Source organism: Paucilactobacillus vaccinostercus DSM 20634, from assembly GCF_001436295.1.
In the GTDB taxonomy this organism is placed as follows: domain Bacteria; phylum Bacillota; class Bacilli; order Lactobacillales; family Lactobacillaceae; genus Paucilactobacillus; species Paucilactobacillus vaccinostercus.
Window position 1 is genome coordinate 173,015 of record NZ_AYYY01000061.1, and the last position, 57,671, is coordinate 230,685.

Consider the following 57,671-nt stretch of genomic DNA (forward strand, 5'->3'; position numbering starts at 1 on the left):
TATGGGCTTACCGGGGGCTAGAAGATAAAGCCCCTAATTCGGAGAACACCGGTCATGAAGCAATTGGTATTGTGGAATCGGTTGGTTCCGCAATCACGAGCGTTGTGCCAGGTGATTTTGTCATTGCGCCATTTACCCACGGTTGTGGTCACTGTGCTGCTTGTCGGGCAGGCTTTGACGGCGTTTGCCAAAACCACACCGACAACTTTAGTAACGGCATTCAAGCTGAATATGTTCGCTTTCAACATGCCAACTGGGCATTGATCAAGATTCCTGGGCAACCAGCCGATTACAGCGAAGAAATGCTCAATTCATTACTCAGTTTGGCTGACGTGATGGCGACTGGCTACCACGCTGCCCGAGTGGCCAACGTGAAAACGGGTGATACTGTCGTGGTCGTCGGTGATGGTGCGGTCGGTCTATGTGGTGTGATTGCCGCTCAGATGCGTGGCGCAAAGCGGATTATCGCCATGAGTCGTCATGAGGATCGGCAACAGTTGGCGCGCGAATTTGGCGCCACCGATATCGTCGCAGAACGTGGCGACGAAGCCGTAGCAAAAGTGATGGCACTCACGAACAACGCGGGCGCTGATGCGGTGCTCGAATGTGTGGGGACCGAACAATCAAATGAAACAGCCATGAGTGTTGGCCGTCCGGGCGCAATCGTTGGTCGTGTGGGCTTACCACATGAACCCAAGATGGACATGACCCGTTCGTTCTACAGCAACACGATCATTGCTGGTGGTCCTGCTTCAGTCACGACGTACGATAAGCAATCGTTGTTGAAGGCCGTTTTGGATGGAGAAATCCATCCAGGGAAGGTCTTCACTAAGTCGTTTGCACTGGATGATATCAACGCCGCGTACCAAGCAATGGCTAACCGTGAGGCGATCAAGTCTCTGATTGTGATTCAATAAAAATAGCCATACTTTTATAGCATGTAAAAAAGCAAAATAAGAGGTTAGACAAAATTTGATTTTTGTCTAACCTCTTATTTGCCTATCCAGACTGATTATTCAAACGAAAGTCGCAAGGCGGTTAATTGAGTTCGGCGGATATCTGATTCAGCAATGTCTTTGCGGCAGTCGACAAGCGATGCCCTTTGAGCCAGACAATACTCGAACCGGTGGTCAACGTGGGTGCTAAGGGGATGAAGGTGAGCTCGGATTGATTCGTATTGATGATGCCATCAATGCACAGCGCGTAACCGACACCCGCAGAAACCATCAAGGAGGCGTTGTAGAGCAGGTTGAAGGTCGCCACGACATGAATATCGCGGTTGCTTTCGCCAAACCAGTCGTTGAGGACGTCAGTCATGCCCTTTTGCTGCGAAATAATGAGCTTCTCACCAAGCAGATCGTCGAGTTTCAGGTGATCCCGCTGTGCAAGCGGCGAAGTATTCGGTACAAGCAGGCCCCAGCGACTTTCACCAGGCAAGTGAATAAAGTCGAAGTCACTTTTCTCTGCCGGTTCCATAATCACGCCAAAATCAAATACGCCAGATTTAAGGCGGGCGCGCACATCGTCAGCGTTAGTACTGGTCACGTTGATTTGAATATGTGGATAGGTATCTTGTAGCTCTCGGATTGCTTGGGCAATCGTCAGAAAGTTTTTGGCTTCGGCACTGCCGATCCAGACAGAGCCACTAATGTCTTGATTTTCATGAATGTTTTCGAGTGTTTTGTCCGTTAATGACAAAATCTGGCGGGCCTGCGCCGCAAAATATTCGCCACTATTGGTCAGTTGAATCGAACGACTACCACGCTCAAACAAGATGATCCCGAGTTCTTCTTCTAAGTCTTTAATTTGTCGCGAGATGGTCGGTTGCGAAACATGTAATTGTTGGGCGGCCCGGCTGATGTTTTTTTCGTCGACTACGGCCAAAAAGTAGCGTAAAACGCGTAGTTCCATTAAATTCATCTCCTATAGCTAATTTGTATATATTTGGATTTATTATAAGTATTAGACATTACTAAAATCAAGTCCTATGATTAAAACATCGAAATAAGCAAACTAACAATTTAGTAAACGGAGGGTTTATTGATGGATAATTATATTTTTGAATTGAGTACGGCAGTGACCCGCGAAACGGTACGTTACCAGAATCGTTTCGGCATTGAATTAGCGGCCGACGTGTATAAGCCAAAGTCGTTTGATGAGTCACAGCAATATCCAGCCTTAGTCGTTGGCCCACCCTACAGTGGTGTAAAGGAACAAGGTCCCGGCATCTATGCCCAAGAGATGGCAAAGCGAGGATTCATTGCACTAGCATTTGATCCATCGTTTAACGGCTTTAGTGGTGGAACCCCACGGCATGCCTCTTCACCCGATATCTTCGTGGAAGATTTCTTAGCCAGTGTTGATTATTTAGGTACTCGATCATACATCAACCGTGAACAGATCGGCGCCATCGGTATTTGCGGTAGCGGCAGTTTTGCCTTGAGTGCGGCGCAGATGGATATGCGGATTAAAGCCGTTGCCACGGCCAGCATGGTCGACATTTCTGCGGCAGCGCAGATGGGGACTAAAGAAGAACGGCAAGCTCAGTTGAAGGCGATCGGCGAACAACGATACGTGGATTTTGAAAGTGACCAACCTTTGCTGGGGGCCCGTGGTGCCGGATTAGCTGACGAAACCGATGATCCTGTCTTCCGCGAATTTGGTGATTTCTACTTTACCAGCCGCGGTTGGCACCCAAATTCAATCACGATGTTCACGCAATCGTCGAATGCTTCATTCATGAATTTCAGTTTGTTGAGTAAGATCGATGAAATTTCGCCCCGTCCAATCATGTTGATCGCGGGTGATCAGGCATTTTCAAAGGGCTTTTCTGAACAGGCATATGCAGCCGCAAACGAACCGAAACAATTAGTGAAGATTGAGAATGCGAACCACATTGATTTGTACGATGATACGACTAAAATTCCGTTTGAGAAATTGGACGCGTTCTTTAAGAAAGGATTGAAGGTGAAGTAATGACTGCTAGTACGAATGCTAATTGGTCGGCAGCGGAGATTGAAGCATTTACCACGGCCGATGACATGAAAATCTCGCCATTTTACAGTGATGGTAAGACGTACGGCACACCGACATGGATTTGGTCGGTGGTGGTAGACAGCCAACTCTATGTCCGGGCCTGGAATGGGCAACGATCACGCTGGTATCAATCGGCGATGATGCAACATGGTGGACGCATCTATTTGGCACAACGTAATCATGAGGTGACGTTTGAAGATGCGAGTGGGGATGTCACACTGGATGCTAAGATTGACCAGGCTTACCAAACTAAGTATGCCGGCAGTCCCTACATGCCGCCGATGATTCAAGATGGTCCACGGAGGGCCACGGTTAGAATTTTACCCAAGTAAAGGAGAACATGATGACAAAAGTATTGATTATTGCTGCTCATGGCGCGATGGCGCAACTGGTCACCAAACGGTTGCTAGCAGAAACGGATGATGAGCTAGTCCTATTTTTACGCAATGCCAAAAGGTTAAATGACTACACAGACAATTCACGGGTCACGCTGATCGAAGGCAATACGCTCAGCACGGATGACTTGGTCGCCGCCATGCAAGAAATTGATATTGTGTATTCTAATGCTGGCGGTCCTGATCTTGGTGACCAGACAGCACACATCTTGGCCGCAATGAAGCAAGTGGGGCTAACCCGGCTCATCTATATTAGTGCGTTGGGTGCTCATCACGAGGTTGTCGGTGAGTTTGGTCAGTGGAATGAACAAGCTATCAGCGCATTTTTACCAGGTTTCCGTCGGTCGGCAGCGTTAGTAGCACAATCAGCAGTGGATTACACTGAAGTGCGGCCTTCCTGGCTCACCGATGCGGACGAAATCGATTATGAGCTGATCAAGTTAAATGAACCATTTGTTGGTACGGAGGTATCACGGGCAAGTGTTGCCGATTTTGTTTTTCAAGTGATTCAAGATCCAAGCCGGTACGTGCGAGAAAGCATTGGCCTTAGTAAGCCAAATACCCCCGGAGATAAGCCAAGCTGGCTGTAGGCAGTAAGTACAAATCAAGATATGCGTTGCTATTTATTTTGGTTTCACGTGAAACACAAAAAGGCGCTGATGCAAGTTTGACCTTGTATCAACGTCTTTTTAGGTACTCTTTATGATTGATGAGCTTGATTGATTCCTTGCCAGCGTTGTGAAAGCTGGTTTTCGATATGCAAATGATCCAACAGTTTCATGGTGTTGTGATTGATGATATCGTCAATGGTTTGCGGATTGTTATAGAATGCGGGGATGGGGGGAATGATTTCAACTCCCATTTTTGATAGCTTGAGCATGTTTTCCAGATGAATTTGGTTAAAGGGTGATTCGCGGGGGACAATCAGCAGTGGTCGCCGTTCCTTAAGTGTCACATCGGCTGCCCGTCCCACCAACGTATCGCCCATGCCGGTTGCAATGGAAGCGATGGTTTTCATGCTGGCGGGCACAATGACCATTCCATCATGTAAGAAAGAACCACTGGCCACGGCCGCGCCCATGTTGCGTTCGTTGTAGACTTCGTCGGCGAGGTCGAGGACCCCCTGTTTCGTGTAGCCGGTATGCTCGATCGCGAGGTTTTCCCAAGCCCACTTAGTCATGATGAGGTGGGTTTGAACGGCGGGATTGGCCTTTAACGCCTTCAGTAGGCGTAAACCGTAAATGGTGCCGGATGCACCGGTGATGGCAACAACAATTTTTTTCATGAGTGTGGGTCCTTTCTAACGGAGTTCATTATGGCTGCCGGGCGGTCCCGGCAGGTCACGACGGATTAGCCGTGAAAAGGTGCTATTATTTCAGGTAATCTTGCCAGTTTGGCATTTCCTTGAATTGCGCCCGTGTGAAGGACTTCTTCATATCATATGGGAAGGTACCGTCCAAGACGAGTTTGGAACTCATCCCCCGAACACGGATCCGAGCTGGATCGTATTCTGGTAATTCGGACGGATCAAGGGGATGGTTACGCAAGCCTTCCAAGACCATGATGTCTTTATCGGCTTGGAACCGGGTATTAATCGTCCACATCACGTCGTTCCAATCAAAAATATCAACATCTTCATCGACGAGGATGACGGTTTTTAATTCTTTAAACGATGAGAAGGCCAGTAAGGCAGCTTGGCGTTGAATTCCTTCGTCGTTAGCATCGTCCTTGTGAATCTGCATGATGGTCATCAATTTACCACCACCCGCAGGGGCGTTATAGACGTTTTTAACTTTCCCTGGGATTGCGCGATCAACCAGGTTCAGAATGGAAGCTTCGGTTGGAATGCCGGCCATTGAAACGTGTTCTTCAGATGGCCCAATCGTTGTTTGGACGATCGGATTGTCTTGACGATGAGTGACAGCCTTAATTTTAACGATGTGAACGGCTGGGTTGGCAGTACCGTTATAACCAGGGAATTCGGGCATCGCGTGGCCGGTGTTAGTGTTGATGTCTTCTTGCATGGAAGTGTTGGGCATGATTTCAGCTTCCACAATCCATTCAGAACGGGCGATACCAAGTTGATCAACGGCCATCCCGTCAACGACTTGGACGGGTTCGTTACGAAGCGCACCCGCGACTTGTAATTCATTGTAGCCCAGTGGTGTCGTCGGTGGCTCGAAGGTTGCACCAATAGTGATTGCTGGATCAAGACCGATGTTGATGGTGATGGGCATTGGTTTATCCAGCGCTTCGTATTCTTTGAGAAAGGCACCAATGTGACGACCACCGGGCATGATGTACATGCCGATCGTGTCTTTATCTTCAAGGACCATCCGGTGAATCGTGACGTCACTTTGTTTTTTATCAGGAGATGCGCCGTAAACGACGCCCATGGTGATGTAGGGGCCAGCATCTACGGGGGTATTCGTTGGGGCAGCTAGAATTTTGCGAATATCAAAATCAGGTTCGCTGGCGTAGTGAACAACCTCTTGTGCGGGAGCATCTTTGTGATCTACTTTAACTGGTGCGACGGGATGGGTGACGGCGTCATTCAGCATTTGCCCGAGGGTGCGCCAATCGTGATGTAAAATCGTGCCGACCCGTTTCCGGCTTGCTTGGAGACCGATTAATACCCGAGAACCCGGAAAGCCCTTTACGTTATTAAACATCATTGTGGGGCCTTCTTGGGTGGGTCGCATTACGGTACCACCAGAGCCAATATACCGGTATACCCCAGCTAAATCAGCATCGGGATCAATTTCTTTATCTGTTGCGTGGTATTGGCCGGGCAGGTCTTTAATCTCGTCCAGTACTTTACGTAAATCATATGGTTGTTCAGTCATGCTAACTACCTCCAATTCATTTGTTATCTCTATTATCGATGGCTTGGGGAAGAAAAACAATTCAAGGTTGTCACGGTTCTATTCCACTTTGGAATGAACGCAATCAATCTAGGTTAAGCATAACAAAATGGAATTACCGCTCACAAGGGCAACGGGAAAACGTTTCTGGTTGGCATTCAGCCGGATTTCAGAGTATGTTGAATGCATATTAACCTCAGTAGAGAATGGGTGAGAACGCGTGAACCAACAGGATGAACACAAATTAGCAATTTTAAACCAACTGATGACGCACTATGGTCCCCAGCACTGGTGGGAACATGAAAACCGCCTTGAAGATTGGGTTTCGATGATTTTAGTCCAGCAGACAACGGGCATTAACGCTGAGAAGGCGGTGGCTAACTTAGCCCCATACCTGACAGTGACGGGCCTCAGTGAACTTGATATGGATGAACTCCAACGATTAATTCGACCGGCCGGATTTTACCGTCAAAAGAGTAACTATATCAAAACTTTGATTGCGTGGTACGTGGCGCACGGCGCCAATCTCGCGGCTTTCAAGTCAATTCCAACGCCTGATTTGCGCCGGGAGTTATTGGCAATCAAGGGGGTGGGCGCAGAAACGGCCGATGACATGCTGCTGTATATTTTTGAACGGCCGGTGTTTATTGCGGATACGTACGCTCGGCGCCTGTTTAATCGGCTGGGGTTTGGTCCCTATCGGACGTATCATCAAATGCAACAGGAATTTGACGCGCTTGCTGCCCAGCAAAGTTTTGCAACGTGTCGGGAATGGCATGCGGTGATTGACGAGCATGGCAAGGCCTACCGCCGAGACGAGGCGTTGGATGAATCATGGATAAAATAAGGGTGCGATGCTAACCGATAAACGCCAATCACACGATAATGGTTGCGCTTTCTTAAATCAGCTATCATAATAAAACTTATTAAAGCTCATGGATAGTTAATGGAGGGAACTAAATGGCCTATATCGAGGTTAAAAATGAATCAAAGCGGTATCAAATGGGAGAAACCACGATTGTGGCGAATAACCGGCTGTCGTTTGATGTCGATCAGGGAGCACTGACGGTCATTTTAGGCCCCAGTGGTGCGGGAAAATCGACCGTTCTTAATATTTTGGGAGGCATGGATTCGCCCAGCGAGGGCCAAGTCATCATTGATGGGGTTGATATTGCCCAGTTTAATGATAAGCAACTGACGCAGTTCCGACGGACGGACATCGGGTTCGTATTTCAATTTTATAACCTAATTCCTAATTTAACGACGCGGGAAAACGTTGAATTGGCATCCTCAATTGTGCCCGATGCGTTAGATGCCACGCAGGTGCTCAAAGATGTCGGGTTAGGCGACCGGCTCGATAATTTTCCGTCGCAGCTATCCGGTGGCGAGCAACAGCGGGTAGCCATTGCCCGGGCGCTGGCGAAAAATCCCAAGCTGTTACTATGCGATGAACCGACCGGCGCACTGGATTACCAGACCGGTAAGCAGGTACTGACCCTGCTGCAAGATGCTAGCCGGAAGGCGCACAAGACCGTTTTGGTGATTACTCATAATTCAGCCTTGGCAAAAATGGCGGACCGGGTTATTCGGATCAACGATGCACAAGTCCGTGCTGTGGAAGATAATGCACATCCCCTGCCAGTCGCCGAGATTGAATGGTAGGTGAGCTGATGAAACCCTTAACGAAGTATATGTGGCGTAATATTCGAGGCTCCCTCGGACGGTTTATTGCGATTGTTCTGATCATTATGTTAGGTGTTATCACCTTTGTCGGAGTCAAGGCAACCGGTCCGGCGCTGAACGATTCGCTGAATAAAACGGTCAAAGATCTGCACTTGTCAGATGTGCAACTGATGTCATCGACCGGCTTCACCAAGCAGGATGTGAAAACGGCTGAGAAGGTGGCGGGCGCACAAGCGGAAGCGGTCAAATTTAAGTATGTTACCGGTGGTGCGGACAGCTATGCGGTGGCCTTGTATGGCTACAACGCAGCAAATCAGCAAAATCAGTTGGCACTGCGAACCGGACATTTACCTAAGAACCGGCACCAAATCGTGCTCGACTACCGCGCTCAGGAAAAGTACGGGTACCACCTTGGCCAGCACTTTACTTTCGACCGGTCGGCGAAGCTGCGTCATCGCACATACACGATTGTCGGCTTTGCGGATTCACCGAGTTACATTGATAGTAGTGTGCGGGGGTCGGCCAATGTCGGGGATGGCACGGTTAAGTTCTTTGCCTATATTCCGGCCAGTCAGATGAATTTAGCCACGGCCACTTTGCTCAACGTCTCCTTCCAAAAACTACAACACACAGATACGTTTAGTGACCAGTATGATCGAGCAGTTGATCGGCGGGTAGCACAGCTGAAGACGGTCTTTAAAGCCCGCGCTAAGACGCGCAGTACGGCCTTGCTTAAGCAGGCGGCCCCCCAGTTAGCGACCCAGCAGCAACAACTCGATCAGGCCCGGCAACAGCTAGTCGCGTCGGGGTTATCGACAGCGCAAGCAAAACAGCAACTGCAACCCCAACAGGCGCAGCTAAATGCGGCTTTGCAAAAAGCACAGCGGGCTGTGAAGACGACTTACACATGGCAAACCCGTGACGACCTCCCCGGCTTTGCGGCGTACGGGGAAAGTTCGGATCGCATTGCGGCGATTGCGAACGTCTTTCCGGTGTTCTTCTTCTTGGTGGCAGCCCTCATTACCTTTACGACCATCACGCGTATGGTCGAGGAGGCGCGGGCTCAGATTGGGACGTTCAAGGCATTGGGATATTCCAAGACGGCGATTGCCCGGAACTACTTAAATTACGCGTTTTTGGCGGGGATGATTGGGACCGTGATTGGTGCGTTTGTGGGCAATCTATCGTTACCCCGGCTTGTGTTATCACTATATCGGTCCTACATTCCCCTTACTGCGGTTGTTCACTTGCAGTGGGGGCTCTTCGGGATTTCGCTCTTGGTGGCCATGCTCACCACGGTGGGAGCGGCATTACTGGTGGTACGCCGAGAACTGGAAGAAAAGCCGGCAGAACTGATGCGGCCGCGGTCACCGAAATCGGCTAAACGAGTGCTGCTGGAAAAAATAACGCCACTTTGGCGCCGATTGAACTTCAATCAAAAGGTCAGTTACCGGAACATGTTTCGATATAAATCACGCATGCTGATGACCATTATTGGGATTGCCGGTGGCACTGGGCTTATTTTGACCGGGTACGGCATTCAAAATTCGATCGGTGCGAGTGGCACCAAACAGTACGGGGAGGTTGTGAAGTATCAGGCCCTGGTACGATTAGCACATGACGATCAGGATCATCAGGCCGTCAAAATTTTGCAGAACAATGCACAGTACCGGCGACACACGCAGATTAGTGCCAACGTGGGGGATGTGCGTTCTCACGGCCATAAGGTTGACGATGTGAACATTTTTGTGCCGAGTTCAACTAAGCAGATTAAGCAGTTTATCAGGCTCCGAAGTACTGAAAACCAGCATGCAATTCAGCTTAAGCAACACGGAGTCGTCTTGTCAGAAAAGATGGCACAGAAGTTGAACGTTCAGGTCGGGGATTCGGTGAAGGTGACGACGACGGATCATGACCACGGCACCGCCAAGGTAACGGCGATCACGCAAAATTATGTGGGGGACTATTTATACGCTAGTCCAGCGGCTTATCGTCATTTGTTCGGTCAAACGGCCGCTAACAATACGTTGCTGGTGAGCCTCAAGCATCAAACCCAGCATCAACGTGATCAGCTCGCACACCGCCTGTTGAAGGACGGAGATACTCAGGGAACGAGTTACACGAGTGATCAGCGTCAGACGATTACGACAATGTCGGGGAGTCTAGATACGGTCGTCCTCATTTTTATCCTGCTGTCTGGGGTGTTGTCCTTTGTGGTATTGTATAACCTTACGAATATCAACGTTTCCGAACGGATTCGCGAATTATCAACGATTAAGGTCCTTGGATTCTATGATCGAGAGGTGACAATGTATATCGTACGGGAAAATATTATGCTGACGCTGATTGGCATCGTGCTGGGTTACGGTGTCGGCAATCTTCTGACAGCCTATATTTTGCACCAGGCCGCCACGGATCAAGTTATTTTTCCACTGACGATTTATTGGCCGGGCTATGTGGTGGCCACCCTATTGATGGTGGCCTTCACGGTCATCGTGATGGGAGTCACGCATCGCAGATTAAAGCGCGTTGACATGGTATCAGCGTTGAAATCAAATGAATAATAAAAATAATCCCGCTCACCTTTGATAAAGTGAGTGGGATTATTTAGATGAAACGAATTCAATTAGGATTGATTGGCGAAAATATCTTCCATTGCGTCGATTGCGGTACCACCATAAACGTAGGCGGGCCCACCGCTCATCAGGATGGCGGTGTTGATGGTTTCGACAACCTCTTCCTTAGTAGCACCCGCGGCAATCGCATGGTGAAGATGGTCTAAAATGCACCCCTCACACCGGATCGAAATGGCAACACATAGACACATGAGTTCTTTTTGCTTATGAGATAGGGCGCCGTCTTTCAAGGCGGCAGCGTGCATCGTTAAGAAGTCTTTACCGGTATCACCAGAAGCGGCCGTTAATTTCTGGTAGTTACTATTAATTTGTTGAAACTTATCGCTATATTCTGACATGTGTACTCCACTCCATTTCTAAGTTGATTACGGCTTGATGATAACGCTTTCAAATGACTAAAACAACTAAAATGATAGGGCAATATCGCGGATCTTTGACAGTGGTAACTGTCTTTTTAGAAATGAATTAAGCCAAATTGACGGCCACCACGGGCGTTCCACTTGTACTTGACTGGCGAAATGATTATAGTCAAAAGCATAACCGGAGGGAGAAATGCATTGATTGAATTTGAGAATGTAAGCAAAACGTATGAACAACAGCCCGCGCTAAACGATCTGAACCTGACGATCAATGATGGTGAGCTGTTTGTGTTGGTTGGCCCGTCCGGGAGCGGGAAGACCACACTCCTTAAAATGATTAATAAACTAATTGAACCAACCACCGGAACGGTCAAAATTGATGGTCAAGACGTGGGCGCCGCGGATATCCGCCAGCTGCGTCACCAAATTGGCTACGTGCTTCAAGCAGGGGCACTATTTCCGAATATGACCGTGGAACAAAATGCGGCGATTCAACTTGATCAGCTAGATTGGGATGTTCGTCAAAAACATGATCGCATTAATGAACTACTCACGCGGGTTGATTTAGATCCGCAAACCTACATGGAGCGGATGCCAAGCGAACTATCGGGTGGAGAAGCCCAGCGGGTGGGCATCGTTCGGGCATTAGCCTCACAGCCCAAGCTAATTTTGATGGACGAGCCATTTAGTGCGTTAGATCCCTTGTCACGCCGCCGCTTGCAGCAACTTGTGTTAAAGCTTCATCAGGAGCTGGCCTGCACGATCGTATTTGTGACCCATGATATGCAGGAGGCCATTAAGCTGGCCGATCGGTTAGCCGTGATTCATAATGGCGATTTATTGCAGGTCGGCCGACCACAAGAAATAATTGCTAATCCGGCTAGTGAGTTTGTGGCTGACTTTTTCGACGATGGCACGACGCGCAATCTTTTCTTAAGTCAGGTTTTGAAAACTGGATTTGGTCGGTTACCGGAACCAGCCGATCAGCCGGTGAAGCTGGCTGGCACGGACACGATTTTCACTTGGGCCGATCTCTTGAATCAACACCCCCGCCAACTCGTGACGGTTGACGACCTCGTCTTGGAACCACAGGACCTGCTTTCCTACATGTCACAGATTGGGCAGGTGAGCTAAATGACAGCATTTGGTAATTACCTCGTCAAGAACGGCAATGACTTGCTGGCGTCACTGGGCCAGCATATTTTTATTTCACTGGTAGCGGCGCTAATTGCAATTGTGATCGCGATTCCGTTGGCGGTGGCCTTGGTTAATCATCGCCGGTGGGGCGAAGTTGTCCTTCAGGTAACTGGCGTGGTACAGACGATTCCAAGTCTGGCGGTCTTAGGATTACTAATTCCGTTGGTGGGGATTGGGACGGTTCCTTCGATTATTGCGTTAGTCCTGTACGCCATCATGCCGATTTTTCAAAATACCTATGCAGGGCTGACTAATATCGACCCGCTGTTGATCGAAGCGGCAGATGCGTTTGGGATGTCACGGCGGTTTAAGCTGTTTCGTGTTCAGCTGCCACTTGCGATGCCGATGATCCTATCGGGAATTCGGATTGCGGTCGTCCTAATCATCGGGACGGCGACGCTCGCCGCTTTAATTGGTGGCGGTGGTCTGGGGACCTATATTATTACGGGAATTCAGACTAACAATGATCAGGCATTGATCGCTGGGGCGGTGCTATCCGCTATTTTAGCGCTGGTTGCTAGCTGGTTGATCAAAGTTTTATCACGCGTTTCGGTGAAAAAACTCCTGTACGGACTAGGAATTTTAGCGGTTTTAGGGGTTAGTGGAGGCATTTACCACCAAGCAACCCAGCCCAAGGAAACAATAACGATTGCTGGTAAGTTGGGTGGCGAACCCGATATTTTGATTCACATGTATAAAGATTTGATCGAGCAGGATAATCCGAATGTCCATGTCGTCTTAAAACCCAATTTTGGTGGCACAACCTTCCTATTCAAGGGATTGCAGAGCGGTAAAATTGATATTTATCCGGAGTTTACCGGTACGGTACTGCAAACGTTGGTTAAGCAGCCCAAACATGTCAGTCATGATCCGGCTAAGTCGTATCAACAGGCAAAGGCACTCCTGAAAAAGCAGTACGGGTTGGACTATTTGAAGCCGATGAAGTATCAAAATAACTACTCGCTGGCGCTTCGTAAGCAGGATGCGGAGAAGTACCATCTAAAGACGATTTCGGATTTAAGTCAGGTTTCGACAACGCTGACGAGCGCCTTTGACACTGACTTTTCGCAGCAAAAAGATGGCTATCCGGGACTGAAAACGGCCTACGGGTTAGTCTTCAAATCCGTCCAGACGATGGAACCTTCGCTGCGGTATCAAGCGGTGGCGGATCGTAAGGTCGACGTGACCGATGCGTATACGACTGATCCGCAGATTCGGCAGTATCATCTAGTGACGTTGAAGGATGACAAATCATTTTTCCCAGCCTACCAAGGCGCGCCTTTGATGAAGGCGTCATTTGCTAAGCAACATCCACGGGTGGTTAAAAGTCTCAACCAGCTCAATGGTAAGGTGACGACGAAGCAAATGCAGGAAATGAATTATCAAGTGACGGTCAAGCACCGAAAGGCAGCAACCGTGGCACGTGAATTTTTGCAACAGCAACACTTACTTAAATAGGGTGAAGGCACCTTGATCTTTTTTTGGATCAAGGTGCTTTTTTAGAAAATAAAGGTCAAACTTTTTTTGACCTTTAATAAACAAATTTGAAATAAAATTACTTATAATCGTTTATATAACAGTATTTATAGCTTATTTCATTGGCGAAATAAAATGTTTGACCTTTATTGACTATATGGTACAAACGTGGTATATTATTCATCAAGGAGGAAAGGAAAATGGAAATTGATGTTAAGGCTTATTTGGACGACAATCACCTCACGATCTATCGGGTCGCCAAGTCAGCTGGGTATGGTTATTCAACGATTCATAAGTCATTTAACAAGACGCAATCCGACGCCACCTCACTGAACTTGCGAGATCTCGATGCACTCGCAACCGCAATGCACCAGAACATGTGGGAAGTACTCCGCGAATTGGAAACCCACTATTTAAAATAGGCGACTCAAAAAACGGTGCTGGTGATCAATATCTGGTAGCCGTTTTTCATAACACAAGACAATTAAGCTTAAAAAAGCAATCCTAAGGAGGAATTTAAATATGGCAAACTCATTTTTTGGTAACGACCCATTTTTTGGCGGGCACGATTTCGACGATATTTTTAACGAAATGATGCGGGGAATGAACGGGGTTAACTCGGAAAACCGCTTCCTTGTCAACGGCGAAGAAGTAACCCCAGAACAATTTGATCAATTAAGAAAGCAAGCCGCTACCCAGCGGGCGCAACAGGCGCAACAAGCAGGTGGCGCACCGGCTGCGGTAGCCGGTAAGAAACAAGGTGGAATTCTGGAAAAACTGGGACGTAATTTGACTCAGGAAGCCAAAGACGGCAAGCTCGATCCGGTGATCGGTCGGAATAAGGAAATCCAAGAAACCGCTGAAATTTTAAGTCGGCGGATTAAAAACAATCCGGTTCTCGTCGGAGATGCCGGCGTTGGTAAAACGGCGGTTGTCGAAGGATTAGCACAGGCAATTGTGAAAGGCAATGTACCGGCCGCAATTAAGGACCATGAGCTAATCAGTATCGATTTGTCGAACCTAGAGGCCGGGACACAGTATCGCGGGAGTTTCGAACAAAATATTCAGGACTTAGTAAAAGAAGTTCAAGCACGCGGAAACGTAATCTTGTTTTTTGATGAAATTCATCAGATTTTGGGTGCTGGTTCGACGGGTGACGAATCCGGTTCGAAAGGGCTAGCAGATATGATTAAGCCAGCTTTAAGTCGTGGTGAAATCACGGTTATTGGGGCAACAACCCAAGACGAATACCGGAACACCATTTTGAAAAACGCCGCTTTAGCACGGCGGTTTAATGAAGTGACGGTAAACGCCCCTAGCGCTGAAGACACGCTTGAAATTTTAAAAGGGGTTCGGAGCCTGTACGAAAAGCACCATCACGTAACGCTACCTGATGATGTATTGAAGGCGGCTGTCGATTACGCGGTTCAGTACATTCCACAACGGTCTTTGCCAGATAAGGCCATCGATCTTGTGGATATGACGGCCGCCCATCTATCAGCACAACATCCAGTGACGGACAAGGTGTCACTCGAACAACAATTGAAGGCTGCCAAGCAGACGCAACAGGACGCAGTTCAGAAAGAAGATTATGAACAGGCCCAGAAGTCGAAACAGCTGGTTGAGAAACTTGAACAGCAATTGAAGGCGGGGACGGACGATCAACCTGCCGAAAAGGTAGTCGCCACGGTTAGCGATGTCGCCGAATCGACAGAACGACTGACTGGAATTCCGGTCTCCCAAATGGGCGCTTCGGATATTGAACGCTTGAAAGGCATTGGTCAGCGGCTTCGGGGTAAGGTCATTGGCCAAGATGAGGCCGTCGAAATGGTTGCTCGTGCAATCCGGCGGAACCGCGCGGGATTCGATGAAGGAAACCGGCCCATCGGGAGCTTCTTGTTTGTGGGTCCAACCGGGGTTGGAAAGACGGAATTGGCAAAGCAACTGGCGCTAGATATGTTTGGGAGTAAGGACAATATTATCCGGCTCGACATGTCTGAATACTCTGATTTGACAGCTGTTTCGAAATTGATTGGAACGAGTGCGGGGTACGTGGGCTACGAAGACAACAGCAATACGTTGACCGAAAAAGTACGGCGGAACCCATATTCGATTGTGTTACTCGACGAAATCGAAAAGGCCCATCCACAGGTATTGACACTCTTGTTACAGCTCATGGATGATGGCCGCTTAACTGACGGTCAGGGGAACGTCGTCAACTTTAAGAATACGGTCGTGATTGCAACCTCTAACGCTGGATTCAGTAGCGATACCGCTGACGATGATCAGCAACCACTGATGAAGAAGTTGGAAGCTTATTTCCGACCAGAGTTCCTAAACCGGTTCAACGGGATTGTTGAATTCAGCCATTTGACCAAGGACGATTTAGCTCAAATCGTGGACCTCATGATTGAAGAAGTTAACCAAACGTTATCTAAAAAAGATATTACGCTTGAAGTGACTGATAAGGCTAAGAGCTGGCTCATCGATCAAGGCTATGATGAAGCCATGGGGGCTCGGCCACTCCGGCGAGTGATCGAACAACAGATTCGTGATAAGGTCACAGATTTCTATCTGGATCACATGGATGTGAAGGCTTTAAAGGCGGATGTGGTTGATGACACGATCGAAATTAGTGCAAAATAAGATTTGTTAAAACGAAGCTTGTGTTTCACGTGAAACACAAAGCAACAGTCAAGAGCGGGTACGCTAATCTCACTTATGGGATGAGGTGCCCGCTTTTTGTCGACCATTTTTTACAATCTACCATATATTTAAAACACACGTGATTGCTTTGGGAGCCAAAGGTAATCATTTACAAGCCAAGATAGATGACCATTCAGTGTTTGAGTATGTTGATTTACTTAACGCCCATTATAGTGGCAGAATTAAACTAGGGACGGGGTATTATAAAACAGAAATTCTGGATGTCTTGGTTAAAAAGAATGATAAAGTAGTTCAGTATCAAAGAATTGATGATCTAGATGATCAAATTAAATATCATGGTGATTGGAATCATGTATGTGGCCTTGAAAATACGATTTGGAATAGAACTCTGTCATATGGATCAAGTGGTAAGTATACAAGATTTGAATTTGACTTTAGAGGATCTGGATTTTACTTGTTTGGTAAACAACGCTTTGAGAGTAGACTATCGATTACAGTAGATGGGCAGCTAATCAATGGTAGTTTATTACCGCAAACCGTGCCAGATAAAACTGAAAACGTTATGTTAAAAGGATTAACGAATGTTAATCATCATGTGTCGGTGGGCATTGTGGAAGGAACATATACATTGGATGCAATTGGGTTTCTGAAGCGTCCACGGTAGTTAGCCCCTAATTGAATACAAAAATAGCATCAGATCACAGTAATAATTGATCTGATGCTATTTTGTGAGTTAGAACAATCCTTCAATCGTGCCATCGTCGTCAATATGCATCTTAACGGCGGCTGGTTCCTTTGGTAAACCGGGCATGGTTAAAATATTTCCTGTTAAGGCAACGATGAAGCCGGCCCCGATCTTAGGGACGAGTTCGCGAACGTTGATGTCAAAATCACTTGGGGCACCCAAGAGTTTAGGATCGTCAGACAATGAATACTGGGTCTTGGCGATACAGATTGGCAGGTTTCCCCAGCCATTTTCAGTAAACTGCTTGATTTGTCGCTGGGCTTTCTTGCTGAGGACGGCTTTGCGGCCGCCGTAGACCTTAGTCACAACGGCATCTAGTTTGTCTTCAATGGGTTGGTTGTCATCATAAAGTGGGGTGAAGGTACTTGCTTGATCGGCCTTTTTGATGACTTCTTTGGCCAGATCGAGTGTTCCTTCGCCACCCTTTGCCCAACTGTCAGTGAGAATGGCAGTAACGCCATGCGCGGCGCAGGTATCTTTGATCAGATCAAGTTCTGCTTGAGTGTCACTGACAAAGTGGTTAATGGCAACGACTAACGGCACACCATACTGTTGAATATTCTCGATATGGTGAAGGAGGTTCGGTAATCCAGCTTTTAAGGCGTCCAGATTTTCGGTTTGAAGGTCAGGAAGCTTTTGACCGCCGTTGTACTTCAACGCCCGAACAGTGGCTACGATAACAGCGGCATCTGGAGTTTTACCTAAAACAGGGGCCTTAATATCAAGGAACTTTTCGGCACCCAAGTCAGAACCAAATCCGGATTCGGTGACGGTGTAATCGGCTAGATTTAAACCGGTCTTAGTAGCGGCGACACTGTTACAGCCGTGAGCAATGTTGGCAAATGGACCGCCGTGAATAATTGCGGGGGTGTGGGCCAGTGTCTGAGCCAAGTTCGGTTTGATGGCATCCTTTAAGAGAATGGTAATGGAATCTTCAAATCCGAGTTGAGCAACGGTAACGGGTTGTTTGTCGTGGTTGTAACCGACAACAATCTTACCAATGCGGTGCTTCAAATCGGCAATACTGGTTGATAGGCAGAGGATGGCCATTAATTCGGAAGCGGCAGTGATGTCAAATCCGGTTTCGCGAGGAATCCCTTGTGAAAGGCCCCCTAGACCAGTAATGGTGTGGCGCAATACCCGATCATTGATGTCGAGGACTCGTTTCCAGATGATCCGTCGTGGATCGAGGTCTTGTTTGTTATCGCGCTGGATGTAGTTGTCGATCAATGCGGCCAAGGTGTTATTGGCGCTGGTGAGGGCGTGTAAATCGCCGGTAAAGTGGAGGTTGATGTCTTCCATCGGCATGACTTGGCTGTAGCCGCCGCCAGTGGCACCACCCTTCATCCCCATGACGGGACCCATTGAAGGTTCACGAATGGCAATGATGGTCTTCTTCTCGAGAAGCGACAGAGCGTCACCTAGACCAACGAGGACGGTCGATTTACCTTCACCAGGGGGCGTAGGGTTGATCGAAGTCACAAGAACGAGCTTGTGAGCAGGATCTGGTGAGGCTTGTTCGAATTTCATACTAATTTTAGCTTTGTAATTACCGTAGGGTTCAATATCATCTTCAGTCAAACCAATTTTAGCTGCGATTTCTTTGATGGGCAGCATGGTGGCTTGTTGAGCAATTTCAAGATCTGTCATGTTTTGAATGCGCTCCTTTATGAGTTAGTTGAGACGTTTGCGACGTCTTGGGTTGTTTTGGCAAAACGTTTCCTGATTAAGAATGACACAGTTAGGGCAATAATTTCAAGTATTCCGAAAACAATTAGTGTCGAATTGTAGCTGTGTAAGAGTTGGTGTGACACGGAGAGCACAACCGGACCAACAAGACCGGCAATGCCCCACGCCGTGAGCACGTAACCGTGGATGGCGCCTAATTCCTTGGTGCCAAAAATATCACTCAGGTAGGCGGGGATGACTGAGAACCCGGCACCGTATCCCGAAAGAATAATGCAAAGGACAATGGTGAAGAGGTATGACGAGTGAATGAACATTAAGCTGACGATTAAGATTGCTTCAAACGTGAAGACCACGCTGAAAGTGTTTGGTCGACCGAGGTAGTCGGAAATCGAAGCCCAAGCGAGGCGCCCTAATCCGTTGAAAATACCAATGACACCCACCATCCACGCAGCTTTAGTGACGCTCATTGCGGTGAACTCTTGTGCCATGGGGGAGGCCGCGGCAACGAGGCCGATGCCGCAAGTGATGTTGATGAATAGCATCAGCCATAGGAGACGGAATTCACGCGTTTTGACGGCCTGATTGGCGGTCAATTGTTGTCCGTTCATGAGGCTGACACCCGCGGCAACTGGTGTCACGGTTTCCGTCACATTGAGTGCCTTCTTTGGTGGCCGAATGAATTGAGCCGCGCTAATCATGACGATGAAATAAACGGCGCCGAGGATGTAAAAAGTGCGTTCGACCCCGACGCTCGCAATTAATCCGTGGGCAACCGGGCTTGTGAGCATGGCGGCAAAGCCAAAGCCCATGATCGCACAGCCGGTAGCCATTCCCCGACGGTTAGGGAACCATTTGATGATGGTTGATACAGGGGTGACATAGCCGGAGCCCAGACCTAAGCCCCCGATTACCCCGTATGCGAGGTAGAGGAGCCAGAGCTGGTCGGTATGGATCGCAACCCCCGTCAGTGCGGTGCCAGCACCGTAACAGATACTGGAAATTGTGCCGGTCACGTTCGGACCGAACTTTTCAACCAACCGCCCCATGAAGGCGGCCGACATCCCAAGGAAGAAGATGGCGAGACTAAAAGCAAACGTGATCGATGATTCTGACCAACCGGTTTGGGCCTGAATTGACTGGGTGTAAACGCTCCAAGCGTAAACGGACCCGATCATCAGGTGGAGTAAAATACCACTACCAGCGACAACATAACGATTAACCTTCAACAAAACAATCCCCTTTCGTTAAAAACACGAACGATAATTACGCAAAATCTTTCCTATATGCAAAAATAGTATAATATACGACTTAATAAAGTGCAATAACGAAAATAAATTCATTAAAACACGAACAATTATATTTTTTATATAAAAATGGAATATTTTATTTGCGTTCAAGGAACCCGTGGGGCATAATTGACGTGAGAAACGGGGGATTTAGATGACTGAATTTGATCGGATTTTTGAAGCGATTAAGGCGGACCCACAAAATGCGGATTACACCAGACAAGATATTGAACCACTGTATTACGCGGGTAAAGAGGCCCGCATTAACGTAATTGGGCAAGCACCGGGCAAACGGGCACAAGACACGAAGATCTTTTGGAACGATCCGAGTGGCGTGCGGTTGCGAGACTGGATGGGCGTTTCTGACGATGAATTCTACAATTCTGGCAAGATTGCCATTGTCCCGATGGATTTTTACTACCCGGGAAAAGGGAAGAGCGGTGACTTGGCTCCTCGTAAGGGTTTTGCCCAGAAATGGCATCAACCCCTCTTAGATTTGATGCCCAACATCGAACTCACGCTGTTGATTGGGAGCTACGCCCAACGCTACTATCTGTCACTGAAGTCAAAAGACACCCTCACGCAAACCGTTAAGGATTATCAGCAGTATCTACCGGAATTTATGCCGCTACCGCACCCATCACCACGCAATTTTTCGTGGTTAGCTAAGAATCCGTGGTACGAAGATCAGGTACTGCCGGAACTCAAGCAGCGGATCAGGGAGATCCTCAACAAATGAGTATGGAGAAAAATAAATGTTAAAAGAATTGATATCGCAAAAACTCTATTATGGGTTTCCCATCTTCTTATTGGCCTATCCGGATGACCGGCATGGCTATAATGTGACGACGTGCAGCTCGTCGTATTCGCTACGCAACATGCTCGTTTTTGGCTTAGGAAAAGGGACGAATGCTGCCAAACAGTTGATGAACCATGGCGTCGGTAGTGCTAACGTTGTCGCACCAAAATACCATGAATTGGTAGAATATGCCGGTGACCATCATGGACAAGATAAGCTTGGTGGCGGGCGGGTTCCATACGATATCCTCGATGACAGTCATGTTCCGATCCTTAAACAGGCCAGTGTCGTTCTCGTGTTTCACGTGGAACATTATGAGGTTGTGGGGGGCTACGTGAACTTCACGGCGACGATCGATAAACGCTTCGCCCAGGAAAACCTGCTTGAAGATCCAAACCAAATTGGGCACGAACTTGATACTTTGCACTACTTTGGCATTGATCACGATCTGGTTAAACGCGCGATTGAAGCTGAATAAGTAAAAAAATAGGAACGTCTTTTCCCGATAGTTGAGAAAAGGTGTTCCTATTTTCGTGTGTTGTGTGTTGTGTATTGTGTGTTGTGTGAAACAAAAGGGACTAGCCGCGTGGCCGGCGGTTAAAACTGCCACCAAATCCGTTGAAGTTACCAAACGGAAATTCGAACCCACCCTGAGCAGGTCCACGGCCGTGGAATTTGTTGCTATGTTGCTGTGTCCAATCGGGTTCCTTAACCTCTAGGTCGGTGATGAGCTTGTCGAGAAGGTGCCGTAATTGTTGCTGCTCATCACTGGTGAGCGATTCGAACATCGATTCCGATAATTCATCTTTAAACTTTTTCGATCCCGTGATGTAGTCACGGCCCTTATCGGTGAGGGTAATGAGTGCAACTCGTTTGTCATCGGGAGATTCGTGCCGTTCGATCAGTTCGTTAGCTTCCAGTTTGCTGACGAGGGCACTAACGGAGCTGGGGCGAATATCCAAGGCATCAACGATTTGGGAGTTTGTGAGGTTATCTTTTTCAGCGAGGAGGTGCAAAACGCGAAATTGACCGCGCTGGTTTTGCTGATGGTCATCAAATTTCCAGCTCTTGATTGCAGCGGAGATAAAAGTCCGTTGCTGGAATAGACGGCCAAATAAGGTGAGTAGTTCTTGTGAGTCGTAGGTCATAACAAAGACTTCCTTTATTGTTATTTTAGTTAGGTAGTTGCTTCTTCGACTAACTAATTGAGTTCATTGTAAATTGTTAGTTAGCTCTTGTCAACAGAAACTAACTAATATAAAATAAAAACCATCCTGAATTTTGTTAGCAGGATAAACTAGTTTTAAAACGTGGGTGGCACTTGTATAATGAGACAAGCATCACACGCGCAAGATTTTAATTATAAGGGAGAATAATATGGCATTTCTCACATTACATGATATTCACAAGTCATACTTCCTCGGTAAAGAGGAATTTCCAGTTTTAATGGGAATTGACTTGGACTTTGAACTGGGTGAATTTGTTTCCATCCTCGGTGAATCCGGTGGTGGTAAGTCGACTTTAATGAATATTATTGGCGGGTTGGACCGCAATTTTAAAGGAACCGTCACGATTGACGGTCAGCAACTGGATCATAAAAAAGAAAAGCAACTCGACGAATATCGCCGCGGGACAATCGGCTATATTTACCAGTCGTATAACTTGATTTCGCACCTGTCCGTTCTCGATAACGTGTTAGTCGCACTAGACATGACGACGCTCAACCGGAGTCAACGGATTAAGCGGGCCACGGAATTGCTAAATAAGGTTGGTTTGAGCGATCAAATTAAGAAGCATCCGAACCAACTTTCCGGTGGTCAAAAACAGCGGGTGGCGATCGCCCGGGCGCTGGCTGCCGATCCACAGATCATTATCGCGGATGAACCAACCGGAGCGCTGGATTCACAAAACACAAAAGAAGTGCTGGACCTATTAGAAGAGATTGCTCAGGAAGGTAAGCTGGTTATCGCCGTTACCCATTCGCAGGAAGTGGCGAACTATGGGACGCGGATCGTGCATCTGGCCGACGGTAAAATCGACGGGGATGATCGAATTAAGCCGGCGTTTGATGGGGACCACGAAAGCGATGAAATTCCAGCGCGACCATTGGCAGCGATGGCCTCGTATCGGACCGCTTTCAAGCATTTAATGTACAATTTCTGGCGTAACTCGTTGATCATTTTAGGAACGGCAATCGGGCTGTTTTCCGTGATGCTATTCTTGGGGCTCGGTAACGGAATTAAGAGCTACATTAATAATCAGGTCACGGAATTAGCTAATCCCGACTTTGTGACCGTGATGAAGAACGTGTCAAAGGATAACAAAAAGGACGTCAACGAACGCATGACGGCGACCCAGCAAGCAATGGCGACCGACTACAAGTCGACCACGCTGACGAGTGCCCAATTGAAAAAGCTGAAGGACACAAAGCACGTGTCGAAGGTCCAACCGGGCTATCAATTGAGCAGCGCTCAACTGACACAGGGTAAGAAGACCGAGTCAGTGTCCACGTTTGTTACTTGGACGGGGCAAAATGGGTCGAAGTCAATTAAAGCGGGCCACCAACCTGGCAAGAATGAAATTGTGATCGACAAGAAATTTGCCAAGAGCTTGAACAGTAAGAACTGGAAGAAGGCCGTTGGAAAGACCGTGACGATTAGTTTGGCGGCTATGAATGACCAGAACCAACCCGTGAAAATCACGAAGACGTTGAAGGTGGCTGGTATTGTGAGCGTCGGTGAACAAGGATCATCCGCTTATGGTAATTACGCCACAATGAAGACCATGTTGAGCGACGCTGGTGCGGTGAGTGAGCCAACCTTTGCGGCCGTCAAGATTAATGATACCAAGCAGGTCAAGGCCACCAATGCGAAGATCAACGACATGAAGACGGCTGGCGTGCATGATTTTGCTAGCATGTCGGTGGGTAGCATCCTCGATACCGTTAACACCATCACGGACTTAGCAACTAACGTACTGGCGGCGATTGCGGCGATTTCACTAGTTGTTTCGGCGCTGATGATCATTGTGTCGATGTACATGTCAGTTTCAGAACGGACCAAAGAAATTGGTATCTTGCGGGCCCTCGGTGAATCGAAGAAGGACATTCGGCGACTATTTACCTCTGAATCCCTCTTCATCGGGCTACTGGCTGCTGTACTAGGAACGGTGATGGCGTTTGCGATTGGTGCGGGCTTGAACAGCCTCCTATACTCCATTGCGAAGTACAACCTAATTCGAATCAGCATGGGTGACGTGATCTTTGCCTTTGTTGTGGCGGTGATCATTTCATTCCTCGCAGCGCTCATGCCGGCAAGACGGGCTTCGAAGTTGAACCCGATCGATGCGTTAGCGGCAGATTAGCATAACCAAATACAGTTCAATGATAGATAAAAGGAAGCTATGATAGCTTCCTTTTTGATTTCCTTTTTCATCTGAATGGTGGTTATCGAAATGTTTTTGAAAAAAATTTAAGAATTATCTATCTAAAAATTATAAAAGCATTAATTACTAAAAGTAATATAGGAAAAATTAAATTATTCACTTGACTTAAATGGACCAAGAACGCTGATATCAATGAATTAAGCGCCAATTACTATGGGATAAAAGATTAAGGGCATAATTTATTATAGTAAAAGGCATAAACTATTCTAAAAATTTATCACTCGATTAATATGAACGCAAAAAAATGCAAAAAAAGATGTTTTTTTTAGTGATAATTGTGCTTTAATATTAAAAGATAAATAGGACAACTGCTCACTTCTCTTTTTGAAGACGACCCGCACCCAGGACCGAATGGCCGCTAGGGACGGGTCGTTTTATTTTACGACAAATTTCACTGGTTCTGGCCGCAAACGTAAGTAGTGTCTAACACTTGATAATTGTAAAAAGTAGAGGTAAAAGACGATGATGATGAATTCATTTTTTGGTCCCGCGGGGAGACTGTTTGATTCTGATGCAGTACAGTTAGATCGCAATCGGGGAATCGTTGAACGACAATTAAAGCAACTAAGAACTTTATCGTTGGATGAAGTTTTACAAGTTTTGGCAAATGTATATGTCTTGGGAATGTCGAATGGGGTTAAATACGAGCGCCAGCATTTTGAAGCGCGATGCGATCACGTTAAGCAACATTTGATGGAGAGTCTGAATGATGCGGATAGTGTCGAGTTTATGGTGATGGATCAAGCAATTTGTATACCGCTGATGGCGGCCAACGGGGTGGAAGATGTTTATGACCTCGATGACGCGCCACAGATCGAAATTGAAAAAGAAGATCTGTTTCAAATTTACGTTAACGGATGGACACTCGGAAGCCAGACGTTCATTTTCCAAATGAAGAAAAATGAACTAGCCGTCTTTGATGACGCTTGACTCTACCGGACCGCCAATAAAATTGCGCGGCAGCACGCTTGCGCTTTATCCTACGATGACTACCGTGAGGATACGGTGCAACAAACTTATGGAGAACAATTACTGGCAACGCTCAACGAAAGCTTGAGTCGCTACTAGACTAAAAACGGCCTGCAAATTTCGAGTTAGGAAATTTGTGGGTCGTTTTTTGAGTGTTATGGGCGTTAATTGCCCGGGAAATAAGTTAGTTGGTTCGAAAATCGACGTGATGTTTGAGACTCGGAAAAACATGGGTGTCCGACCAGTTCATCATCGCGCCCTGGGCCGTTAACGCTAAAATGGTCCCGAACCCCACAGCAGTGAGGTGCTTAGTGAAAATAACGGCGAGAATCGTAATGACGACCGGTAGCGAGTAGCTAACCCATTGCCCTAAGATTGCGGAACCGTGCATGAATTTAAATCGTAAAATGTAGGAAAGGTCATCATTGGGATGCAAAATAAGGTTGCAACGTTGGTAAATGGAAACGGCCGCCGAAATTAGCATGATCCCAAAGATGTCGAGGACGATGCGCCAGAATAAATTGAGGTTGGGAACGCCAACCCAGTTCCAAAAGACGGTAATAAATTGAACAAGGTAGCTGAACGGAACGGTATAAAGCAGGTTTGAGATGAGACGTCGTCCGTCAAAGTGACCAATGAAAAATTGGTTGGCGATGGTGACGACAACCCCGTACACGAATAAGGTGGTTCCCAGTGAGATATGAATCCAGTCTGCGAGGTTCACAGACGAGGCGGTCCAAACGGCGCTACCCAGGTTAGTGGAAATGGTGAGCGCGTTCCCAGTGGAGTTAATGATGATGGAAAAGATTAAGAACCAAAAGCGCTGTTTGAAGTCTTTCATATGTGTCACGGCAGGGACTCTCCTTCTGATATATTACTTTTGATCTCATCATAGCACGTAGCTAATCAGTTTGTTTAGTTAAACTTTCGTTTGGCCCGATTATGATCGATGATTAAGTTTGAGTTTATCGAAAAAGCCCCGGCGATGTTTTTCAAAGGTGAATCCCTCACCGAGGGTTTCTTGGGTTTCGCTAATGGTAATGAAGGCTTGTGGATCCAAATCTTTAATGAGTTGCCGCACCGTATTAACTTCTGAGGGATCCACTACGGTGTAGACCACATGTTGTGGGTGCTTCGTGTAACCGCCCTCGGCGTGAAACAGGGAGGTGCCACGATCGAGTTGGAGCATAATGGCGTCCGAAATTTCAGAGGCATGGTTGGAGAAGATAAAAAAGGCGCGGGCGCTGTACGCCCCTTGCTGCGTGAAATTAATCATTTGAGCGAAAACAAATGAAGCGATCACGGTGTACATCATATGAACGAGGTCTAAATAAACCAGTGAAATCACGAGTACGCTGACATCGAGAACAAACATGGTCCGTCCCATGGGGACGCTGGCTTTACGCTCCAGAACTTGGGCGATGATGTCAGTCCCGCCAGTGGTTCCGCCAAAGCGCATGATGAGGCCTAGACCAACACCGCCAAATAAGCCCGCCAGGAGGGCAGAAATAAGAAGGTCGTGGTGCAGTGAAAGGGTCATCGGAACTTTTTGCCAAATCCAAAGCCACGCTGAGAGACTAAGCGTTCCGAAAAGGGTATAAATGAGGGCGCGGCGGCCCATCATTCGAAACCCGAAGAAAAGAAGCGGAATGTTCAATAAAATAGTTGTATAAGCTGGATTTAGGCCAAAAAGAGCTCGGAGGATTAGTGTAATCCCGGTCACCCCGCCTTCCGCCAGTGAATTAGGAATATTAATATTAACTAAGGACCACGCATAGATTGCGGCTCCTAATATAAACATAAGTAAATCGGTCACCCGAATTCGTTGATTCGTCATTTTTCCGTACATGATGATTACGCCCCCTATCACGGCTATTATATCAAATTCGATCATGGGTGAATATTGCAGCCTGTAACGTTTATTAAAGTTTTGTAATGGTATTAACTATTTACTAAGCGTATACTACAAATAAATTATAAGTAAAATAAGTTAAATGTATGCCATAAAATCTTGAGGGGGAGCTATATGGGACATGTACAACAGTACGGAATCTATTACAACCCCAGTGCGGGGCACGGGCTGGCCGAAAAAAACGTCAAAATTGTACAAGAACAATTAAGTGAACATGATATTCAGCCGATTTTAATGACAGCGCTCTCGACGGAAGCGGCAATTACGCTTGTTGCCAACCGGCTTTCTGGATTAGATGCGTTGATTGTCGTTGGTGGTGATGGCACACTAAACGTTGCCGTAACGGCGATGATTCGTCGTAAGCTCACCGTTCCATTGGGCTTGATTCCATGTGGTCGGGTGAATAATTTTGCGAAACGCTGGCGAATCCCAACGGACGTGCACGAGGCCCTACAAATCATATTTGATCGTCATTTTCACCGGGTGGGGATTGGAAATTGTGATGATCAACGGGCGATTGTGAGCTACTTGGATTTTGGCAATTTAGCGGATTTAGCTGGGGATGTGCGGGAACAGCAACAGCATCATGATCGTTGGGGCAAACGACTCACCTATTTTTTAACTGCGTTGCGACGAGCAGGACGGCATAAGTCCCGCCTAGTGAGTTATCAAATGGATGCCAAGCAGCCGGAGACGTATAAAACATGGTTTGCCCTGTTGTCGACGACGGCGCCGAATGACTCGAGAGATAATCCGCTACGCTTTCATCTCAGTATCTTGAAGGACATTCATCGGCGACAGGTCATTCCCTACATCTATTTTGCGTGGAGTGGGCATATGCACCAGTCAGACGCCATTACGAGCCTAACGCCCCGAAAGTTGACGTTGCAGGCGATGGCGGATGAAAAAGTGGTGACCCGAATTGATGGCGACACGGGGCCCTATTTACCAGCCGAAATCACGTATTGTCCCAACGTTTTACCAGTTTTTATGCAACATTTGGTGACGCCGGAACCGTAACTTGTGGGGACAAGCACCTTTAAAATCTGTTGTTTTACCGGGGATTCAGGCCTAGTTTGATAGCGGATGATAATCATAAGAATTTTTTATCCCAAATGTTAACTTTTACTTTAAGCAGGTCGTGTGGTGAGTGATGAAGAGTAGCGAAAATAAGCATTGCACATTGGGGAGTGATCATGATGAATATATTTTTTGGACCAGTAGGCCGACAGTTTGATCGGCATGAATTAAGAATTAGTCGCAACGAAGCGGTACTGGATCGATACTTGGAGGCGCTAGGAAATAGTTCAGTTGATACGATCCTCAACCAGTTGGCGCAAATCTACGTTGCCGGCATGCATGCTGGCATTCAGGCGGGGTTCATTGGTCATCACGTGCGGTGGATTTCGGGAAATATTAAGGGCAAGGTGATTAAGCTAGAATCAGCGGCCACGGTTTGTGATCAGGAGTTGTCGACCCTACTGGTGGCCGCCCTCAACGAAGCCGATAGCGTGGAGTTTTTAACGATGGACGAGCTCATTGAAACGCAACTTTGCGAAGCCAATCACCTAGTTGATAGTGACGACTTAGAGTTATTACCGGCGATCACGGTGGATGAGGAGCTTTTCTTTGCTGTTTTCTTAGGTGGCTGGCAGTTTGGGTACCAGAATTATTTGTACGAGCTATGGCAACGGCAGCGACCAGACTACGACGATGGCCGTCGTTATCGGAATGCGGAAAAGATGGCTCAACAAATTGCGACAACGATGCAACTCGCGGATTTTGGCTGTCCGAATACGAAGCAATATATATTGGATCAAACAATTAAGGACATTAATGATTTTAATGAGTTATATTAAATCTACGTTTCGTTTGCAAGCAAAATTGTAATATTACAGTTCTTAAAATCACTTGATCGTTCGAACAAAGGTTCGTATAATTATTGGCTGAAGGGGTGCTGATAAATGGAATACGAATATTTTAATCGCGAAGGCGAAATGCTAAAGCATGAGACATTAGCGGAGGCGCTACAAGATAAAGACCTGTACCGAGTTGATGCCACAAACTCAGTTGGCACTCATGAGTATTTGAATACCGGTGCGGGGTGGAAGGACGCCCGGGATTTGAACGGCTGGAGCTACGCCCAAGATATCTAAAAAACGTCATTTGAAGATGTAAACCTTCAAATGACGTTTTTTTAGTGGCGTTTAAAAAATTTTTTACGATAATAGACACCGTAACACACTGCGATAAAGGGCACCATATAAAGCAGCGCAACGCGTTGGTTCGGATCGAAAATGATCAGCACGAGAGTAAACTCAAGATGAAGGCGGCCCAGGGGATGACTGGATACCATGGTGTTTTAAACTTTAACTCGCTATCTTGATGGCCGGCCCGCCGAAAGGCTTGGCGAAAATTAATTTCTGAGAGGGCAATCGCCATCCAGACGATCACGACGGCGAGACCTGAAATGGAAACTAAAACAAGATACACCGTTGAAGCGGCGACCACGCTGGATACCAGCGCAAGAATCCCGCCAATCATGCTGACGCATAGTGCGAGCATCGGGACCCCGCGACTTGTCGTGTGCGCGAAGCGGGGCGAAATCATTTTTTCGTGGGCGAGGGACCATAACATGCGAGTCGAGGCGTAGAGACCAGAGTTGGCGGCCGATAAAATCGCCGTAAGGACGACGAAGTTCATCAGATCGCCCGCAAATGGGAGACCAATTTGATTAAAGACTAGGACAAAGGGACTTTGACTGACGCCGGCCTGTTTATAAGGGATCAACGCGGCCATGACGGTGATGCTACCAATGAAGAAAATAACGAGTCGTAGCAGGGTGGTGTGGATCGCTTTGGGGATGTTTTTCTCCGGATCTTTGGTTTCACCGGCCGTTACGCCAATTAGTTCAGTGCCAGAAAAGGCGAAGTTAACCGTGAGCATGGTGGTGAACACGGCTTTGAAACCGTTAGGGAAAAGACCATGCGCGTACAAATTATGAAACCACGGTGCGTGGGCCTGATGACCAAAGTGGATCAGCCCCACAATTGCACCGAGTCCCAGCAGAATAAAGATCACAATCGCCACGACTTTAATGCTGGAAAATCAAAATTCGGTTTCGGCAAAGAATCGCACCGACAGGGCGTTGGAGACAAAGATGACGATCATGAAGAGCGCGCTCCAAATCCAGGTCGGCGAGTCGGGAAACTATTTTTGCATGATCAGACCGGCGGCAGTAAATTCGGAGCCGAGGGCGACGGTCCATGTAAGCCAGTATAAAATGGCGACGGTGAATCCCGTGCCGGGGCCGATGTAGCGATCGGCATAAACGTGAAAGGCCCCCGTTTCAGGCATGACAACGGATAGTTCTCCCAAACACAGCATAACGAGATAGACGACGACCGCGCCAATTGCGTAGGCCATGATGGTGCCAATGGGACCGGCTTGCTGGATGGTGTAGCCGGAACTCAGAAAGAGCCCGGTACCGATGACCCCGCCCAATGAAATCATGAGCAGGTGCCGGGCCTCCATTTTGCGTACAAGTTTATCGTGAAGCTGTTTAGCCATGGCAAATCCTCCTATGTAGGTGTATTGTATTTCGATAATAAGTAAATTAAAATATGATGAAAACACCAATAGATATTATGCTAGCATAATTAAGAGTGATTTGGCGAATAAATTTTAACCGATTTAAGATTGGGCGAAGGGATTGAAAGATTATTAACGGATTAGAACACTTGTTAAAAAACCAGCGTGTGGTAGTTAGCGATGGGGCAATGGCGACGGAGCTGGAAAAGATGGGGGTCCAAACGGACAATGAACTCTGGTCCGCAATGGCGCTAATTACAAATCCAGATGCCATTCGGGCAGTTCATGAGGGCTATTTCATGGCTGGCGCGACGATTGCGACGACCAATACCTACCAAGCAAACCTGCCGGCATTGGCGGATTTTGATGTAGATCAGGAGGCTGGTCTGCAATTGATTCACGATGCAGTAAAACTTGCTGATCAGGCGCGTGCTGGTGATGACCGCCTGTTGATTGCAGGCAGCGTGGGGCCTTACGGGGCATACTTAGCCGATGGCAGTGAATATACTGGCGATTATCACCTATCAAAAGCGGATTATCAGGCCTTCCACTTACCACGGATTCAAGCCTTAGTGGCCGCGGGAGTCGATTGCTTAGCATTGGAGACGATGCCTAATTTTGCTGAAGTTCAGGCGTTACTGGCATTATTACAGCGCGACTTTCCAACAGTTCGGGTTTGGGTTTCGTTCAGTGTTGGGGACACGCCGGCTAATTTGTGTGACGGCACCCCGTTGCGGGAAGCGGCCCAGTACTGTGATGCCCAAGAAAATGTACTGGCCGTCGGCGTTAACTGCACGAAGATGGAAAATATATTGCCGGCGATTAATGAGATTCATGGCGTGACTGACAAAGCAATCATCGTGTATCCGAACAATGGTGATCGGTATGACCCAACCACCAAGACGTGGGAAAAGGTGACTGATGCGCCCCAGTTCAGCGAGTTAGTGCCCCAATGGTTAGCCGCGGGGGCCCGAATTATCGGAGGCTGTTGTCGAACGACACCAGATGACATCGCAACGATTAAAGCAAGTGTTGATCAGTATTTAGCGGGGTAAATGTTTCACGTGGAACAAGATAAGCCGAATGATTTACCATTTATTGGGTTCCCCACTATAATGAAAATAAGCCTATTTAATAGGCTCCTGGGCTTCAGGTAATTCCCAGCTGCATTTGAAGTCCAGCCTCCTTTACGAAACTTCAGTAACGCGGATCGGCGTTGCTGAAGTTTTTTGCGTAAAAAAACAATTGCCCATGAAGCAGACAATTGTCTTAAATTTGAATGCGTCACGATTAGATCATTCGTGGCATCACGGGGCGACTGAAGTAGTAACCTTGTGCGTACCGAATTTTCAGATCACAAATTTACTGAAAATCCTCATGGCTGCTAACACCGTGGAGAATCAGATCCTTGCCCGCGGCATCCGTCAACTCTTGCAGATGTGCAATGAGGGCTTGATGTTGAGCGGGTAAGCGGTGAAGATCGAGCTTAATGCCATCGATGTAGGGAAGCAGTGCCGTTAGCGCGGCGTCATCATTGATGATGTCATCATTATCAATGAAGATAAGAATTCCAGCTTGATGGTAAAGCTCACTAGCTGTTGTGACTTGTTCAAGGCTGGGGATGTTGACTAGTTCAATGCCAAAGGCTTGGCTAAGATGGTGAGTTCGCACAAATTTAATCAGGTGATCCATCTCGTAGAGGTTCGCAAATTGTTGTGCAGTTAGATTGATCGCCAGCGATTTACCCGGCATGTCGTGAGTAAATCTGGAAATCATTGAGAGCTGAACGGTCATGCCGGTTTCAGAAATATCAGGTAAAAGCCAGTGCCCGTGATCGAACGTGCGCATCAGTATTTCCTGGGCCATGAGCCGGTCGTGTTCAATATCCATGACGGGCTGCGCGAAGAAGGTACTGGTCACAACAGTCGTGGACAGTTGGTTAACGTCCAACGTTTCGCCATTCACCGTGATGCAGTCGCGACCGTGCTGCTTAGAAATGTAGAGACTGTCGTCGGCCCGACTATACAGATCGTTCATTACGATATCGTCAGGCTGGAGCTCGGTGACACCGAAGGATGCAGTGATCTTAATGGGTGCTTGATCGTAATGGTAGTTGGCGGTGCGCAAGGCGTCCAAGCAATTTTTGGCAATCGGAATAGCCGCTGCGAGCGTTGTGCCGGGCAAAATGATCACAAATTCTTCGCCCCCAGTACGGTAAAAGGTAAACGGCCGTTGGCTGTGCTGGAGTGTGTGAGTGAGCGTTGTGGCACTTTTGGTGAGGGCGCCATTGCCCGCGAGATGGCTAAAACGATCGTTAATGCTCTTGAAATTGTCGAGATCTAGCTCGATAAACGTCAGTGGCTGGTGGGCGTCCTGAAATTTAGCGAAGAGGGCCGGCGTCTCATTCAGATAACTGGTATTGCTTTTGGCCCGTGTCAGGGCATCATAGTTCACTTCGTGGGTCAGCTGCTCTTGTTCCAGCCGTTGGCGATGGGTGAAATTACTGTAAGCCCAAGAATAGAGGCCCATCATAATGATGGCAAACATCAGCGGCATCGTGAGCCCGGTACTGACTCCTTGAATGACCCGACCAACGAGCAGGATCGGCAATGAGCGGGCCAGTTCGGAAGTAAGGATGCCTAAAACAAATAGGAGCCCAGCCAATGTCAGTAATGACCGAAGGCTGAAGCGGCGCTGCGCAAAAGCGGTGGTAGTCATTGTGATTGCAACGACTAATAGGTAGATCGTGGTGACCCACTGCACGTTATTTAAGCTTTCGTGGAACTGCGTCATCAGCGTTGGAAACGTGACGTTCATTGATGTTTCGACGAGCACCCCACAAAAGGCGAGGCCAGCCGTGCCAATGATTGAGTACTTCGTTTTTGAACTGACCTTTGATACATTTTCCATAAAAAAACCTCCAATTCTAATCGAAGCACCGCGTACCCAAAAAGGGGTATGCTACGCTTTCACTAGAATTGGAGTCATCGAAATGAGACGCACCTGAGATATCTTCTGTTGGAAATCAAATCGTTATTGCCAGCATCATGCCGATGCTTCGGTTTAAGAATAGTCTCATTATACCGGATTGTGGGGCGAAATGGCAGCCGTTCTTTTGGATCGGTGCGTTAGTTGAAAGTAAATCTTACTAATATTGATAGACTTTGGTTTGGGATGATCGAAGTAGGGTGTTAGTAAATTCAGCTTTTCTTTATAGACAACTAAGGAATTGAACAGCTTGGGTGAGAGCTGGTGTGGTCACGGCAAGTGAGTGGCGGACCTCGATCGCTTTCGAAACTGATATACAAGTTACCGAAACAGGTTAAAATGAAGAACGCGTTTTCAAAAAACACGGCATCGATGATGTCTATGAAAATAAGTTAAGAAAGCACTAATTACGTGCTTACATACCTTATTTACATAGAGAAAGCGGTTCCGAAAAATCATAATAGTATGTGTTCGTTTTCATAGACTTGTGAAATAAATAATGAATGCGATTAACTTTAACTTTTTATCCGCAAGAAACGTTGATAATACAGGGATAATCAACAAAATAAGAACTGCACAAAATAAAAAAGTTTTAAAAACTAGTATACAAGTCCAAAGTGAGGTGCTATAGTAGGTAACCGTTGAGAGCGAATGATTATCAAACACAAGCCATGCGGGCGATTGCTTCAATCCTAGGGCAAGCAATTGAAACATCAGCGACACACAAATAGTTATTCGCGAAAGCCATTATTGATAAATTAAAAATTGTGATTGGATATAGAGGAGAATTAAAATGAAGAGTTTAAAGAAGATCGTATTAAATGCATTTGTTGTTACTGTTGCTTTCGCAGGTTTTGTAGGTTTGACTGGTACCGCCCATGCAGCTTCATTTAGTGATGCCGCAGCTTCAATTCAGACTGAAACTGCTAAGGGCGTTACTGCTCAAGCTAGCCAGTCACACGTTACTTTGAACCAAATTGCTAAGAATGTGGCTAACGCCCAAATCGCCAACGCTCGCGTTGCAACTGCTCAAGTTAAGGGCGGTCACAGCAGTGCATTGAACAACTTTGCGAAGACTTATGCTTCATTCGTTACTGCTAACGCCCGTGTTGCAACGGCCCAAGCATCAACTAAGAGCGCTACAAACTGGAGCAACTTTGCTAACAACTATGCCGATGCAATCAGTGCATCAGCTCGTGCCGCAGAAGCTAACGCTTAATCAGTAATTTTTACCAAACCCCTAATAACCCCCTAAAATAAAACCCCAGCTAAACAATTAAAACCAACGATTTAATGGAATAGCTAATGTATGGAGCAACCACAGCCTGTGGTTGTTTTTTTCTGTTTATGGATAAATTGAGTGTGGCTACGTCTCTTTGCGCATTTAATTCATAGCCAAGTTTAAAAAATTATGGCAATAAAAAATGACCCAGCAACAAGTTGCTGATATTATAGGCAATTACGCGCAGAGTCAGATTGCAAAGGCTGAAGCGGTTGATCTACCACTAACATTGACACGGTGGTCAGAGTTGTTTCGAGCCATTGGAAAACAAGTTACGGTTCAAATTGGATGATACTATTTGAGTGGTAGTAACTTGAGGAAATTTTAAAGTTTGATGAAGGGTAATTCTATTTCTGGAATTACTCTTTTTATGTAACGTAAATTAAAAAACTAATTTGGCGTTTCTAAAAATTGAATTTTTGGCTATTCCGCTACGGTATTTGGATGAATTCAAATTTATTGAAATAAAAGTATGATTTAGTCAGAAAATTACTATTTAGTTTTGATGATGGCTAAATTTGGCTCTTGTATTTTAAATAGATGTAATTAATGATACATTTATACTAATAAACAGGATTACGCTTAAATCAAGCGTAATTAGATATTGGTAATGACTTGGGAGCTATCATTATGGGAAATGAACATGAAAGTGAAGCGCAACTTGAAAATCATTTAATTCGGCGGTTGAGTGCAATTGGATATCAAACGATAACTATTAAAGATGAAAATTCTTTAGTTACTCATTTTCGAGATATTTTGAATCAAAGGAACGCTAATAATTTAAACGGGGTCCCTTTAACGGATGCTGAATTTGAACGTGTTGAAAATGAACTAATCGGATCAAGATCAATCTATGAAATTGCGCAATTATTACGTGGTTCAGACATTCAACCATATGGAAAAATTGAAATTCAACGTGATGATAATACGCAGTTGTTTCTCAATTTTTTTGATGGACGTAACTGGGAAAACAACATATTTGAGGTAACACACCAAATTACAATTCCATCTAAGTATCAAAACCGCTACGATGTAACGATTTTGATTAACGGGATGCCGATTGTACAAATTGAATTGAAACGGCGAGGCGTGGATTATACGGAAGCCTTTCATCAAATTATTCGGTATCGCAATGAATCATTTCGTAATTTATTTCGACTTGTTCAGCTATTTGTCGTTTCAAACGGTGAGGAAACACGGTATTTTGCTAATGGGGATGGCAACTTAAACGCCAATTTTATGTTCTATTGGACGGATAGTGAAAATCATTGGTTGAATGATATCGATGCATTTGCTGCCTCTTTTTTTGATCGGCAACGACTACACAGCTTAATAGCTGACTATACAATTTTTGATCGAAGTAACGAACGGATGCTAATTATGCGACCGTATCAAATTTATGCGACTGAGGCAATCTTAAAACAGGCTACTGAACATCCTGATCGAAATGGGTATATTTGGCATACTACGGGTTCAGGAAAAACGATCACGTCCTTCAAAGCTAGTCAGTTACTTTCACGACTGAAAACTACCGATCAGATCATTTTTTTAATTGATCGAGCTGATTTGGATTTACAAACGGCGAAAAATTTTAATTCCTATCTACCTACAACAGTAAGTAATGAACCAGCGCTTGATCGTACCGATAATACTGCGAGTCTAGTTAAACAGTTACAATCTAGTGATAATCCGCTAATCATTACTACAATTCAGAAACTAAATAATGCTGTTAAAGAAGATAGTCGATATAAAAATATCTTGGAACCCTTTCACGACAAACATGTGATTTTTATTGAAGATGAAGCACACCGGACGCAGTTTGGCGATATGCGAAAAAATATTAATAAATGGTTTAAAAATGCCGAACATTTTGGGTTTACTGGCACACCAATTTTTGCCGAAAATGTGGGGATTGATGGTCGCACGACTGAAACATTGTATGACGAAGAACTGCACCATTACTTAATTAAAGACGCTATCCGTGATCATAATGTGTTGGGTTTTTCCATCCAGTATATTGGCACCATCAAAGGAAAAAACATTACAGACGATGAGCAGGTACCTGGGATTGATACCAAAGAAGCATTTGAAAATGATGAACGATTAAAAATGATCGTTCAACACATTATGCTAAATCATAATCAGTTGACGGCTAATCGTCAGTACAATGCTATTTTTACTGTCTCTAGCACGGAAATGGCATTGAAGTACTACCACATGTTTAAGCAACTAGATATTAATCACCAACTGAATGTAACGACAATTTTTACTTGGAAGGCGAATGAAGACGATGCCGAAGAAAAGCAAGATAGGAATGAAAAGTCCGCACGCCATGGATTAGATGACGTTATTTCTGACTATAATCAAAAATTTGATACTGATTTTGATACAGAGCACTTTGCTGATTATTTTGCCGATGTTTCTAAGCGAATGAAGGAACACAATGCTAAAACACCGGAAAATAATATTGATGTATTAATTGTCGTTAATATGTTTTTGACGGGCTTTGACTCACCTCGGCTGTCGACGCTCTACATTGATAAAAAATTGAAGTATCAAAATTTAATTCAAGCATTTTCTCGAACCAACCGAATCGAAAAGAAGACAAAGCCGTTTGGTAATATTGTTAGTTATAGAAATTTAAAAAAAGCGACGGACGATGCCGTTAAACTGTTTTCTGCTGGATCACAAGAAGATTTTTTTGTTCCTTCCTATGATGAGCTTGCCGGACAATTCGCGGATGCAATCTCTGCTTTAAAAAAGACGGTGCCAACACCGGCTGCAGTGGATGGTTTATTTAATGCTGGGACAGATCAGTTAACGAAGTTTGTCTTGGATTTTCGTGAAATTATGCGTGTCTTCAGCAAAATTCGTGTTTATGATGAATTTGAATTCAATAAGTTTCCGGGATTACCAGAAAAAGAAATGGAAGCATATCGCAGTAAGTATTTTGATGCTTACCGAGAAATTAAAAAACCAGCCCGTACATCCCCAGACGTATCAATTTTAGATGATATTGATTTTGAGATAGAGTTGTTAGAAACTGACAGAATCGATGTTCAATATATTGTGAATCTCATTAAAACGATTAATCTGGATAGCAGTCGAAATCGAAAGGCAGACTCTAATAAAATTCGACGATTACTGCAAAATGCTGACAGCGAAGAGCTTAAGTCAAAGGCTGATTTGCTGGAAGCGTTCCTAGATGAAGTGGTTCCCCATTTAGATAAACAGTCAGATGTTGGGGATGAACTTAATCAGTACTTAGATCGGCGTCGACGAGAAGAGGTCTACCAATTTTCGGAGGAAAATAAAGTTCCAGTTTCTGTACTAAACGATCAACTTAGCAACTATATGTTTTATGGTCATACAAATTCCGAAGATTTGACCAAAGCGTTGAACGAAGCTGGGTATTCATTTAAACAAAAAATTTCGTTGAAGAAAAAATTAAAAACATTTGTACTAAGTACAATTAATCGATTTACTATATCGCAATAGGAGCTTTTTAGATGACTGAAACAGAGACACAATCGCAACAACAAGGCGAATTACAGAAAAAACTATGGGCAATTGCTAACGATCTGCGTGGTAACATGGACGCTAGTGAATTTAGAAACTATATTCTTGGACTAATCTTTTTCCGATTTCTATCAGATCGAGTTCTTAACTATGTGAATGAATTACTAGAAAATGATGACGAGACCTTCGAAGAAATCTATGCTGATCCTGATGCACAAAGTGAGCTTAGGGATGACGTGACTAAAACTCTAGGTTTCTTCATTGAACCAGATAAGTTGTTTAGTCATTTAATCGAACTTATCCAAGCCGGTAATTTTGATACTGAAAAGTTGCAGACAGCGATTAATTCAGTACAAAATTCAACAATTGGTGAGTCTTCGGAAGCTGATTTTAAGGGGCTTTTTGAGGATATGGATTTATCTTCAACCCGGTTAGGAAATAGTGTTGCTAAGCGGAGTGAATTAATTGCTAAAGTAATGTTGAATCTGAATGATATTCCGTTTTCTAATAAGGAAATGGAAATTGATGTTTTAGGGGATGCATATGAATATCTGATCGGGCAATTTGCTGCATCAGCTGGTAAAAAGGCAGGAGAATTCTATACTCCCCAACAGGTATCTAAATTATTGTCTCGTTTGGTGACACTCGACCGCGATGAAGTGCAAAAGGTTTATGATCCAGCAATGGGGTCAGGTTCCTTGTTACTCCGGGTGGGTGACTACACTAAAGTGGCAGAGTACTATGGTCAGGAATTAAATAGAACAACGTATAACCTTGCACGGATGAATATGCTGATGCATGGTGTTTCGTATGATCGGTTTGATATGAGACAGGGTGATACACTAGAAGAAGATTTCTTTGATAGTGCCCAGTTTGACGCTGTAGTTGCTAATCCACCATATTCTGCAAACTGGAATCCAGATGGTAAGTTGGATGATGAGCGCTTCAGAAAGTACGGTAAGACGGCACCAAAATCGAAAGCTGATTTCGCATTCGTGCAACATATGCTTTATCATTTGAAGGCGGATGGAACGATGGCTGTGGTATTACCCCATGGTGTCTTGTTCCGCGGTGCAGCAGAAGGTAAAATTCGGCAATATATGATTGAACATGATAACGTTCTCGATGCTGTGATTGGATTACCGGCCAATCTATTTTATGGAACCTCTATCCCAACCGTGGTTTTAGTTTTCAAAAAGAGTCGCCCTAATTCAGATATTTTCTTTATCGATGCATCCAGTGACTTTGAAAAGGGCAAGAATCAAAATAATCTGACAGATGCCCATTTAGATCGAATTGTGGCCACATATCAAAAGCGCGAGGATGTCGAAAAGTACGCCCATAAGGCAGAAAAAGCTGAAATTGAGGAAAATGAATACAATCTCAATATTCCGCGATACGTTGATACTTTTGAGGAAGAGCCACCAGTAGATATTGATAAATTGAGTCATGATATGCAGGAGACTGATGTACAAATCGCCCAATTAGAGTCTGAAATTGGTAATATGTTAGACGAATTGGTGGGGACAACGCCTGACGCTCAAGCACAGCTTACGCAGTTGAAGGAGTTGTTTCGTAAATGAGTGAGAAAAATGTGCCTAATGTACGATTTGAGGGATTTTCGGAATCTTGGGAACAGCGTAAGTTAAGTAACCTGTTTAAAGTTCAGTCTCGTCAAGTTAAACTTGAAGATTCTGAGAGTTATCAGCTTGTAACTGTAAAACGTAGAAATGGTGGTATTGTTTCACGTGGAATGTTTTTAGGGCAACAAATTCTTGTTAAGTCACAATATAGAGTATTAAGTGGAGATTTTTTGATTTCAAAAAGACAAGTTGTTCATGGTGCAACCGGAATTGTTCCAAAAAAGCTTGATGGTGCAGTTGTTTCAAACGAATATCTTGTACTACGTGGTAATAATCTTTTAAACACTGATTTTTTTCGAATTGTAAGTGAACGTCCAGAAATGTATAAATTATATTTTCTAAGTTCGTATGGAATAGATATTGAAAAATTAGTTTTCAACGTAAAAACATGGATGAAAAAAAGTATCCTATTGCCGAATACTATTGAGCAATCTAAAATTGAAACTCTTGTTTGTAAAATTGATTTTCTTATCGCTTCCAATCAACATAAGCTGGACCAGCTTAAAGAAGTAAAAAAACTACTGATGCAGAAAATTTTCGACCAGGAGTGGCGTTTTGAAGGATTTACTGACCCCTGGGAACAGCGACAGTTGGGGAAGATAGTTGATGAAAGGAAAGAAAGGTCTAGTCAGGGTGAGTTATTATCTGTCACGATGCATGATGGAATAAAAAAATCTTCAACACTAGGTAAAAAAGACAATTCCAGTGATAACAAATCGAATTATAAAGTAGTATGTCAGGGTGATATTGCATATAATTCTATGCGAATGTGGCAAGGGGCAAGTGGACTTTCTATGTTTAATGGAATTGTTAGCCCAGCATATACAGTATTAAAGATTGGTACATCCATTGATGGATCTTTTTTAAGCTATTTGTTCAAAAGATCAGAAATGATCTGGATGTTTAGAACACACTCTCAAGGTTTAACTTCAGATACGTGGAATTTAAAATACCCGGCACTTTCAAAAATTAAAATTGAATATCCGATACTTAACGAACAAATTAGAATTTCAACATTTTTAAAAAATTTTGATCAACTTATCGCTTCCAATCAACAAAAGCTCGATCAACTAAAAGAATTGAAGAAATGGTTCATGCAAAATATGTTTGTGTGATATTTTTGAACTGTCCGATGGGGTACGCTGTTGTTAACTGACAGTTAATTTCATCAACATCTGGTAATAATACGAATATCTTTGTATCAATTAATTAGGTAATCCTCGATTGCCTAATTTTTTAATGGAGGTGTCGAATATGACACAGGATGTTAAGTTACACCAGTACTTTTACCAGTGGATGCAATTATATAAGCTGGATGCGGTAAGGCCTGTTACTTATCGTAAATACGAAATGACCCATCGCCAGCTAGTTAAGCTGGCACCGGATCTCTACATGCGTGAGTTATCACGTCTCACGTACCAGCAGTTGCTTAACGATTACGCTTCGAACCATGAACGGCAGACTGTCATGGACTTTCATCGGCATGTTAAAAGTGCATTGATTGACGCGCTGGAAGAGGACTTAATTGATCGAGACCCAACCAGAAAGGCGATAATCAAAGGTGTTCAACAACGGAAGCATAAGACTAAGTTTTTGAATCAGCACGAAACACAGGCCTTACTGAATATATTAGTGCTGGATGAGGGTGTTAATTGGGATTATTTCATTTTATTAATTGCGAAAACTGGGCTACGTTTTGCGGAAGCACTAGCATTGACGCCGAAGGATTTTGACTTTGCCCATCAATACCTGAATGTCAGTAAGACATGGGATTACAAGTCTGCAGCACCAGAATTTGCACCAACTAAAAACAAATCATCGGTACGGAAAGTGCAGTTAGACTGGCAAACAGTGATTCAATTTTCACAATTAACCAAAGGATTACCAGAAGATAAGCCGATATTTGTGAATACTAAAGTCTATAACGATACGGTAAATCATTATTTGGAGCGGTTATGCAAAAAAGCTGATATACCGGTGATTTCGGTGCATGGATTACGGCACACGCATGCGTCATTGCTGTTGTATGCAGGGGTAAGCATTGCATCAGTTGCACGCCGATTGGGTCATTCAAATATGACTACCACGCAGCAAACATACTTGCATGTGATACAAGAACTTGAAAATCAAGACAATGATAAAGTGATGAAACACTTGGCAAGTCTAATATAATAAATTACTTATAAGTCACGGTGGATGCGTCCATAGTGGCTTATTTTGGTTACGTTGATTGGAAGCGATATTTAAATCAATATAGTTCAGTAATTTACCAATTTTTTCTTGTTCCTTTTTAGTTGGTAAACTAATTTGATAGTTTCCATACTCCTGTGAATTGATTCCTGGTTGACCGGATCGTTGAGATGTAACTGCTATAAAATTTTTAAAATTTCGAGTTAAAGTAGATTGAAAAAAGAAGTTAGTATCAAATTTAGGTTTCACATGACCTCGAATAAGAAAACCTGCAAAGTAGACACATCCATCTTTTACACCATACATATACGTTTTACCAACACTAGCCCCCGTTCTTGCAAATAAAACATCTCCTTTGTCTAACAGGTACCTTTCGTTCAAGTCAAAATTGATATCTGGAGATGTAAGGTTATTCGTTTTAAATGTATGAAATTCATCATCAATATCTGTTATTCGTATATATTTATGAGTTCCGTCATACTTATTAGCTGCAGCATTTAACCCATACTCAAACTTTTCTACAATATCACTGTACTTACGCTGTTCCCAAACGTAATGGTGACTTTCCTCGTTAATTTAGGCTAATTTTTGAGGGTATCCTTGGGAACAGCGTAAGTTCAAAAAACTATATAGAAAAAATACTGAAAAGAATGAATATCAATTTACAAGTGACAAAACCATTTCAATTGCAACGATGGCATATAAGACTGAGGGAAATGGTGCATCTGACAAATCGGTTCCGGGCTATAAAGTTTTGCGCGTCGGAGACATTGCATTTGAAGGCCATAAAAGCAAGGAATTTTCGTTTGGACGATTTGTTTTGAACGATATCGGAGATGGAATAATGTCTCCAAGGTTTACGGCTTTACGCCCATTGAAAAACACGAATATTCAGTTTTGGAAGTATTATATCCACTATGAACCGATAATGAAAAAAGTGCTTGTTCGATCAACAAAACTTGGAACTATGATGAATGAGTTGGTATTAGATGATTTATTTAAGCAAAATTTGTTAGTACCCAGTAATCTTGAACAAGAAAAAATTGGAGCTTTACTAAAAAAAATTGATTTGATTATCGCTTCCAATCAACGTAACCAAAAAGTAGTAAAAATATACAACTCATCTTGATCCTTCACAACTATAAGTAAAACATAATATATATTGACATCAGCATGAACAAATTAGATTATTAGGGTAAGTAGAATGGAGACAGATTATGACTAACTTTCAAGATTTATCAAAAATTGATCAAGAGAATTTTTTAATGAGTAAAATCATCAAAGCATTGCGTAAACTGGGTGGCAAGTCATTCACTAAAGAACTATCTGATGAGGTTGTGGATGCTACTGAGGAGATTCCTGAAGAATATGCAAAATTATTAATTACTAGCAAAAAAGGAAATGAATACCATCCGTTTGCATATACGTTTAATTTTGCGGTGAAATACCTGCTTTTGGCTGGTTTTTTAAAAAGACCAATTCGGGGTACAGTCGAATTAACAGAAAAAGGTCGTACTTGCTTATTAGACGAGTTTGATCCTGATGAACAAGTGCGAAAATTTGCGGATCCGCACTGGCGCAGACCTAGAAAACGAGAGCTAACTGATCCAAAGAGTGGTGTTGATGGGGCAGATTCTGACGATGAAGATAATCAGGTGAATAATTGGAAAGATCAACTAGCAATTGCTTTATCGAATTTTACGCCCGCTAAATTTGAATTATTTGCACGAGCTTTAGTTAAAAATATGGGCGTTACATTGGATGAAAGCATCGGTGTGTCGTTGACTGGTGACGGAGGACTTGATGGCTTCGGCTATCTCACAACCGACGATTTCCGCACTGCTAGGGTCGCGATACAGGCAAAACGTTGGCAGGGACTTGTATCATCTCCAGAAATTGATAAATTTCGTGGTGCGATGGACAAATACAATGCCGAGTACGGTGTTTTTATCACGACTTCTGATTTTACCCGAGATGCGATTAAAGCTTCACGAGTGGGAACACGGGTAATTACGCTTATTAATGGCGATAAAATTGCCGATTTGGTGGCGAAATATCAGATTTACACCCATCCAGTTACAACGTATGTTCTGGAGGATTATTATAACAACGAACAATAAAAATTTAGGTAAATATATGTAAGAATTCTATAATGAATGCACTACGTGTCTTAACGAACTATAAGGGATGTTATACAAACGGCAAAAGGCACATCGAGTTTAAACAGTATAGGCGGAACTGCCTCACGTGACCAAATTAATAAAATAGTTGCAAAAGATGATGGTCATCATTTTTCATACCAGGATGTGTTCGAACCAATTGTTTCACGGACGGGTAGCAAGTATATTCCATTCAATTTTGATTTTAACTTTGGAGTGAAGGAGTTGGCCTTAACTGGGTATATCAAATTCAAAATATTACACTAACGGAAAGAAGAGTAATTTAATATAGTATAGTAATCAGTGTCATTTCGATAATTATGATTTTGATGGAGGTGTAGTCATGGTCACAGATCGTGAAAAAGAAATTTTGCATTGGATCAAGCAAAATCCGATGATTTCGCAAAAAGAGCTTGCAGATTTAGCAGGAATTACACGTTCAGGAGTTTCAGCGCACCTGTCTAATTTGACTAAAAAAGGACTAATTAGTGGTAAAGGGTATGTGTTTCCTCCTAAAAAGTACGTGACAGTAATTGGTGGTGTCAACATTGACATATATGGAACTTCTGATCAACGAATTGTAGGGAAAAGTTCTAATACTGGCAAGGTGCATTACTCATTGGGGGGTGTAGGGCGTAATGTAGCCGAAAATTTAGCTCGGTTGGACGTAGAAACGTACTTTATGACAGTGTTTGGTAATGATCAAAGTGGTGAAAGCTTTAAAGAAAATGCCATTAATAATAATATTAACATTATGTATTCCAAACAAATGAAAGATGAACAGACGTCCACGTACCTGTATGTCAATCAGCCTGATGGTGAGCGAGTTGTTGGAGTGGATGATATGGAAATCAATCAATATATCACGCCGGAATTTGTGCAAAGAAGATTACCGGTCATCAACGCAAGTGAGTTGTTGGTGATTGATTCTAACATTCCACGCAAGACGATTGAATGGTTGTATGAGCATGTGGAGGTGCCGATATTTGCTAAAGCAGTATCCATCAACAAAGCGCCTAACTTAATGACTTCTCACGTTAATTTAGATACGTTGGTAATAAATGCTGTTGAAGCCTCATTGATCACCAAGATCGAAGTGACAGATGAATCTTCAGCTAAAGAATGTGTGCGACGATTAAAAGAATATGAAATTCCTCGAATTTGTCTGTATATTGATTCATTTGGGATAGTTTACGCGGATGAAAATCAATTGAAAGTATCACAATATGGTGATCAAGAAGCTGTAAATACGAATGGAGCGGGGGCAGCGATTGTTTCAGCGCTCGCATGGGGGCGAGTCCAAAAAATATCCTTCATGCAGAGTGTTATGATTGCTACCCAAGCTTCGGAGATAACTGCGCAATCTGCCGCATCGACGAGTGAAGAAATTAGTCAAATTAGTAACCTATAGCTCCAGGGAGAACAGGTACTGACCAAATTTTGGTCAGTATTTTTTTGTTGAAAAAATCACAAATACAATTGATAGCGCTTTCAAAACGTAGTATTTTAAAACTAATCAAATGCTTATATATCTAAGCAAATACTTAGAGAGGTGAAAACGATGTCTGAAACTAAGCAAAAGGTGAACGATTATGTGGTTGTAATTGGTGGCATGAATATGGATATTTTTGGAATGCCAGACAACAAGGTGATTGATCGAGACTCCAACATTGGTGAAATTGGATTGACAGTTGGAGGGGTTGGACAGAATATTGCACAAAATTTAGCTCATTTAAGGGTGCCTACATACTTGATTACGGTATATGGGGATGATGTTCACGGCACGATCATGAAGGCTGAATGCGAAAAAAATGGTATTTTATTGGACTACGCTGAAGAACTGAAAGGACAACGTTCATCCAGCTATATGTACATCACTGATGAAATTGGCGACATGCTACTAGGCGTTAATGATATGAAAATTTGTGATAAAATCACGCCTGATTTTCTAGCTAATAAATTGGAGTTCATCAATCAAGCCAGTATTTGCTTGATTGATGCCAATATTTCCGAAGATTCAATCAGTTGGTTAGCTGATCATGTGACTGTTCCTATTTTTGCAGATACGGTCTCAGTTACTAAAGCACCACATTTAAAAGCTGCTCTGGGTAAAATTGATACCTTAAAACCGAATGCACTTGAAGCAGGATTGTTGACTGGTATGCAGATTAGAAATATTTCGGATGCTAAACGTGCTGCAATAGAGCTTCTCGATACTGGTTTAAAAAATGTGTATATCTCAATGGGATCTGAGGGTATCTTGTGTGCTAATGCAGAAGAGATGATTCATGTGCATACCTTGCCAACTGATGTTATTAATGCCAATGGTGCTGGTGATTGCAGTATGGCAACTATTACTTGGTGTCGATATATGCAGGAATTCAGCATTCGACGAATTGGGCTCGCAACACAGGCGGCTGCTAGCATTGCCCTTGAGAGTGAAAAATCAGTACCGGATATTACGCCGGAACTCATCAGTAAAAAATTGGAACATTTACAAATTACAAATTAGGAGGAAAAAGTAATGATCAAACAGTTGTATTCAATCATTCGTTTAGAAGAGGCAATTCAAACCATGGAAGCCGGTGCTGACAATATTGGACTAGTACCAATGCAAAAAGGAGGTGTACCAGCGCACAGGGTACCATTGTATCGGGTCGATCAGATTTTCGATGAATGTAAAAAACGTAATGTTAATTTGGTGGCAATTATGTTGACCAATGATCCCGAAGAAATGCTTGATCTGGCCAGAAGAATTCAACCAAACATTTTACACATCGCCGGTGATGAATATGCAGCGGATGAAGAATTTGCGCGTCGCTTAAAGGAAGTGGCACCGCATACAGCATTAATGCAGGCAGTATTGGTTGATAATCACTCTGCTGTTGAACGGGCTAAGAAATTTGATCCGTTTGTTGACTACATTCTGCTTGATTCTGGTCTAGCACCTGACACTGGTATTGGAGCGAGCGGACTTACCCATGACTGGAGCATTGATGCTGAGATTGTTAGGTCGGTCAAGGCTCGTGTGATTGAAGCAGGTGGTATGGGCCCAGATAACGTTGCTGAAGCGATTCGCCAAATTCGCCCGTATGGGGTAGATTCGTTAACTAAGACCAGCTTCAAATATGATGGTGGTGATATGGAAAAGAATATTCCGGCGGTAAAGGCATTCTGTGAGAATGCTGATAAAGCTGCACGGGAATTAGGCCTTTAGGAAGTGCACTGGATGAAACAGAGAAGATTTACTTGGAAAACGATTGTACTTGCAATGAGTGGAATATTCCTTGTGTGTATCGGTGTTTCATTCAATAACAACACGCAGCTTGGTAATGATCCAGTTGGAATTATTTATGATGGTATTCGGGCAACTTTCCATGTTCCGTTAATTAGTTTGGGTATGGTTTCAAATGGTCTCAATATCGTGTTATTGATATTACTTTTTGTAATTGGAAGACATTACGCGAATGTTGGGTCCCTGATGTATCTGATTCCTTATGGATTTTTCGTAACCATTGGCTCACATTTATATCCATTGATATTCTCAAGCGATGGAACGATGACGCGTGTGTACGGTGGAATTACGGGTATCACACTTTACTATATCGGAATTAGTTTATTCATTTGTGCAGATATTGGTGTTGATCCATTCAGCGGCTTCATGTTGACAATTCGTGACAAAATGGGTTGGAGTATGCGTCGCAGCAAGATAACCTTTGATTTATTTTTGATAGTTGTCGGTATCTTATTAGGTGGAAAATTCGGTGTTATAACAGTACTGACAGCAGCTACAACAGGGCCAACAGTCCAATTCCTTAGTAATCAATTTAAAAATGTATTCAAAATTCAAAAGGGGTAATGATTGTGAAAATTAGTATGTTGCAGAAAGTAAAAGTAGTCGTAGAACATGATTTGGCGGATGCAGTAATGAAAGTATTAGCCATCGAAAGGTTACATCGGCCATTCATTGTTATGGATGAATTTCTCAAAGACACCGCACAGGTTAAAAAACTTTTGACAGTTTTTCAACGTGAAGGAATCGAATTTACCGCGTACGTTGACGTAATTCCAGATCCACCGGCCAGAATTATTAATGACGGGGCGCAGCAAATGAATCAAAGTAATTCTGACTGTGTTATTGCAATTGGTGGTGGTAGCTCGCTTGATAGCGCCAAGGGAATCAATATTGTAGCTACTAATGGTGGCACAATTCAGGATTACGTGACTGATGACAGCCTTGTGAAGACAGGTAAGTGCCTGATTAGTGTCCCAACAACTGCTGGAACAGGGAGTGAAATGTCCAATGCATTAGTCGTTACTGATGAAAAAACATCTGCAAAAAATGCAATTTTGTCGGATAACATGCTTAGTGATTATGCACTTCTGATTCCGGAAATGACCATTACTTTGCCGAAACGAATGACAATTGCAAGCGGTCTAGATGCATTTTCACATGCTGCAGAAGGGTATCTTTCAAAACTTAGTACGCCAATGACCGACGCAATTTGTGAGAAAGTCATGTTTTTATTAGATAATTACCTACCAAGTGCTGTTAAGGATGGCACTAATCTTGAACTGCGTGAACGAGTACTAGTAGCATCGTCATTAGCTGGATGGATGCTCAATAATGCAGGAACCAATGTCGGTCATTCAGCAGCTCATATTCTGGGTGCTCAGTTTCATATGGTACATGGGGAGGCGGTCGCATATGCTTTGCCAGGAGTACTGCAGTTAGTCGCAGATGCGGAAACAAAAAAAGTGAAGGAAATTGGCAAGATTCTTGGTGCCAGCTTTACTGGAAAAGAGGATAGTCAAGAAATTGCTGCGATCACAGTATCTGCATATAAAAACTTTAGAGATAATCTAGTAGGACTCCATCCATTTTCAGACTATGGTATTTCTCAAGATCAACTATTAGATAATACAACTGCAATTTTACATGAAAGATTTGCTGGAAATACACCGATCGATTTAACACAAGAAAACGTGACGGAATTACTTAAAAACTTTGGTCAATAAAAATGGGGGCGTATTGTTATGAATTTCGTGTTTTTAATTACCGGATTATTGTTTGTCTTTGGAATTGGTTGGTTAGTAAGTAGTGACCGAAAAAATATTAAATACAAACGTATGGGTGTGCTATTTGCACTTCAGATTATTATTTCGTTTTTGTGTTTACACACATCTGGCGGGATTAAGACACTTGCATCAATTTCAAAGTTCTTCAATTGGCTAATGGCTCAAGCTGCTGGTGGAGTGGACTTTGTCTTTGGTGGATTAATGATAAAACCCGGTGGATCAGTGTTCTTTCTCGGTGTGTTAATGCCAATTGTGTTTATTTCAGCGTTGGTCGGAATTTTAAACTATATTAAGGTGCTACCTTTCATCATTAAGTGGACTGGTTGGGCACTTAATAAGGTCGCTCACATGGGGGAACTTGAAAGTTATTTTGCAATTTCAACTGCCATTTTAGGACAACCAGAAGTATTCTTGACCATTAAAGAACAAATCCCAAAGCTAAATGAACGTCGGTTATATACGATTTGTGCATCAGCAATGAGTGCGGTTTCAGCTGCAATGTTAGCATCATACATGAAAATGGTTCCCGGAAAGTATGTTGTTGTCGCAGTATTTCTGAATATTTTATCCGCACTCATTATCTCTTGTATCATCAACCCGTATGACACGGATGCAAATGATGAATTGGTTCAAATATCAAAAGGAAATGATGAACCATTCTTCCAAGTATTAGGGACTTACATTACCGATGGCTTCAAATTGGCGATTACCGTGGGGGCAATGCTGATTGGTTTCGTAGCCCTTGTGACATTTTTAAATAATTCTTTCTTAGCAATCATTCATATTTCATTTACGACATTGATTGGTTACGTATTTGCTCCAATCGCATTTTTGATGGGTGTTCCAAGTCATGATATTGTCAAAGTTGGGAGTTTGATGGCGACAAAGTTAATCACCAACGAATTTGTGGCTATGGGAACATTACATGGTGTGGCAGATACATTGAGTGTTAAAGCAAATGCAATCATTTCCGCGTACCTAGTTTCATTTGCCAACTTTGGAACAGTCGGGATCATTACGGGGTCTATTAAATCAATTAGTGAAAAACAGGGTTCTTATGTAGCGAAGTTTTCAATGAAGCTGTTGCTTGGTGCAACGATGGCATCGATACTGACAGGTACGATTGTTGGGCTATATTTTTAACTGGTAATAATGTAGGAGGTTAAGAGACATGAGTCGAGAATTGAAGCACTACACAATTTGGATGATTTTATCGTTTGTGATTTTTGGCGGAACCTACTATCTGTCATATATTCAGATACCAGGTACTTCATCACGTGCACTTTTCAATGCACTCATGTTTGCCCTTGTATTGTATCTTTGGAGCTTGTACAGTATCTACAAACAAACGAAATTTTGTAAATTCTTTCTTCGCTTTACTATCTTCACCTATTCAGTTGGCTTATTGAGTATCCTGATTACGACGGTAAATACCAAATTTAACCTTCTTATTGGTGCTATTGCTGTGATTGGGTTGATGTTAAATGGGTATATCTTTTATAAATCTAAACTCATAAAAAAGGGGCAAACACTATGAAAAATATTATTTTAGATTGTGATCCTGGGCATGATGATGCATTGGCAATGATGTTAGCAATTGCTTCAGATAAAGTAAAATTATTGGCAGTAACGACATCTGCTGGAAATCAAACACCAGATAAGACTTTGAACAATGCAATGCGATTATTAACGCTGATGAAACGTGAAGATATACCGGTTGCTGGTGGTAATCAAACGCCATTGGTAAAAGAACTAGCAACGGCCGGAAATGTACATGGTAAGAGTGGTCTCGATGGTGCTGATCTTCCTGACCCAGATTTCGAAGCGCAATCAATGACAGCGATTGAGCTGATAGCCCAGACTTTACGAAATTCAAAAGATCAAGTAACTCTGGTTGTCACCGGACCGATGACAAATGCCGCACTTTTTTTAAGAGTTTATCCAGATTTGGCCAAAGAAAAAATTGATCAAATTGTCTTTATGGGTGGTGCAATGGGACTGGGTAACTGGACACCATCAGTTGAATTTAATATTTTTGTTGATCCAGAAGCAGCAAAAATTGTATTGAATTTTGGCATACCAATGGTTATGGCTCCATTGAATGTAACGCATCAAGCCCAGATTTTGAAGAATGAAATTGAGCACGTTAAAACAATTAAAAATCCGGTTGGCCAAGCTTTTTATGGACTGCTTAACTTCTTTGAAATTTATCATGAAGATCCAAAATGGGGTTTTCAAGGAGCACCGTTGCATGATCCATGTACGATTGCTTGGATAATCGACCCAAGTCTGTTTGAAACAAAGAAAATGAATGTTGATGTTGAAGCAGAAGGTGAGCTGGTTCGAGGCGAGACTGTCTGTGATTACTATGATTTAACGGGTAAACCTCACAATACTGAAGTACTATTAGGAATTGATCGAAGCAGATTTATAAAGTTAATTGATGAATCACTGGCAAAATTTGATTAGTCATTTAAATGAGTACATTATTTGCAAGTATTGGCGTATATGTTCAGGTTTGATGCGCGAAAGGGATTTTATCTATATCCAGAAAGTAAAAAGAATGCGGTAAAGATGTTACGAATAAATCAAGGATCTACTTACGAAAGAAATGTGAAACCGCGTGAAGACATACAGGTGACTAAATGTGGTTTAAAAATCCCAACCAACGTAAGTAACTATGAACAGTTTATTGAAGAAATTAAGAGAAATGAAACTGAATTTCTTCAACAATTGCAAGCTGATCAGAATTAAATAGATGAATCCCCCACACCGTGTAAAACGCATAGTGTGGGGGATTCGTTTGTCTGGCTTTGATATAATGATGGTGCAGGAAGTTTTATGGACGGTGGCCTTTTTCCTTCGGGGGTGGTGCGATGCATTGCAAAACCAAAGAAAGGCTTTTCTGGACCAATGAGTACCTATCAGGTACTAACGTTGTTGATCGCATTCGGATTGTTAATGATTGCAATCCTAGATCACAACTAAAAACGGTAGAAAAAAACCGTCCTGAAATAGCTTTGGCAAGCACAGGGCGGTAACGTCATGTCGCAAACCGCCGTCTTTAAAGCGGTCTGCTGAGGAGTCTCGTGCAAGAGACTCCTCTTTTTCTATGCCCATATTATAGCATGGTTCGTTTAAAAGTTCATCAAGTTAGAGCCTGTGTTATGTACCGCTATCAGGGTTCCGTACATAAGAAAGCATTAGTACCGTGTCGTGCAGCTCAATCTCCCCACCATCAGTGTCCGATTCTTTCAAACTAACTTACTAAAACAAAGAAATAAACGATCAAAACAGCCCGCTTTGGTGAATTTGATCCTGCTATAATGCCCGTACAATTGATAGATAAGTTAGGTGGTATTAGTTATAGGGAGGGATAGCGTCATGAAATTAAATGGTAGAGATGTCACGCAACGGCGCCTTTTATTGGTCGGGACGACAACGATTGCGTCGCTAGGGGTCGGAATGATGGTGGCTGGACAGGCACAAGCAGATACACCAACTCGCTCGGCGTCCTCAACCGCTGCAACGGCGGTCGTCACGGATCCACAGACGCAACGGTTAAGTGACGCCCAAACAAAAGCAAGTCAGGCCGCATCGACTGCCGCAACGGCCAAGGTCGTCGCTGATCAAGCCGCACGGGCTGACCAAGTGGCCCAGTCGGCGGTAGCATCAGCCCAAAGTCATGTGGCCGCTTTATACGAGCAAGCGGCCGTGGCGCAAGCAACGAGTAGTGCGGTCAGCACTGTCTCCGCCGCAACGGATCAGGCGACTAGTGCGCTAGGACAAGTATCACAAAGCCCCGCCTCGGGTCAAACGACCGCGGCCGCTAGCAGCGCAACAGACGATAACGGCTTACCGATCGTTGATGATGAGAGTTCGACGGCGGATAACGTACAGGATTACGAGCAGACCGCGTCACTCCTGTATCTGCTCTATGGGCACCGAATTCCAGATCATGATAGCTCTGATGATGATGGTTTAAGTGATCAGACGGTGCAGGCGGCCATCCAAGAATCAACGACGACCGCTGAACAAGATGTCATCCCCGCTGATTGGAACGTGGTGATTAGCGGGGCTGCATACGCGCAAGATGGCATTGTGTATTACGAGACCGATCAAACGCAGTATGGGGATGCGGTCGATCAGGCTGCAGCGTGGTGGAATCAAAACGCGGGGCAAACCGTGTTCCAGCGCGCGGACGCAACGCATCCGGCAACGGCCCATATTACGGATTACTATGACGCCCATTTTTCGATGTTAGCAACGACGGGGGCCGATGGTATTGTGGGGTTGGATGTCAGTGTGATGGAGGCCTTTAATTATGAGCCACTTAACGTGATCACGCATGATATGGGGCATTTACTGGGCCTTGCGCACGCGCCGGCGGTTGGCGATATTATGAATGCCACCGTTCCTCGTCAAACTTATACGTTCTCTGATTACGACCGTGCCGCATTGAAAACCGCGATCTGCGCCTACGGTAAGTTACGCGATAGTGCAGGTGGAGATCTGACCAAATATCAGGAACTCAGTGGCTATATGCCATTAAGCACGGACGATTTAGCGCTGCTGGGTGATCCCAACTACGACCAGTGGCATTCGCTCCGGTCACAGTTGCGGACGGTGGCGACTCAAGCAGCACAGCTGGAGCAGCAATCAACAGCGCTCAAACATGCTGAGCAACAAGCGACGGATGCGGCCAATGCGTTTACCACCGGTCATGCCACATTAGCAATGGTTAAAACCGGTGTTGAAGCACTTCTCGCACTCTATCAGGCAATGGGCAGTCAGAGCACGGATATGTTTTCCGCGTTGAACGTGAACTTGAGTGCCGCGACGATTGCAAAAGAAGCCGCCCTACGTGAGCAGTTGCTACAACCCGCTGATACGACTCAGGGATCAACGGAGACTGGCCAGCAGGCAACCACGACAACGGCGGCCACTGATTTGACGCAGCAACTTAAGACGGCCCAAACAACGCTGACGATGTTCCAAAAGATTGCGGTGGCGGCGCAATTGGGGAGTGAAGTTGCGCAATGCCATTATCAGACGGCTCAAACCAATGCCAGCGTGGCTCTGACACATTACCAATCCTTACTGGCAGTGGTTAACCAAGGGCCGCATAACGGTCAACCACAGGCGACAGCAACCAATACACCAGTCAGCACAACGAACCAGTCTACGCATGTAGTGGCTGATGCAGGTAAAGTGAAGCAGACGAAAGCCACCGTTAACCCAGCACCAAGTCGCTTAGATCAAGCCTCACGGGCAGCAATTCAAAGAAAAACGACGCGTGATGTCGTAATCGCGTCACCCAAGTCAGCGGGCAACCACTCAGATCAAGTTAAGCTACCACAGACGAGTGAACGTGAGACATCCCACATTCTGGCACTTGTTGGGACCCTTTTGATGGGACTGATGGGGCTCCTAGGAATTCGGCAACGCCAACGGCGCAAATAACGTGATCAGTGGGTGTTTTAAACAATTAGTTATACAACGTGAAAAATATTGCCATATAATAGAAGAAAAAAAGTGGTGATCGAATAAGTAACCAATAGTAATAGTTGTAACCACGCCCTGAGACCATCTTTCCGGGTGTTGTATAAATGACAAAAAATAAGTTGATTTTGGCAATAATTGATATATTGGTCTTTCACGCCATTTTTTCTTAAAAATCCGGAAAATGTTCCACGTGAAACAAGAAAATCGGGTCAAAATGAGAGATAAATGTGAAAAAATGCGAAAAAAGCCTAAACTTTCCGATTTGTTTTTGAAAAAGTAATAAAGTTTTGTCATAAAAGTATAACGAAAAGAGGACTATTAAAATTTGCGAGTTGCCCTTGAAATTTTGACGCACAAAGCCTAATCTAGTAGTAACGAGCTGTCCTTTTTATAAATGTCAGTTTGCATCAACGACCGGCTGGTAACGCTTTTTTGAAATGCGTTACTGGCTTTTTTGTTACAAAAAAAACAAAAAACGGGGGAAAAGAAAACTCACCGTTACATTTCTGTAATATTAATCCTGTAATCTAATTACCGTTGATGCAACACATAACCAAAAACAAATAACTAAGACAATTTAAAAAGGATGGTTTTTTACTTTATGAATTTCAAATCAAAAGCAATTAAGTTTCTCGTTGCCACTTTAGGCGCTGCGACAATGGGTATTCTTGGTGTCACTGCGACAGCCAATGCCGATTCAATTTACACAGTTCAATCTGGTGATACCCTTTCATCAATCTCATATAAATTTGCGAACAACACAAGCATGGTTAACACGCTTGCTACTAAAAACAACATTTCAGATATCAACTTTATCTTAGTTGGTCAAAAACTTTACATTAGTGATAGCGGCCAAATTACACAAGCAACGAAGCAAGAAGTTGCAACGACGCCAGCTGCTACTCAAGGCACAACGACGACTGCTAGCCAATCAAGTACCACTCAAAAGGCTGCAACAACGACAACTAGTGCAAGCACAAGTACTGCTACAAGCTCAACTGCTGCATCTGGTTCAGATGCTTCAGCTAAGGCTTGGATTGCCGCTCGCGAATCAGGTGGTTCATACACTGCCCGTAACGGTCAATACGTTGGTAAGTACCAATTAAGCTCAAGCTACCTTAATGGTGACTACTCAGCTGCTAACCAAGAACGTGTTGCTAACAACTACGTTTCAAGCCGTTATGTTTCATGGTCAGCTGCCAAGGCTCACTGGCAAAGCCAAGGCTGGTATTAAAATTCAGCCTTCAATAATAGAATGATTAAAAGTGAGGACAGATCAAACGATCTGTCCTCTTTTTTTATTCAATTTCAAATGAGATGACAAAACGATGTCAATGAACTTGATATAACAGCCTAATTCATCAATTATCAGTGAATAAGCGCCATTAATTGCCCAGATCAAACGATAAAGGATGCTATCTTGCAACTAAAAATGGGACTTTTGTTACAAATGAATAACTTAGAGTTGATAATTTATGAATTTTTTGTGCGAAGGATGCTTACCACGATTGAAACGGCGGTATGCCGGCCTTCCAAAGCAGAAATTATGATGAAATGATGGACAAATGGGACTAATTTTAGCTCTTTTTAGGCCCATTTTGATCATTTTTTATTACAAAAAACACAAAAACCGGCTTAAAAGAAAACTCGCTGTTAAGTGTCTGTAACATAAACCTAGTAATCTAGTAACTGTTGAAGCGGGCGAGTAATCGCGCCGCAAGTAATCACAGACAAAATAAAAAGGATGGTTTTTTTACTTTATGAAATTAAAATCAAAAGCGATTAAGTTCATTACAGCTACGTTAGGTGCCACTACTCTTGGCGTTCTCGGTGTAACTGCTACAGCAAACGCAGATGAAATTTACACCGTCCAATCTGGTGATACCCTATCATCAATCTCATACAAATATGCCAATGACACAAGCATGATCCAAAACATTGCCAACAAAAACAATATTTCGAACATCGACTTCATCTTAGTTGGTCAAAAACTTTACATCAGTGACAGTGGTCAAATCAAGCAAGCAACGAAGCAAGAAATTGCAACGACGCCAGCTGCTAGTCAAAGCACGACAACGAGCTCAGCTGCTAGCCAAGCAACTTCAAGCTCTGCTACGGTAGCTTCTTCAGCCACAGTGGCATCATCAGCTGCTGTAACGTCAAGTGCTTCAAGTGCAAGTGCCTCATCTGCATCAACACAGGCATCTTCAGCTACAGTTGCTTCGTCAGCAAGCACAACGTCACAGAGTGCATCAAGTGCTGTTAGTCAGCCAGCTGCTCAAGCAACGACAACTCGCACAACCACATCGACGACATCGCCATCAACATCGACGAGAACGACTTCAACAAGTGTCTCAGAAGCTGCTGCCAAAGCCTGGATTGCCGCTCGCGAATCAGGTGGTTCATACACTGCCCGTAACGGTCAATACGTTGGTAAGTACCAATTAAGCTCAAGCTACCTTAATGGTGACTACTCAGCTGCTAACCAAGAACGTGTTGCTAACAACTACGTTTCAAGCCGTTATGTTTCATGGTCAGCTGCTAAGGCATTCTGGCAA

51 protein-coding genes and 1 pseudogene (2 of these 52 running past the window's edge) are annotated in these 57,671 nt (G+C 44.2%); 40 read left to right on the top strand and 12 right to left on the bottom strand.

Annotated elements, in window-relative coordinates; translation table 11 throughout:
• Positions 1-917: the 3' portion of a zinc-binding dehydrogenase gene (locus tag FC26_RS09710; RefSeq protein WP_057780073.1), read on the top strand. It extends 124 nt beyond the left edge of the window; only the last 917 of its 1,041 coding nucleotides appear in the window; its start codon lies off the left edge, out of view; it ends in the stop codon at positions 915-917.
• A gap of 121 nt (positions 918-1,038) precedes the next feature.
• Here FC26_RS09710 and FC26_RS09715 read toward each other — a convergent pair whose 3' ends face one another.
• A complete protein-coding gene (locus FC26_RS09715) occupies positions 1,039-1,911 on the bottom strand; it encodes a LysR family transcriptional regulator (RefSeq protein WP_057780075.1) in 873 nt (290 codons plus the stop codon).
• A gap of 132 nt (positions 1,912-2,043) precedes the next feature.
• On the opposite strand from FC26_RS09715, the gene FC26_RS09720 reads away from it, so the two are divergent.
• The 3 genes from FC26_RS09720 to FC26_RS09730 are packed head-to-tail and all read left to right on the top strand — an operon-like array spanning position 2,044 to position 4,021.
• On the top strand, positions 2,044-2,976 hold the full coding sequence (locus tag FC26_RS09720; protein ID WP_057780077.1) for an alpha/beta hydrolase: 933 nt from the start codon (positions 2,044-2,046) through the stop codon (positions 2,974-2,976).
• Positions 2,976-3,368 (top strand): DUF2255 family protein, encoded by a 393-nt coding sequence (locus FC26_RS09725; RefSeq protein WP_057780079.1) that lies wholly within the window; start codon positions 2,976-2,978, stop codon positions 3,366-3,368. The genes FC26_RS09720 and FC26_RS09725 overlap by 1 nt, the downstream gene beginning before the upstream one ends.
• A gap of 11 nt (positions 3,369-3,379) precedes the next feature.
• Complete coding sequence (locus FC26_RS09730; RefSeq protein ID WP_057780081.1) at positions 3,380-4,021, top strand: NAD(P)H-binding protein; 642 nt, start codon at positions 3,380-3,382, stop codon at positions 4,019-4,021.
• Positions 4,022-4,131: 110 nt separating this feature from the next.
• Here FC26_RS09730 and FC26_RS09735 read toward each other — a convergent pair whose 3' ends face one another.
• Positions 4,132-4,716 carry a UbiX family flavin prenyltransferase gene (locus FC26_RS09735; RefSeq protein ID WP_057780083.1) on the bottom strand — a complete coding sequence of 195 codons (585 nt, stop codon included), beginning with the start codon at positions 4,714-4,716 and terminating at the stop codon, positions 4,132-4,134.
• Positions 4,717-4,801: 85 nt separating this feature from the next.
• On the bottom strand, positions 4,802-6,277 hold the full coding sequence (locus FC26_RS09740) for a UbiD family decarboxylase (protein WP_057780085.1): 1,476 nt from the start codon (positions 6,275-6,277) through the stop codon (positions 4,802-4,804).
• A 238-nt stretch (positions 6,278-6,515) separates the two neighbouring features.
• Here FC26_RS09740 and FC26_RS09745 point away from each other — a divergent pair, with 238 nt between their 5' ends.
• The 3 genes from FC26_RS09745 to FC26_RS09755 all read left to right on the top strand — a co-directional run bounded on the left by FC26_RS09745 (position 6,516) and on the right by FC26_RS09755 (position 10,542).
• On the top strand, positions 6,516-7,142 hold the full coding sequence (locus FC26_RS09745; RefSeq protein WP_235809503.1) for an endonuclease III domain-containing protein: 627 nt from the start codon (positions 6,516-6,518) through the stop codon (positions 7,140-7,142).
• 113 nt (positions 7,143-7,255) lie between these two features.
• Positions 7,256-7,957, top strand: a complete 702-nt coding sequence (locus FC26_RS09750) for an ABC transporter ATP-binding protein (RefSeq protein WP_057780087.1) — start codon at positions 7,256-7,258, stop codon at positions 7,955-7,957.
• Positions 7,958-7,965: 8 nt separating this feature from the next.
• Positions 7,966-10,542 carry an ABC transporter permease gene (locus tag FC26_RS09755; protein WP_057780330.1) on the top strand — a complete coding sequence of 859 codons (2,577 nt, stop codon included), beginning with the start codon at positions 7,966-7,968 and terminating at the stop codon, positions 10,540-10,542.
• Positions 10,543-10,604: 62 nt separating this feature from the next.
• Here FC26_RS09755 and FC26_RS09760 read toward each other — a convergent pair whose 3' ends face one another.
• Positions 10,605-10,952, bottom strand: a complete 348-nt coding sequence (locus FC26_RS09760; RefSeq protein ID WP_057780089.1) for a carboxymuconolactone decarboxylase family protein — start codon at positions 10,950-10,952, stop codon at positions 10,605-10,607.
• Between the two features lie 219 nt (positions 10,953-11,171).
• Between FC26_RS09760 and FC26_RS09765 the strand changes: the two genes are divergently transcribed.
• From FC26_RS09765 to FC26_RS09785, 5 genes are all read left to right on the top strand, one after another.
• On the top strand, positions 11,172-12,107 hold the full coding sequence (locus FC26_RS09765; protein ID WP_057780091.1) for an ABC transporter ATP-binding protein: 936 nt from the start codon (positions 11,172-11,174) through the stop codon (positions 12,105-12,107).
• Complete coding sequence (locus FC26_RS09770) at positions 12,108-13,628, top strand: ABC transporter permease/substrate-binding protein (protein WP_057780093.1); 1,521 nt, start codon at positions 12,108-12,110, stop codon at positions 13,626-13,628.
• 218 nt (positions 13,629-13,846) lie between these two features.
• Positions 13,847-14,068 carry a DNA-binding protein gene (locus FC26_RS09775; RefSeq protein ID WP_057780095.1) on the top strand — a complete coding sequence of 74 codons (222 nt, stop codon included), beginning with the start codon at positions 13,847-13,849 and terminating at the stop codon, positions 14,066-14,068.
• A gap of 100 nt (positions 14,069-14,168) precedes the next feature.
• The gene (locus tag FC26_RS09780; protein ID WP_057780097.1) at positions 14,169-16,292 is read left to right on the top strand and encodes an AAA family ATPase; all 2,124 of its coding nucleotides are present in this window, start codon (positions 14,169-14,171) and stop codon (positions 16,290-16,292) included.
• 196 nt (positions 16,293-16,488) lie between these two features.
• Positions 16,489-16,977, top strand: a complete 489-nt coding sequence (locus FC26_RS09785) for a hypothetical protein (protein ID WP_157061171.1) — start codon at positions 16,489-16,491, stop codon at positions 16,975-16,977.
• Positions 16,978-17,046: 69 nt separating this feature from the next.
• Here FC26_RS09785 and FC26_RS09790 read toward each other — a convergent pair whose 3' ends face one another.
• A complete protein-coding gene (locus FC26_RS09790) occupies positions 17,047-18,708 on the bottom strand; it encodes a formate--tetrahydrofolate ligase (protein WP_057780101.1) in 1,662 nt (553 codons plus the stop codon).
• Between the two features lie 17 nt (positions 18,709-18,725).
• Positions 18,726-19,973 carry an L-lactate MFS transporter gene (locus FC26_RS09795; protein ID WP_057780104.1) on the bottom strand — a complete coding sequence of 416 codons (1,248 nt, stop codon included), beginning with the start codon at positions 19,971-19,973 and terminating at the stop codon, positions 18,726-18,728.
• Positions 19,974-20,187: 214 nt separating this feature from the next.
• Here FC26_RS09795 and FC26_RS09800 point away from each other — a divergent pair, with 214 nt between their 5' ends.
• A complete protein-coding gene (locus FC26_RS09800; protein WP_057780105.1) occupies positions 20,188-20,772 on the top strand; it encodes a uracil-DNA glycosylase family protein in 585 nt (194 codons plus the stop codon).
• 16 nt (positions 20,773-20,788) lie between these two features.
• Positions 20,789-21,310, top strand: a complete 522-nt coding sequence (locus tag FC26_RS09805; protein ID WP_057780106.1) for a hypothetical protein — start codon at positions 20,789-20,791, stop codon at positions 21,308-21,310.
• 100 nt (positions 21,311-21,410) lie between these two features.
• On the opposite strand, the gene FC26_RS09810 is transcribed toward FC26_RS09805, so the two are convergent.
• Positions 21,411-21,980: a MarR family winged helix-turn-helix transcriptional regulator gene (locus FC26_RS09810; protein ID WP_057780107.1), complete on the bottom strand. Its 570-nt coding sequence runs from the start codon at positions 21,978-21,980 to the stop codon at positions 21,411-21,413.
• A gap of 229 nt (positions 21,981-22,209) precedes the next feature.
• Here FC26_RS09810 and FC26_RS09815 point away from each other — a divergent pair, with 229 nt between their 5' ends.
• Positions 22,210-24,195: an ABC transporter ATP-binding protein/permease gene (locus FC26_RS09815; RefSeq protein ID WP_057780108.1), complete on the top strand. Its 1,986-nt coding sequence runs from the start codon at positions 22,210-22,212 to the stop codon at positions 24,193-24,195.
• Between the two features lie 543 nt (positions 24,196-24,738).
• Positions 24,739-25,206, top strand: coding sequence for a hypothetical protein (locus FC26_RS09820; RefSeq protein WP_057780109.1), 468 nt, complete (start codon positions 24,739-24,741; stop codon positions 25,204-25,206).
• A gap of 223 nt (positions 25,207-25,429) precedes the next feature.
• On the opposite strand, the gene FC26_RS09825 is transcribed toward FC26_RS09820, so the two are convergent.
• Positions 25,430-26,095, bottom strand: coding sequence for a YczE/YyaS/YitT family protein (locus FC26_RS09825; protein ID WP_157061173.1), 666 nt, complete (start codon positions 26,093-26,095; stop codon positions 25,430-25,432).
• Positions 26,096-26,185: 90 nt separating this feature from the next.
• Positions 26,186-27,094: a YitT family protein gene (locus tag FC26_RS09830; RefSeq protein WP_057780110.1), complete on the bottom strand. Its 909-nt coding sequence runs from the start codon at positions 27,092-27,094 to the stop codon at positions 26,186-26,188.
• Positions 27,095-27,271: 177 nt separating this feature from the next.
• Here FC26_RS09830 and FC26_RS09835 point away from each other — a divergent pair, with 177 nt between their 5' ends.
• From FC26_RS09835 to FC26_RS09845, 3 genes are all read left to right on the top strand, one after another.
• Complete coding sequence (locus FC26_RS09835; RefSeq protein WP_057780112.1) at positions 27,272-28,177, top strand: diacylglycerol/lipid kinase family protein; 906 nt, start codon at positions 27,272-27,274, stop codon at positions 28,175-28,177.
• 176 nt (positions 28,178-28,353) lie between these two features.
• Positions 28,354-29,016 (top strand): hypothetical protein, encoded by a 663-nt coding sequence (locus FC26_RS09840; protein ID WP_157061175.1) that lies wholly within the window; start codon positions 28,354-28,356, stop codon positions 29,014-29,016.
• 105 nt (positions 29,017-29,121) lie between these two features.
• Positions 29,122-29,313: a hypothetical protein gene (locus tag FC26_RS09845; RefSeq protein WP_057780115.1), complete on the top strand. Its 192-nt coding sequence runs from the start codon at positions 29,122-29,124 to the stop codon at positions 29,311-29,313.
• A 41-nt stretch (positions 29,314-29,354) separates the two neighbouring features.
• Here the strand turns inward: FC26_RS09845 and FC26_RS09850 are convergent.
• Positions 29,355-30,727 (bottom strand): annotated as a pseudogene (locus FC26_RS09850) (amino acid permease).
• A 170-nt stretch (positions 30,728-30,897) separates the two neighbouring features.
• Between FC26_RS09850 and mmuM the strand changes: the two are divergent.
• A complete protein-coding gene (gene mmuM / locus FC26_RS09855; protein WP_420835228.1) occupies positions 30,898-31,803 on the top strand; it encodes a homocysteine S-methyltransferase in 906 nt (301 codons plus the stop codon).
• A gap of 307 nt (positions 31,804-32,110) precedes the next feature.
• Here the strand turns inward: mmuM and FC26_RS09860 are convergent, their stop codons facing one another.
• Positions 32,111-33,658: a bifunctional diguanylate cyclase/phosphodiesterase gene (locus FC26_RS09860; RefSeq protein WP_057780120.1), complete on the bottom strand. Its 1,548-nt coding sequence runs from the start codon at positions 33,656-33,658 to the stop codon at positions 32,111-32,113.
• Between the two features lie 871 nt (positions 33,659-34,529).
• On the opposite strand from FC26_RS09860, the gene FC26_RS09865 reads away from it, so the two are divergent.
• From FC26_RS09865 to FC26_RS09885, 6 genes are all read left to right on the top strand, one after another.
• Entirely contained in the window at positions 34,530-34,955 is a 426-nt protein-coding gene (locus FC26_RS09865) for a hypothetical protein (protein WP_057780121.1), read from the top strand.
• 205 nt (positions 34,956-35,160) lie between these two features.
• Entirely contained in the window at positions 35,161-35,310 is a 150-nt protein-coding gene (locus FC26_RS12785) for a hypothetical protein (protein ID WP_157061177.1), read from the top strand.
• A 338-nt stretch (positions 35,311-35,648) separates the two neighbouring features.
• Positions 35,649-38,516, top strand: coding sequence for a type I restriction endonuclease subunit R (locus FC26_RS09870; protein ID WP_057780123.1), 2,868 nt, complete (start codon positions 35,649-35,651; stop codon positions 38,514-38,516).
• Positions 38,517-38,527: 11 nt separating this feature from the next.
• Entirely contained in the window at positions 38,528-40,120 is a 1,593-nt protein-coding gene (locus tag FC26_RS09875) for a type I restriction-modification system subunit M (protein ID WP_057780126.1), read from the top strand.
• Positions 40,117-41,295 (top strand): restriction endonuclease subunit S, encoded by a 1,179-nt coding sequence (locus FC26_RS09880; protein WP_057780128.1) that lies wholly within the window; start codon positions 40,117-40,119, stop codon positions 41,293-41,295. The genes FC26_RS09875 and FC26_RS09880 overlap by 4 nt, the downstream gene beginning before the upstream one ends.
• Before the next feature lie 139 nt (positions 41,296-41,434).
• Positions 41,435-42,352 (top strand): site-specific integrase, encoded by a 918-nt coding sequence (locus tag FC26_RS09885; protein ID WP_057780131.1) that lies wholly within the window; start codon positions 41,435-41,437, stop codon positions 42,350-42,352.
• Positions 42,353-42,367: 15 nt separating this feature from the next.
• On the opposite strand, the gene FC26_RS09890 is transcribed toward FC26_RS09885, so the two are convergent.
• Positions 42,368-42,946, bottom strand: coding sequence for a restriction endonuclease subunit S (locus FC26_RS09890; protein ID WP_057780133.1), 579 nt, complete (start codon positions 42,944-42,946; stop codon positions 42,368-42,370).
• 118 nt (positions 42,947-43,064) lie between these two features.
• Here FC26_RS09890 and FC26_RS09895 point away from each other — a divergent pair, with 118 nt between their 5' ends.
• The 14 genes from FC26_RS09895 to apf (FC26_RS09960) all read left to right on the top strand — a co-directional run.
• Entirely contained in the window at positions 43,065-43,499 is a 435-nt protein-coding gene (locus tag FC26_RS09895; RefSeq protein ID WP_057780136.1) for a restriction endonuclease subunit S, read from the top strand.
• An 88-nt stretch (positions 43,500-43,587) separates the two neighbouring features.
• On the top strand, positions 43,588-44,490 hold the full coding sequence (locus FC26_RS09900; protein ID WP_057780137.1) for a restriction endonuclease: 903 nt from the start codon (positions 43,588-43,590) through the stop codon (positions 44,488-44,490).
• A gap of 382 nt (positions 44,491-44,872) precedes the next feature.
• Positions 44,873-45,940, top strand: coding sequence for a PfkB family carbohydrate kinase (locus tag FC26_RS09905; RefSeq protein ID WP_057780139.1), 1,068 nt, complete (start codon positions 44,873-44,875; stop codon positions 45,938-45,940).
• Between the two features lie 150 nt (positions 45,941-46,090).
• On the top strand, positions 46,091-47,041 hold the full coding sequence (locus FC26_RS09910) for a carbohydrate kinase family protein (protein WP_057780141.1): 951 nt from the start codon (positions 46,091-46,093) through the stop codon (positions 47,039-47,041).
• 12 nt (positions 47,042-47,053) lie between these two features.
• Positions 47,054-47,746 carry a phosphoribosylanthranilate isomerase gene (locus FC26_RS09915; protein WP_057780143.1) on the top strand — a complete coding sequence of 231 codons (693 nt, stop codon included), beginning with the start codon at positions 47,054-47,056 and terminating at the stop codon, positions 47,744-47,746.
• Between the two features lie 12 nt (positions 47,747-47,758).
• Positions 47,759-48,388, top strand: a complete 630-nt coding sequence (locus FC26_RS09920; RefSeq protein ID WP_057780146.1) for a YczE/YyaS/YitT family protein — start codon at positions 47,759-47,761, stop codon at positions 48,386-48,388.
• Positions 48,388-49,548: an iron-containing alcohol dehydrogenase gene (locus FC26_RS09925; protein ID WP_057780148.1), complete on the top strand. Its 1,161-nt coding sequence runs from the start codon at positions 48,388-48,390 to the stop codon at positions 49,546-49,548. Before FC26_RS09920 ends, FC26_RS09925 begins: the two co-directional genes overlap by 1 nt.
• An 18-nt stretch (positions 49,549-49,566) precedes the next feature.
• Positions 49,567-50,751, top strand: a complete 1,185-nt coding sequence (locus FC26_RS09930; RefSeq protein WP_057780149.1) for a NupC/NupG family nucleoside CNT transporter — start codon at positions 49,567-49,569, stop codon at positions 50,749-50,751.
• 28 nt (positions 50,752-50,779) lie between these two features.
• Entirely contained in the window at positions 50,780-51,145 is a 366-nt protein-coding gene (locus FC26_RS09935) for a hypothetical protein (protein ID WP_057780151.1), read from the top strand.
• Positions 51,142-52,077, top strand: a complete 936-nt coding sequence (gene rihA, locus FC26_RS09940) for a pyrimidine-specific ribonucleoside hydrolase RihA (RefSeq protein WP_057780152.1) — start codon at positions 51,142-51,144, stop codon at positions 52,075-52,077. Before FC26_RS09935 ends, rihA begins: the two co-directional genes overlap by 4 nt.
• A gap of 444 nt (positions 52,078-52,521) precedes the next feature.
• Positions 52,522-52,596 carry a putative holin-like toxin gene (locus FC26_RS13240; RefSeq protein WP_420835229.1) on the top strand — a complete coding sequence of 25 codons (75 nt, stop codon included), beginning with the start codon at positions 52,522-52,524 and terminating at the stop codon, positions 52,594-52,596.
• A 396-nt stretch (positions 52,597-52,992) separates the two neighbouring features.
• Entirely contained in the window at positions 52,993-55,071 is a 2,079-nt protein-coding gene (locus FC26_RS09950; protein ID WP_057780157.1) for an LPXTG cell wall anchor domain-containing protein, read from the top strand.
• A gap of 643 nt (positions 55,072-55,714) precedes the next feature.
• Positions 55,715-56,347, top strand: coding sequence for an aggregation-promoting factor (gene apf, locus FC26_RS09955; protein WP_057780159.1), 633 nt, complete (start codon positions 55,715-55,717; stop codon positions 56,345-56,347).
• Between the two features lie 526 nt (positions 56,348-56,873).
• Positions 56,874-57,671: the 5' portion of an aggregation-promoting factor gene (apf, locus tag FC26_RS09960; protein ID WP_057780161.1), read on the top strand. 18 nt of this gene lie beyond the right edge of the window; only the first 798 of its 816 coding nucleotides appear in the window; it begins with the start codon at positions 56,874-56,876; its stop codon lies beyond the right edge, outside the window.

What these genes read in the sequence shown, in the direction of transcription:
- FC26_RS09720 (WP_057780077.1), top strand. Translation starts at nt 2,044, where the DNA reads ATGGATAATTATATTTTTGAATTGAGTACGGCAGTGACCCGCGAAACG.
- FC26_RS09755 (WP_057780330.1), top strand. Translation starts at nt 7,966, where the DNA reads ATGAAACCCTTAACGAAGTATATGTGGCGTAATATTCGAGGCTCCCTC.
- FC26_RS09775 (WP_057780095.1), top strand. Translation starts at nt 13,847, where the DNA reads ATGGAAATTGATGTTAAGGCTTATTTGGACGACAATCACCTCACGATC.
- FC26_RS09740 (WP_057780085.1), bottom strand. Translation starts at nt 6,277, where the DNA reads ATGACTGAACAACCATATGATTTACGTAAAGTACTGGACGAGATTAAA.
- FC26_RS09715 (WP_057780075.1), bottom strand. Translation starts at nt 1,911, where the DNA reads ATGGAACTACGCGTTTTACGCTACTTTTTGGCCGTAGTCGACGAAAAA.
- FC26_RS09875 (WP_057780126.1), top strand. Translation starts at nt 38,528, where the DNA reads ATGACTGAAACAGAGACACAATCGCAACAACAAGGCGAATTACAGAAA.
- FC26_RS09810 (WP_057780107.1), bottom strand. Translation starts at nt 21,980, where the DNA reads ATGACCTACGACTCACAAGAACTACTCACCTTATTTGGCCGTCTATTC.
- FC26_RS09770 (WP_057780093.1), top strand. Translation starts at nt 12,108, where the DNA reads ATGACAGCATTTGGTAATTACCTCGTCAAGAACGGCAATGACTTGCTG.
- FC26_RS09910 (WP_057780141.1), top strand. Translation starts at nt 46,091, where the DNA reads ATGTCTGAAACTAAGCAAAAGGTGAACGATTATGTGGTTGTAATTGGT.
- FC26_RS09805 (WP_057780106.1), top strand. Translation starts at nt 20,789, where the DNA reads ATGTTAAAAGAATTGATATCGCAAAAACTCTATTATGGGTTTCCCATC.
- FC26_RS09830 (WP_057780110.1), bottom strand. Translation starts at nt 27,094, where the DNA reads ATGTACGGAAAAATGACGAATCAACGAATTCGGGTGACCGATTTACTT.
- FC26_RS09935 (WP_057780151.1), top strand. Translation starts at nt 50,780, where the DNA reads ATGAGTCGAGAATTGAAGCACTACACAATTTGGATGATTTTATCGTTT.
- FC26_RS09835 (WP_057780112.1), top strand. Translation starts at nt 27,272, where the DNA reads ATGGGACATGTACAACAGTACGGAATCTATTACAACCCCAGTGCGGGG.
- FC26_RS09920 (WP_057780146.1), top strand. Translation starts at nt 47,759, where the DNA reads ATGAAACAGAGAAGATTTACTTGGAAAACGATTGTACTTGCAATGAGT.
- FC26_RS09930 (WP_057780149.1), top strand. Translation starts at nt 49,567, where the DNA reads ATGAATTTCGTGTTTTTAATTACCGGATTATTGTTTGTCTTTGGAATT.
- FC26_RS09800 (WP_057780105.1), top strand. Translation starts at nt 20,188, where the DNA reads ATGACTGAATTTGATCGGATTTTTGAAGCGATTAAGGCGGACCCACAA.
- FC26_RS09950 (WP_057780157.1), top strand. Translation starts at nt 52,993, where the DNA reads ATGAAATTAAATGGTAGAGATGTCACGCAACGGCGCCTTTTATTGGTC.
- FC26_RS09895 (WP_057780136.1), top strand. Translation starts at nt 43,065, where the DNA reads ATGGCATATAAGACTGAGGGAAATGGTGCATCTGACAAATCGGTTCCG.
- FC26_RS09815 (WP_057780108.1), top strand. Translation starts at nt 22,210, where the DNA reads ATGGCATTTCTCACATTACATGATATTCACAAGTCATACTTCCTCGGT.
- FC26_RS09880 (WP_057780128.1), top strand. Translation starts at nt 40,117, where the DNA reads ATGAGTGAGAAAAATGTGCCTAATGTACGATTTGAGGGATTTTCGGAA.
- FC26_RS09820 (WP_057780109.1), top strand. Translation starts at nt 24,739, where the DNA reads ATGATGATGAATTCATTTTTTGGTCCCGCGGGGAGACTGTTTGATTCT.
- FC26_RS09870 (WP_057780123.1), top strand. Translation starts at nt 35,649, where the DNA reads ATGGGAAATGAACATGAAAGTGAAGCGCAACTTGAAAATCATTTAATT.
- FC26_RS09730 (WP_057780081.1), top strand. Translation starts at nt 3,380, where the DNA reads ATGACAAAAGTATTGATTATTGCTGCTCATGGCGCGATGGCGCAACTG.
- FC26_RS09925 (WP_057780148.1), top strand. Translation starts at nt 48,388, where the DNA reads ATGATTGTGAAAATTAGTATGTTGCAGAAAGTAAAAGTAGTCGTAGAA.
- FC26_RS09900 (WP_057780137.1), top strand. Translation starts at nt 43,588, where the DNA reads ATGACTAACTTTCAAGATTTATCAAAAATTGATCAAGAGAATTTTTTA.
- FC26_RS09905 (WP_057780139.1), top strand. Translation starts at nt 44,873, where the DNA reads ATGGTCACAGATCGTGAAAAAGAAATTTTGCATTGGATCAAGCAAAAT.
- FC26_RS12785 (WP_157061177.1), top strand. Translation starts at nt 35,161, where the DNA reads ATGACCCAGCAACAAGTTGCTGATATTATAGGCAATTACGCGCAGAGT.
- apf (WP_057780159.1), top strand. Translation starts at nt 55,715, where the DNA reads ATGAATTTCAAATCAAAAGCAATTAAGTTTCTCGTTGCCACTTTAGGC.
- FC26_RS09915 (WP_057780143.1), top strand. Translation starts at nt 47,054, where the DNA reads ATGATCAAACAGTTGTATTCAATCATTCGTTTAGAAGAGGCAATTCAA.
- FC26_RS09750 (WP_057780087.1), top strand. Translation starts at nt 7,256, where the DNA reads ATGGCCTATATCGAGGTTAAAAATGAATCAAAGCGGTATCAAATGGGA.
- FC26_RS09860 (WP_057780120.1), bottom strand. Translation starts at nt 33,658, where the DNA reads ATGGAAAATGTATCAAAGGTCAGTTCAAAAACGAAGTACTCAATCATT.
- FC26_RS09760 (WP_057780089.1), bottom strand. Translation starts at nt 10,952, where the DNA reads ATGTCAGAATATAGCGATAAGTTTCAACAAATTAATAGTAACTACCAG.
- FC26_RS09780 (WP_057780097.1), top strand. Translation starts at nt 14,169, where the DNA reads ATGGCAAACTCATTTTTTGGTAACGACCCATTTTTTGGCGGGCACGAT.
- FC26_RS09845 (WP_057780115.1), top strand. Translation starts at nt 29,122, where the DNA reads ATGGAATACGAATATTTTAATCGCGAAGGCGAAATGCTAAAGCATGAG.
- FC26_RS09865 (WP_057780121.1), top strand. Translation starts at nt 34,530, where the DNA reads ATGAAGAGTTTAAAGAAGATCGTATTAAATGCATTTGTTGTTACTGTT.
- FC26_RS09885 (WP_057780131.1), top strand. Translation starts at nt 41,435, where the DNA reads ATGACACAGGATGTTAAGTTACACCAGTACTTTTACCAGTGGATGCAA.
- FC26_RS09735 (WP_057780083.1), bottom strand. Translation starts at nt 4,716, where the DNA reads ATGAAAAAAATTGTTGTTGCCATCACCGGTGCATCCGGCACCATTTAC.
- FC26_RS09840 (WP_157061175.1), top strand. Translation starts at nt 28,354, where the DNA reads ATGATGAATATATTTTTTGGACCAGTAGGCCGACAGTTTGATCGGCAT.
- FC26_RS09790 (WP_057780101.1), bottom strand. Translation starts at nt 18,708, where the DNA reads ATGACAGATCTTGAAATTGCTCAACAAGCCACCATGCTGCCCATCAAA.
- rihA (WP_057780152.1), top strand. Translation starts at nt 51,142, where the DNA reads ATGAAAAATATTATTTTAGATTGTGATCCTGGGCATGATGATGCATTG.
- FC26_RS09725 (WP_057780079.1), top strand. Translation starts at nt 2,976, where the DNA reads ATGACTGCTAGTACGAATGCTAATTGGTCGGCAGCGGAGATTGAAGCA.